The following is a 55,859-nucleotide window of genomic DNA, read 5'->3' on the forward strand; positions in this document are numbered from 1 at the left end:
CCTCGGGGCCGTGACGGCGGACAGCGGACCTCGGGGCCGTGACGGCGGACAGCGGACCTCGGGGCGGCCACGGCGGACAGCGGGCCGGGCGGCCACGGCGGACAGCGGCCGTCAGCGAGGCCGGCTGGTGGCTAGTCGGACGCTACGGACCTGATCGCACAGGTGGATCGCCCGACCGGCCGCCTCGGGGATCGGCGTCGGCCGCCGATGGATGCCTGTCGGTGGCGCTCGCCGCGCTCGCACCGACACTGATCCATCTGTGCGATCAGGTCCGTAGCGTCCGGTCACCCCCATCCGCTCCCCCGGCGCGGCCGCTTGACGCACACGACGGCGCACCGACGCACGGCGGCCGGGCGGAGCCGGGCGTCGATGCCGAGGCACCCCGCCGAGAGGAGGTGAAGTTGCCTCCGGATGGTTAGGCTTAGTGATGACCCTCTATTACCGGGACGACGCGGTGCAGGTGACCTCCGAGTCGATCCGGGCCGGCGGGCACACCGTGCGGATCGCGGACGTGACGTACGTCTGGCACGCACGGGGGGCGACGACGATGGCCGTACGGGGTCGGGTGCTGGGCCGGGGCGTGCTGGTCCTGCTGCTCTCCCTGCCACCCCTGGTGGCGCTGGTCTGCGTGGTGTCGCTGGTCTACTCGGCGCAGGACCGGGGCGACTGGAAGCTGGCGCTGGCCGTGCTGGCCGCCTGCGTCGTGGCGGCGCTGGCGCTGATCCCGTTCCTGGAGCTGCCGCTGGGCTGGCTGGACCGCTCCTACGAACGCGGCAACCGGGTGCACGAGTTGTGGGTGCAGCACCACGGCGCGGAGGTGATGCTGGTGCGCACACCGGACGCGCTACGGTTCGGGCAGATCTACCGGGCCGTGCAGCGCGCCGTCGAACAGCAGGGAGAACCCCGATGACCCACCGTCGCGGCGAGGCCGCCGCCCTGGCCGGGCTGCTCGCCACCGCCGGCGTCACCCACTTCGTCAAGCCCCGCCTCTACGACCCGATCGTGCCGCGCTCGCTGCCCGGGTCGGCCCGCTTCTGGACGTACGCCAGCGGGATCGCGGAGCTGGCGGTGGCGGCGGCGGTCGCCCATCCGACCACCCGGCGGCACGGCGGCCTGGCCGCGGCGGCCCTGTTCGCCGCGGTGTTCCCGGCGAACGTCAAGATGGCCGCGGACTGGCGGGACAAGGGTCCCACCCGGCGGGCCGTCGCGTACGGCCGGCTGCCGTTGCAGGTCCCGCTGGTGTGGTGGGCGTGGCGGGTGGCCCGCAGCGGGGCATAACCCGCGTGTTATTGACGAAGCGAGTTGTTGGCAGCACGCCAATTAGGTGCTCTCCTCGATGGACAGTGGGATCCATCGATATGGGGAGGCTGTCATGTGGAGAAGATCCGCCGTCGCCGTCGCGGCGGCCCTCGCTCTGGTGCTGCCCGGCACCGCCGCCGCCGCGACGCCGCCGGTCACCACGACCGGGGTGACGAGCGCCGCGGACCCGTCCGGCCCCGGGGCGTACGCCGCCGGGTACGTCGACACCACGGTCAGCGCGTCCGGCCGGTCGTTCTCCGCCCGGATCTACTACCCGGCCACCACGGCGGGCAGCGGCCAGCCGGTGGCGGCGGGCCGGTTCCCGGCGATCGCGTTCGGCCACGGCTTCTTCCAGAGCGTGTCGAAGTACTACTCGACCCTGGGCCACCTCGCCTCGTGGGGCTTCATCGTGCTCGCCCCCACGTCGCAGGGTGGCCTGTCCCCCAACCACAGCGCCTTCGCCGACGACCTCAACGCCGCCCTGACCTGGGCGGTCGCCCAGGACGGCACGGCCGGGTCGCGGTTCGCCGGGCACGTCCGCACGGACCGGCTCGGACTCTCCGGGCACTCGATGGGCGGCGGGGCCAGCCTCCTCGCGGCGGCCCGCAACCCGCAGGTCGACGCGGTGGCGAACCTGGCCGCGGCGGAGACCAACCCGTCGGCGAAGGCGGCCGCCGCGACGCTCACCCTGCCGGTCCGGCTGATCGCCGGTGACCGCGACACCATCGCCGGGATCACCGACCACCAGCGGCCGATCTACACGGCGAAGCCGCCGACCAAGCAGCTGCGGATCATCAAGGGCGGCTTCCACTGCGGCTTCATGGACAGCGGCTCGCTCTTCTGCGACAGCGGCGGCATCAGCCGGGCGGCCCAACTGCCGATCAGCAAGCGGCTGCTCACCGAGTGGTTCCTGCTCTATCTCACCGGGGACACCGGCTACGACGACGCGGTCTGGGGCACTCCGGCGCAGACCGACCCGCAGGTCAGTTTCGAGGGCGTGCGCTGAACCCGTGCCGGCCGGCGTCGGTCCCGACGCCGGCCGGCCCGTCCCATCATCCACTTCGAGATGGTCGAGTGGTGGGCGACGGTCGCCGCCGGGGCGGCGACCGTCTGCCCGTCCTCGCCCGGCGCTGCTGGCCGGGGCGACGCACACTGGTGGCATGGCCATTCCGCTGCCCCGTCCGACCGCCGTCGTCGGCCTCACCCGCTCCGCCCTCGACCAGGCGCTCGGTTCGGCCGCCTCGTTCGCCGCCGTGCCGGCCCGCGCGTTCGCCGTCCTGGACGGGGTGGAGGCGCTGCTGAACCGGATCAACGGGGTGGTGGACCGCATCGAAGGCACCCTGGACCGGACCGACCGGGTGCTCACCGACGCCGAGGCGGCGGTACGGGAAGTCGCCGTGATCAGTGCCGCGGCGACGACCGCGATCGAGACGGCCACCGAGGTCGCCGCGGCGGCGGCCGTGGTGGTGGGCGAGGCCGAGCAGGTCTCCGGCGCGGCGGCCGTGGTGGTCGGCGAGGCGGACCGGGTGGCGCGTGCCGCCGGCGTGGTGGTCGCCGAGGCGGAGGCCGTCGCCGGCCGGGCCGACCGCACGGTGGCGGCGGCTCAGGAGTCGGCCGCCACGGCCGCCGAGCTGCTGACCGCGTACGAGCCGGCGCTGCGGCGGGGCGCGCCGATGGCGAACCGCTTCGTGGCCGAGCTGAGCCACGAGGAGGTGGCCGCGGCGATCCGGCTGGTCGACGAGCTGCCCAAACTCAAGCAACACCTGACCTCGGACATCCTGCCGATCCTGGCCACCCTGGACCGGGTCGGGCCGGACCTGCACGACCTGCTCGACGTCACCCGCGACCTCAAGCTCGCCGTCGCCGGCATCCCCGGGCTCGGCATGCTGCGCCGGCGTGGCGAGCGGCTCTCCGACGACGAGCCGGCCGAGTGATCCCGCACCCCACCGTCGGCGTACCGGCAGGCCCTCCCCCGGCGGCCTGAGCCCGGTCCGGGGGAACCCCGCCGGGCAGGGCCGACGGCGGTAAGCGCTCAACCGGCGGGTGGGGTGTACAGCGCGTCGATCTCCGCCCGGTGCGGCAGCGCCACGGAGGCGCCGAGCCGGCGGACGCAGGCCGCCCCGGCCGCCGCCGCCCAGCGCACCGCGTCGAGCACCTCGCGTCCCTCGCCCCAGGCCACGGCCAGCGCGGCCGTGAAGGCGTCGCCGGCCGCCGTGGAGTCGACCACGTCGACCTTGACCGCGGGCACGTGTGTCGCGCCGCCGTCGCGGTCGACGTACCAGGCGCCCTCGCCGCCGAGGGTGAGCACCGCCCGGGGCACCAGCTCCAGCAGCGCCTCCGGCTCGTCGCGGCCCCGACCGGTGAGCGCCTGCGCCTCGGTCTCGTTGACCACCAGCAGGTCCACCGCGGCCAGCAGCTCGTCCGGCAGTGGCCGGGCCGGCGCCGCGTTGAGGATCACCCGGGTGCCGGCCTGCCGGGCGGCGACCGCCGCCGCGGTCACCGTCTCCACCGGGATCTCCACCTGCGCGACCAGCACGTCCGCCTGGCGTACGGCGTCCAGCTCGCCGTCGGTAAGCCCGAGGAAGGAGGCGTTGGCCCCCGGGGTCACCAGGATCGCGTTCTCCCCGTCGGTGTTGACCATGACCAGCGCCACGCCGGAGGCCCCGTAGACCACCCGCAGCTGCCCGGTGTCCACCCCGGCGGCGGTGATCCGCGCCCGCAGGGTCACCCCGAAGGCGTCCGAGCCGAGCGCGCCGAGGAAGACGCCGGAGGCACCCGCCCGGACGGCGGCGATCGCCTGGTTGGCGCCCTTGCCGCCGGGCACCATCACGAAGTCGCTACCGAGGACGGTCTCCCCCGGGCGGGGCAGTGCCGGGCCGGTCCCGACGAGGTCCATGTTCGCGCTGCCCACCACGACGACCCGGGTCTGCCGCACCAGAACCTCCTGCCCCGACCTGCATGTCGCCGCGAGTCTAGGGCCTGCCCGCCGGGGGCGGGGCCGCGCGGCTCAGGCCGCCCGGGCGGTGTACCGGTCGCCGTGCCGCTCGACGAGCAGCGGCAGGCCGAAGGTCTTGGACAGGTTGTCGCCGGTGAGCGTCTCGGCGAGCAGGCCCTGCGCGACGACGCCCCCGTCGCGCAGCAGCAGCGCGTGGGTGAAGCCGGGCGGGATCTCCTCGACGTGGTGGGTGACCAGCACCAGGGCGGGGGCGTCCGGGTCGTACGCCAGCTCGGCCAGCCGGGCGACGAGGTCCTCGCGACCGCCCAGGTCGAGCCCGGCGGCCGGCTCGTCGAGCAGCAGCAGCTCGGGGTCGGTCATCAACGCGCGGGCGATCTGCACCCGCTTGCGCTCGCCCTCGGAGAGGGTGCCGTACGCGCGGTCGGCGAGGTGGGCGATGCCGAGCTGCCCGAGCAGGGTGCGGGCGCGGGCCTCGTCGGTGCGGTCGTAGCTCTCCCGCCAGCGGCCCACCACCGACCAGGCGGCGGTGACCACCACGTCGCCGACCTTCTCCTCGGCGGGCACCCGCTCGGCCAGGGCTGCGGTGGACAAACCGATCCGCATCCGCAGCTCGTTGACGTCGGTGCGGCCGATCCGCTCACCGAGGACGTGGGCGGTGCCGGTGGTCGGGTGCAGCTGACCGGCGGCCAGGTTGAGCAGGGTGGTCTTGCCGGCGCCGTTGGGGCCGAGGACGACCCAGCGTTCGTCGAGCTCGACCCGCCAGTCCACGTCGTGCAGCAGCGCGGTGCCGGAGCGCAGGACGCCGACACCGTCGAGGCTGACCACCAGATCCGCGTCCACGGGCGAGGGGGCGGCGGGGGCGCCGGCGGCGCCGGGGATCAGGTCACCAGTCACCGCTCCATCCAACCACGCAGCCCGCGAGGTGCCCCCCACGGGCGGGGCCGCCGCCTTAGGGTGGGGCGCCGTGTCGTTGGTCACCACATCCCGGAGGACGACCATGTCCGATCACCTGCTCAGGCGCCGCCGATGAGCGCGGTCATCGAGATCGAGGGGCTGCGCAAGACGTTCCACACTCTGCGTCGGGGGCGTCGGGTGGCGGTGGACGGCTTCGACATGGTGGTCGAGGCGGGGCAGGTGCACGGCTTCCTCGGCCCGAACGGCTCCGGCAAGACGACCACCCTGCGTGCCCTGCTCGGCCTGGTCCGCCCGGACGACGGCCGGATGAGCGTGTTCGGTGTCCCGACCCCCGAGGAGCTGGCCCGGGTGGCCGGCCGGGTGGGCGCGATCGTGGAGAGCCCGCAGTTCTTCGGCAACTTCACCGGTCACCGGACGCTGCGGCTGCTCGCCGTGGCCGGCGGGGTGCCGACCAGCCGGGTGGACGAGGTGCTGGAGCAGGTCGGCCTGCGCGAGCGCGGCGACGACCGGGTCAAGGGGTACTCGCTCGGCATGAAGCAGCGGCTGGCCGTCGCCTCGGCCCTGCTCAAGGACCCGGAGCTGCTGATCCTCGACGAGCCGGCGAACGGACTGGACCCGGCCGGCATCCGGGAGATGCGCGACCTGGTCCGGTCGCTGGCCGCGTCCGGGGTGACCGTGCTGATCTCCAGCCACATCCTGGCGGAGATCCAGCTGATCTGCGACCACGTGACGATCATCTCGGGTGGCCGGCGGGTGGCCGCCGGCCGGGTCGACGAGGTGCTGGCCGGCTTCGACCAGCACGAGTGGCAGGTGGACGTGGCCGGGCCGGAGCGGGCCGCCGCGCTGCTGCGGGAGGCCGGCCTGTCGGTCACCGATCACCAGGGACTGCTGGTGGTCGGTGGGGCGCGGGAGCCCGAGCTGATCAGCCGGACCCTCGGCGAACAGGGGCTGTGGGTCCGCGAGCTGACCCCGATCCGGCCCGACCTGGAGAGCGTCTTCCTGGAGCTCACCGGGACCGCACCGCATCCGACGCTGCCGAGGCAGGTGGGTGGTCCCGCCCTGCCCGGGGAGGGGCCCGAGCCGATGATCGACCTGGACGCGACCGCAGGCCGGGGGGTGGACGCGTGAAGCTGGTCCGCGCCGAGGTCGAGCGGCTGCTCGCCCGCCGTTTCGTGCAGCTGATGGTGGTGCTGCTGGGGTTCGCGTTCGTCGTCACGACGGTGACCACCGTGCTCGGGTCGCACCAGCCGTCGGCCGGTGAGGTCGCCGAGGCCCGGGCGCAGGTCGCCGAGGCGATCCGCGGTCTGGAGGTCGAGCACCAGCGCTGCCTGCGGATCAAGGCCGGTGAGATCCCGCTCGACGAGGCCGGGTACGTCCCGGCCGACTGCAGCGAGCTGGATCCGGTGCTGCAGGAGCGCCTGCCGGTCGTCGCCGACTACCTGTCCGGGGTCTTCGTCTTCGGGCAGCAGGCGGAGCCGCTGCTCTACTTCCTGATCGCCTTCCTGCTGCTGTTCGGGTTCCTGGTCGGCGCCTCGTACATCGGGGCCGACATCACCTCCGGCGGGGTGGTGAACCTGCTGCTGTGGCGGCCGCGCCGGCTGACCGTGCTCGGCACCAAGCTGGGCGCGCTGACCGGCGTGGTGGCCGTGTTGTCGGTGGCCGCCACGGTCGTCTACCTGGGCACGTTCTGGTTGATCGGGCAGACCGCCGGGCTGCCGGGCCGGATGGAGGGCCCGTTCTGGCAGAACCTGGGGGCGATCTGGGGGCGCGGGGTGGCGCTGGTGCTGCTCGCCTCCGCGCTCGGCTTCGGCATCGCCACGTTGGGCCGGCACACCTCGGCGGCGCTGGGCGCGGTGGCCGCGTACGCGGTGGTGTGGGAGCTGGGGGCCCGGGTGGTCTTCGAGATCCTCGACGTGGCCCGGGTGGACCAGCTGATGCTCTCCACGTACGTGGGCGCGTGGCTGACCGGCCGGGTCGAGCTCTACGACGACCAGGTCTGCACGGACGGTCCGGGGTTCGGCCTCTGCACCGGTAGTTACACGATCACCTGGGTGCCGGCGTTGCTGGTGCTGCTCGCGCTGGTCGGGGCGGTGACCGTGTCGGCGTTCGCCGTGTTCCGCCGCCGGGACCTGATCTGACTGTGAGGAGCCGTGCCGCGGCGTCGCGCTGTGGCACGGCTCGCGCATCGGGGCCGCGCCGCCCCACGACCGGCGCCGCGCGGCGAGCAGCGACCCGGACGGCGGCAGGATCTTGCCGCGGTCCGGGCCGGTGGTGAAGAATTCCTTCACATGACGGGTGACCGGTGGCGACGGGCGTCAGCCGACGGTGGACCCGAACACCTCGTCGCGGACGGCGTCCAGCGCGGTCCGCAGCGCGCCGTGCAGGATCGGCTCCTCGGTCAGCCCGGTGGCCACCACCCGGGGGCGGACCAGGGTGATCGCGGCCACCTCGTGCTGCACCCGCTCGGCCAGCGCCGCGCCACCGGCCTGCCCGACCTCCCCGGCGAGCACCACCAGCGGCGGGTCCAGCACCACGCAGGTGCTGGCCACCCCGAGGGCCAGCCGGCGGGCCAACTCGTCGAGCACCGGGCCGCCCTCGATGCCGGCCGCGATGGCGGCCCGCACGGCACCGGCCGCGTCGGCGGCGTCGAAGCCGTGCTCGCGCGCCACCGCCCGGACCGCGTCCGCCCCGGCGAGCTGCTGGAACGCCGGCTTGGCCCGGCGCGAGACGTCGCGCGGGATGGGCACGCCGGGCACCGGCAGGTAGCCGATCTCGCCGGCCGCGCCGCTGCTGCCGTGGTGCAGCCGCCCGCCCAGCACGATCGCCAGGCCGACGCCGGCACCCACCCAGACCAGGACGAAGTCCGTCAGCCCCTGGGCCGCGCCGGACTGCGCCTCGGCCACCGCCGCGAGGTTGACGTCGTTCTCGAAGACGACCGGGGTGTGCAGGTCCTCGCGGAGCGCGGCGAGCAGGCCCCGGTGCCAGCGGGGCAGGTTGAACGCGAAGGTGATGTCGCCGGTGGCCGGGTCCACCAGGCCGGGGGTGCCGAGCACCACCCGGCGGACGCTGGACAGCTCCGCCCCGGCGTTGCTGGCCGCCTGCACCACGGCGTTGTGCACCACGCCGACCGGGTCGTCGGTGTCCCGGGTGGACTGCTCGACGCGGCCGACGACCGCGCCGGTGATGTCCGCGCAGGCGGCGACCACCCGCTCCGCGCCGACGTCCACGCCGACCACGTACGCGCTGCCCGGCCGGACCGCGTAGAGCTGGGCGTTCGGGCCCCGCCCACCGGCCTGCTCGCCGACCCGGGCGACCAGTCCACGCTCCTCCAGCCGTTCCACCAGCTGCGAGGCGGTGACCTTGGACAGGCCGGTCAGCTCGCCGAGCCGGGCCCGGGTGAGTGGGCCACGCTCCAGCAACAGCTCCAGGGCCGCTCGGTCGTTGAGCGCCCGCAACAGGCGGGGGGTGCCGGGCAGCCGGGTCGCACTCATGCCACGTCCTCTAGTTTCCGTAAACTTTGCTAACCGAATCGACCTGTAGACGGGTGCCCGTAGCGTATCGGCCACCCCGCACCGCGGAACTCGGACGACCCGGCGACCGCGGTACGACACTCGTGCCGTCCGGCACCGAAGGGGGAATCACGTGGGGCTGGATCCAGGACTGCGCCGGCTCGCGCTGGGCACCCTGCTCGCCGCGTACCCGGGGCCGGTGCCGCCGGACTGGGCCGTCGAGCTGGTCGCCGACGGGCTGGCCGGGCACACCCTCTTCGGCACCAACGTCCACGACCCGGCCCAGGTCGCCGCGAGCACCGCCGCGCTGCGGGCCGGCCGGGCCGACGTGCTGGTCGCCATCGACGAGGAGGGCGGCGACGTCACCCGGCTGGCGCACGCGACCGGCAGCCCGTACCCGGGCAACGCCGCGCTCGGCGCGGTCGACGACACCGCGCTCACCCGGCAGGTCTACGCGGCCATCGGCGCGGAGCTGGCCGCCCTCGGTGTCACCGTGAACCTGGCCCCGACCGTCGACGTGAACACCGCCGACGAGAACCCGGTGATCGGTACCCGTTCCTTCGGCGCGGACCCGGCCCGGGTGGCGGCGCACTCCGCCGCCGCCGTCGCGGGCCTCCAGGCGACCGGTGTCGCCGCCTGCGCCAAGCACTTCCCCGGCCACGGCGCCACCGTCGCCGACTCGCACCACGAACTGCCCACCGTGGACGCTTCACCGGCCGTGCTGCGTGAACGCGACCTGCCGCCCTTCGCCGCGGTGATCGGGGCCGGGGTCAGGGCGATCATGACCGCGCACATCCGGGTGCCGGCGCTCACCGGGGACGGGCCGGCCACCTTCAGCCGGGCCGTCCTGGTCGACCTGCTCCGCCGCGAGTACGGCTTCACCGGCACGGTGATCACCGACGCGCTGGAGATGAAGGGCGCCGCGCTCGCCGCCGGCGGGGTCGGGCCGGCTGCCGTGCTCGCCCTGGCCGCCGGGGCGGACCTGCTCTGCGTCGGCGCGAAGGTGGACGCCGCGCTGGTCGAGCACGTGGCCGTCGAGATCGTGACGGCGATCGAGGACGGCCGGCTGGACCGGGCCCGGGTGGAGGAGGCCGCCGGCCGCGCCGCCGCGCTCGCCGCCTGGACCCGGGCCGCCGGCGCCGCTGCCGCCACCCCCGCCGATCTCGGGTACGCCGCCGCGCGGCGGGCGGTGCGGGTCGAGGGGGACGTGACCGGCCTGGGCCGGCCGCTGGTGGTGCAGGTGCACGCCGCCGCCACCATCGCCGAGGGTCGGGTGCCGTGGGGCCTGGGCCCGCACCTGGCCGGCCTGGAGGAGGTCCGGGTGGTGGCCGCCGAGATCGAGCCGACGGAGCTCGGCCGGCTCGCCGCGGGACGGCCCATCGTGCTGGTCGGCCGGCACCTGCACCGGCTGCCCGGGGGCACCACGCTGGTCGACGCGCTGGCGGCGGCGTACCCGGTGACGGTGGTCGAGATGGGCTGGCCGGGACGGTGGCGGCCGACCGGCGTACGCGCCTTCGTCACCACCTTCGGGGCGAGCCACGCCAACGGCCGGGCGGCGGCCGAGGCGCTCGGCCTGATCTGACCGCCCCCGGCCCGGCCGTGGCCGCCCAGGCTCGCCGACGCCGACGCCGACACCCCGCGCCGGCCAGCGCCGACGTGGCGGGCGTTCCGTAGGCGGCGGAGGCGTCCGGGTCGGGCCCGGGCCGCGCCTCGCGCCCGGGGGCGAGGCCGAGGAGCGTGTCCTCGTTGCCGCCCGACGATACCCGCGCAGAAGTGGCACCGATCCGGGGCACCGCTCCCCCCTCGACACCGATACCCACGCTCCGTAACCGCTCCCCCGGGAGTAGCGCTACGGCTTGCGTCGCAGCTCAAGTCCGCTACCGGACAGTCCTAACCAGTCGATCGTCTCTTGCTCGACAGCCGATCCGTACGTAGCGTGACCATCACGGAACCAGCTGGCGGGGCGCCGGCTCGCGGAGGGACCTGGGGGAAGGCCGCGGACCGTGGATTCGGCCCGGAATCCACGGTCCGCGCCCTGCCGTCGGCGGTCCGGCGCGGCACGCACACCCCGCCCTCCGGTCACGGCGGATAGACGCCGAACGACTCCCAGCCCCGGTCCGGGAATCCGGCCGCGTCGGCGACCCGCGCCGAGGCGAGGTTGGCCGGATCGTGGCGGTACGTCGGCACCGCCCCCTCGTCGAGCACCCGGCGGGCCGCCTGGGCGACCAGCCGCCGGGCCAGCCCCCGGCCGCGCGCCGCCGGCACCGTGCCGACCGCCAGTTCGTGGCCGTGCGCGTCGTGCCGCTTGATCCCCACCCCGGCGAGGTAGCCGCCGTCGTCGTCGCGGACCACCAGGACGTCCCGGTCGAACAGCCGCAGCCAGGAGGGGAAGGCAGGATCGGTGGGCGGGCACCACTGCCCCACCTCCGGCAGCGGGGCCGGGTCGACGCTGAAGCGGAAGGTGTCCTGGTACACGGCCCAGCCCGGCTGGCCGACCGCGGCGGGCAGCGCCGCGAGGAGAGCGGCCCGGGGGCCGCGGGCCAGCGCGCGGATCGCCTCGACCCGCTCCGGGGGCACCGAGAGCACCGTGTCGCCGGAGGGTGCGCACACTCCGATCGCCGGGCGGAGCCGGCCGTCCCAGGCCGGCCGCGCCCGCCGGCGGGAACCCACCACGTGCAGGCCGGGGCCGGCCGGCCACTGGCCCAGCCAGGTGACCAGGTGCAGGTGGAGCCGGCGGTCGAGCACCGCAGACCTCCCTCACCCCGATCGGGTACGACCAACCGTGATCACCGTACGCCGCACCGGCCACCGGGGCCCGCCGTTCCCAGCGGCGTACACCGGTTCGCCAGGCGGTCCACCGGGTAATCGGTACCGAGGGACACCGATCCGCTGGAACCATCGCCATCGATCGAGCGTCATATCGATTTCCATACATGTACAACTTTCTTTGGGACGGTAATGGTCATGCCGATGCAGCCGAATGACCGGTACCAGCAGGACAGCGAGCGGGCGTGGCAGGCGGCGGAGGCCGCCGGACGGTTCCCCACCCAGCCGCCGTACCGAGAGGCCCGGACCGGACGCGGGGCCGACGCCGTGCTCTCCTGGAGCGACCTGAACAGCCTGCCGGCCGGCGCCTCCTCGCGCCGGGGCCTCAACACCCGCTGAGCGGCAAGAAACCGACGACACACCCGTGGCGTCCAGCCGGGGTGTTCGCACACCTGTCGGGTAGCGTCTTCTGGTCCGAAACTCGGCCTACGACAGGAGAAACTCCGCGCATGGGCAAGAAGACGATCCACGTCTCCGACTTCAGCGGCACGGTGCTGCAACCCGACGACGAGGTGGTCAAGGTCGTCGTGCTGGAGCACCCTGACCTGGTGGCCGGGCCCGTGCGACTGGACGCCACCGCGGTCGAGGTGGAGAGCATCGACGACGCGGCGCTGGATGTCGCCGTGGTGGAAATCCACGACCGGCACGGCGGCGGCGAGCCGCGCCGGGTGGTGCTGACCGCGAGCGAGTTCGACGCGATGGCCACCGACGTGCCGATGGCCCAGCTGTTGAGGACCGCCGAGCGGGTCCGGCCGCCGAAGGCCCGCAAGAGCGCGGAGAAGGTGGACTACGGCACCATCGAGCACGCCGGCAAGCCGCACCGGGGCCGGGTCACCGAGGAGGAGGCCCGACTGGTCCGCGAGCGGCTCGACGAGGTGAACAAGCGACTCGCGGACGCCGGCATCCGGCAGATCGACCCGGCCGACCCGGAGCACGCCGCCCGGTACGGCTTCCCCACCGACTCCTGACCCGGGCCCCGTCGGTGGCCGGGACGCGCCCCCGTGCCGCGCCCCGGCCACCGACGGCGGTCACCGAGCGGCCCGGCGACGCCGCCAGTACGCGACCGTGACGGCCGCGAGCAGCGGCGGCCAGGCGAGCAGCGGGGCGTAGCAGGCCGTCATGACCGCGCCGGCGAGCCCCTGCGGGGCGTCCGGATCGCCCATGTTCTCCGGGCCGTTCCACAGCGCCACGGTGGGCACGGCGATCGCGGTGAGCGCGGCGACACCGAACGCCGCCGCGCCCACCACGCACCAGGTCGGCACGGGTCGCCCGCCGAAGCGGGGCACCCGGGCCGGCACCACCTCACCCCACGGCCGTACCAGCCCGAGGGTCAGCAGCGCCGCAGCCTCGGCCGCCACGGTGAGCGCGACGACGTACGGGGTGATCCAGCCGGGAGCGGCGTAGAGCCGGCCCAGTTCGCCGGTGAAACCCACCGGCACGCCCGCGCCGAGCGCGAGGCGCCAGATCCCGGAGGGCAGCACCAGCAGGGGTACGGCGTACGCCGCCCAGCGGGCCCAGCGGGGTGGGTCGGGGGTTGTCGGCATCGGTAGCTCCTGACGTCGGTCCAGGTCCACCTGGGACTCTGCCGGCGTCCGGGCCCGGACGACTCCCCGGTGCGGGGGAGGCGCCTCCCCCGCCGAGGTTCACCGGTACTGCGCCAGGGCGGCGACGACGCGCTCCTCGGTCCCGGCCTTGTCCAGTCCCAGGCCGGAGAGCACCCCGCTGCCGTCCTCCAACTCCAGCAGGGCGAGCAGGATGTGCTCGGTGCCGACGTAGTTGTGCCCGAGCCGCAGCGCCTCCCGGAACGTCAGCTCCAGCGCCTTCTTGCTCTGCGTGTCGAACGGGATCAGGTCGGGCACCCGCTCGGCCGGCGGCGGCAGGGCCGCCGTGGCCGCCTGGCGCACGTCGTCCAGGGACACGCCCTGCTCGACGACGGCCTTCGCGGCGAGCGCCTCCGGCTCGGCGAGCAGCCCGAGCACCAGGTGCTCCGGGCGGATCTCGGCGTGGCCGGTGGCCCGGGCCTCGTTCTGCGAGGCCATCACCACGTTGCGGGCTCGTGGGGTGAAGCGGCTGAAGCCGGCGGACGGGTCGAGGGTCGCGGCGGCCTCGGCCTTGGCGGCGGAACGCTTCTGGGCGGCCTGCTTGCTGACCCCCATGCTGTTGCCGATCTCGGTCCACGAGGCGCCGGAGCGGCGGGCCTGGTCGACGAAGTGGCCGATCAGGTGGTCGGCCAGCTCACCCAGGTGGTCGGCGGCGATGACCGCGTCGGTGAGCTGGTCGAGGGCGTCGGTGTGGGCTTTCTTGATCGCCTGGATCAGGTCGTCGAGGCGTACCGGATTGGCGATCTGGATGGGCTCCGTCATGCGTCAACCATAAGTTGACGGCTGGATGTCGTCAACCACCGGTTGACGGTGTGCGCTCATCCCGTCCACGCGCGGAACCGACCCGCACCCCACGAAGCGCCTGCGAACGACTGGTGCCCGGCCCGCCAGGACCGGGCACCAGCCGAACGACTTGACACGCCGGCGGGTCAGCCGACCGGGTCAGGGGCAGCCGCGCCGTGCGCGGGCGCGTTGATCGCCGCCGGTGGTGGGAAGCGCGTGACGAAGTCGCAGCTCGTGACATGGGTGGGGACGATCCTGACCAACGCCATCTCGCGTGTGGTCTCGCGCTTGACACGCTCCCATTCCGGCATCCTCTCCTCACCGACACTCCGACGGGACGCGTCGATGTGCTCCCGGGGAATCCCCCGCCTGATCTCCACCGAGGCAGTGCCGCGCACCAGCATGATCAGCGGCGTGAAGTCGGTGGTGTCGACCGTGAACGCCACCCGGGGATGAGCCCTGAGCGCCTTGACCTTGTACGCCGTCGTCGGGGTGGCGAAGACGAACGCCTCGCCGTCCCAGAGGTAGGCGACCGGCACCGAGCGTGGATGACCGTCCAACCCCAGGTATCCGAGCCGCATCGGAATCGGCGCCGCCAACAGGGTCTGCACCACCGGATCGGTGTTCAACAGATGAACGATCTCCGGATAGTCCACGAGACGTGCCCTCCTTCTGTCCGGACGGAGCGACGCCGGCTGCGGACACCACGACCACTCCATCGAAGATCCACCCTCCGCAGCGGTCCGCCTGCCGCGCCTCCGGTGGCTCGATCACACTCAGACGACCCTGTCGCAGGCAGGGATGGCCATGCATCTCTATATGTGCTCATCTGGTCACCGTAAGTGAGCAGAGGCGCGCGGTCGGTCCATGGCCACTCCGGACGGGCCGAAAGCCCTCCCGCACCGCCTGACTGCCGTGGTCGAGCCCCACCTCACCACGAACACGAAAAAGACTCCGACCAGATGGAGAAACCACCAGGCCAGAGCCTTGATCACAGGTGCGCCGCCAGGGACTCGAACCCCGAACCCGCGGATTAAGAGTCCGCTGCTCTGCCAGTTGAGCTAGCGGCGCTCACTGACAACGGAGAGCACGATACCGGGTCGCCCCCTACCCCCGACAACCGGGTTTCGTCCCACTTCGCCCCCCGGCCCTCGCCCGGCCATCGCCGGCCGCGTCGATCAGGAACTTCACGTCTCCGAGGAGCAGCCGGAGCCGGGACCTCTCGGTCAACGCAAGGGCAGGGAGGGAGAGAAGGAGTCAAGCCCGGTCCACCGGGACCGGGCTTGAGGGTGTTACTGCTGGTGCGCCGCCAGGGACTCGAACCCCGAACCCGCGGATTAAGAGTCCGCTGCTCTGCCAGTTGAGCTAGCGGCGCTCGTTGGCAACGGAGAGAACAGTACACGGGCCCGGAGCGCTCTTCCAAATCGGGTGCCCGTCTCCCCTCTTCGGTTGAGCTTATCGGGCGAAAGAAGCCAAAGCGGCCGGTTGGCTGCTGCGCGGGACCGAGGTGATGGCGGGGATGCGGCACCATGTCCGCCAGGCACGCGAGAACTGAGGTGGGAATGGGCAGGTTCAAGCGGGCCGGGGCGAAGGTGGGCGCCCTGGCCCTGGCCGCGTCGCTGGCACTGACCGGGTGCGGCGACGGCGAGAAGAAGGCCGAGTTCGTCGGCGGCAGCACCACCCCGAGCGCGGACGTACCGCAGGCTCCGCAGCCGGGCGACCCGTCGGCCCCGGCGGCGGGCCTGGCGGTCAGCCCGGCGGACGGGGCGAAGAGCAGGCCGGTCAGCACCGAGATCAGCGCGAAGATCCCCGGCGGCGGGAAGGTGTCCTCGGTCACCCTGACCTCCGCCGACGGCAAGCAGGTCGAGGGCACGATGCGGCTGGACGGCTCCTCGTGGGTGCCGTCGGCCCCGCTGAAGTACGGCACGCGCTACACCGCGACGGTGACCGGCACCGGCACCGGCGGGGAGACCCGGCAGGGCACCAGCACCTTCACCACCATGGCCAAGCCGAAGTCGATGATCAGCTCCGGGCTGTACCTCTTCGACGACCGGACGTACGGCGTGGCCATGCCGGTGGTCGTGGAGTTCCACCCGGGCATCCCGAAGAAGGACCGGGCTGCGGTGCAGAAGCGGATGTTCGTCAGGACCGATCCGCCGCAGCCGGGCGCGTGGCACTGGGTCTACAACGGCACCCAGGCCTATTACCGGGCGCCGGAGTACTGGAAGCCCGGCACCACGCTGGACGTGCGGATCGCGCTGGCCGGCGTACCGCTGAGCAACGGCCGGTACGGCAACGTGGACCGGTCGGCGACCGCCAAGATCGGGCGCTCCTTCGAGATGAAGGTCGACAACGCCACCAAGAGGATGACCGTCCTGCAGGACGGTCAGGTGGTCCGCACGATCCCGGTCAGCCTGGGCAAGAAGAGCACGCCCTCCTCCAGCGGCACCATGGTGGTGATGGAGAAGAAGGAGAAGACCGTCTTCGACACCATGGACTCCCCCGAGCCGGAGAACAGGTACCGCATCGACATCGACTTCGCCCAGCGCATCACCTGGGGTGGCGAGTACATCCACGCGGCACCCTGGTCCGAGGGCGTGCAGGGACGGCAGAACGTCTCGCACGGGTGCGTCAACGTGTCGATGGCGATGGGCCGGTGGCTCTTCGCGCAGACGAAGATCGGTGACCCGATCACCGTCAGCGGCACCTCACGCAAGCTCACCGCGGGCAACGGCTGGACGGCCTGGAGCCTGAGCTGGTCGGAGTTCGTCAAGGGCAGTGCGCTCCCGGTGCCCGAGGGTGGCTCCGGACCGCTGATCTGAGCGTCGCGGTCGGGCCGGCCGTCACCGCCGGCCCGACCGGGACGGGTTCCGCGCCGTCGACACCTCGGCCCCGCCGGTGGACCGGCGGCCGAACCGCGGAGATGAGCGGCGCTCGTGAAAGTTCGGCATTTTACCGACATCCGCACATCCTGATCGGCGTGTTCCTGTTCACGCCCGGCAACCGGCGGGCGCGGGCGTGCGTCAGTGGGTAAGGATGGGGCCTCGGGGATCACGACTGTGAGGAAATGATGCGAGCTAGCCAGGACCGACCGACCCGGCGCACCGGGCGGCGCCGCGCGCTCGCGGCGGGGCTCCTCGCCGCCGCGCTCACCTTCACCTCCGCCTGCACCGGCTCCGGCGGCGGCAAGTCGTCGAGCTGGCAGGGCGGCGGGGAGAGCGCCCCGAAGGCCGCGGCCACCATCACCGAACCGAAGGCCGACGCCACGGACGTCCCGGCCTCCACCGGCATCACCTTCACCACGAAGGACGCCGAGAAGACCACCGTCGAACTCAAGGACTCGGCCGGTGCGGCCGTCGAGGGCGAGCTGGCCGCCGACGGCAGGAGCTGGCTGCCCGCCCGCGCGTTGGAGTACGGCGGGCAGTACACCGCCACCGTGACGGCGACCGGTGACGACGGCAAGCCGGCCACGGCCACCAGCACCTTCACCGTCATGGCCAAGCCCGACAAGCAGGTGCGCATCACCAGCTTCCTCGGCGACGGCCAGGTGGTCGGCGTGGGCATGCCGCTGATCGTCCGCTTCGGCCGGGCCGTGCCGCAGGACTACCGCGACGACGTCCAGCGCCGGATGAGCGTCACCTCCACCCCGGCCCAGGAGGGGATCTGGCACTGGGCCAGCCCCACCGAGGTCCGCTACCGGCCGAAGGAGTTCTGGCAGCCGGGCAGCACCGTGTCGTACCGGGTGCAGGCCGGCGGGCTGCCGATGGGTGACGGCTGGTACGGCCGCTCCGACCTGACGGTGGACGTCAAGATCGGCCCGTCGCTGGTCATGGTGGTGGACAACCGGACCAAGCGGATGACCGTCACCAGGGACGGCGCCGTGGTCAGGACGATCCCGGTGAGCCTCGGCAAGAAGAGCACCCCGTCCTCCAGCGGCACCATGGTGGTGATCGAGAAGCTGCGCAAGACGGTCTTCGACACCCTGGAGGAGCTGGGCCCCGTCGAGGGCTACCGGACGAAGATCGACTACGCCCAGCGCCTCACCTGGGGCGGCGAGTTCATCCACGCCGCGCCCTGGTCGGAGGGGCAGCAGGGCAGCGTCAACGTCTCGCACGGCTGCGTGAACGTCTCGATGGCCAACGGGAAGTGGCTCTTCGAGAACACCCGGATCGGTGACCCGATCACGGTCAAGGGCACCGAGCGTCGGCTACAGAACGGCAACGGCTGGACCGACTGGAACATGAGCTGGGAGCGGTACGTCGAGGGCAGCGCCCTGCCGTACGAGCCGCCGGCCGCGCCGGACGCCGAGCCCACCACCGGCGACGAGGAGCCGGGCGTCGAGCCCACGCCCTGACGGGGCGGAAACGACGAAGGCCCCCTCCGCGCGGAGGGGGCCTTCGTCGTCTGGGGTGACTGATGGGAATTGAACCCACGACAACCGGGACCACAACCCGGTGCTCTGCCAACTGAGCTACAGCCACCATGCCGTCCGCACCGGTGACCCGGGCGGGTGCGGACTAATAATAGCCACACCCCGGCGGGCTCCGTCCAGCGGGTTCGGCACGCCCGCCGGGACGCCGGCGCGAGCGCGCCCTACAACTGCGCGGCGATCGCCTTCGCGCTGTCCACGTCCGGCCCCGGCAGCGGTACGAAGATGGTGCGCCGGTAGTACTCCAGCTCCCGGATGCTCTCCCGGATGTCCGCCAGCGCCCGGTGGGCCAGCCCCTTCTGCGGCTGCCCGAAGTACACCCGCGGGTACCAGCGCCGGCACAGCTCCTTGATCGAGGAGACGTCGATCATGCGGTAGTGCAGGTGGGCGTCGAGGCGCGGCATGTCCCGGGTGATGAAGCCCCGGTCGGTGGCGATCGAGTTGCCGCACAGCGGGGCGGTCCGCGGGTCCTTGACGTGGCTGGTGACGTACTCCAGCACCATGTCCTCGGCCTCGGCGAGGGTGACCGTCGAGCGCCGCACCTCCTCGGTGAGCCCGGACTTGCCGTGCATCGTGCGCACGATCTCCGGCATCGCCGCCAGGGCCGCGTCGTCGGCGTGGATGACCACGTCGACCCCCTCACCGAGCACGTTGAGGTCGGGGTCGGTGACGAGCGCGGCGACCTCGATCAGCGCGTCCCTGCCGAGATCGAGCCCGGTCATCTCACAGTCGATCCAGACGAGAAGGTCAGCCACGCCCGACAGACTAGTCGCAGCCCAGGTGCCCGCGCCTCGGCACCGTCGGCGCGGTGGACCGCTAGGGTTTCCCCGTGCCAGCCGAACCCGCCGCGCCACCCGCCGTCACCGCGGACGACCGGAGAAGCCGTACGGTCCGCCGGGTCGTCATGGTGCTGGCGCTGGCGGCCGTGCTGCCGGCGCTCTACCTGCCCGGCACGGTGCACGACTTCTTCGACCTGAAGATCTACATGCGGGCGATGGACTGGTGGGCGGCCGGGCACCCGCTCTACGACTACGTGCAGCCGGACCGGGTGCAGGGCGCGCTCTACTTCACCTACCCGCCGTTCAGCGCGCTGCTGCTGCGGCCGTTCGCGCTGCTGCCGCTCGGGCTGACCATCGCGGTCTTCACCGTCCTCACCGGCATCGCGGTGATCTACACCACCCGCTGGCTGCTCGCCCCGGTGATCGCACGGCACGGCCTGCCCCGGGTGTTCACGCTCACCGTGGCGGTGCTGCTGGTCTTCGCGGTCGAGAGCACCCGGGAGACGATCACCTTCGGCCAGATCAACATGCTGCTGGTGGTGCTGGTCCTGGCCGACCTGCTCTTCGCCGTACCGCAGGCGCGGCGCTGGGCCGGGGTGGCCGTCGGGTTGGCCACGGCGCTGAAGCTCTTCCCGGGCATCTTCATCGTCTACCTGCTGGTGACCCGGCGGTGGCGGGCGGCGGCGGTGGCCGCCGTGACCGCGGCGGCGGCCACGCTGCTCGCGGCGGCGGTGGCGCCGCGTGACTCCTGGCGGTTCTGGACCCACGAGCTGTGGGCGACCGACCGGGTCGGCCGGACCGACTACACCGGCAACCAGTCGCTGTTCGGCCTGCTCAGCCGGGTCGACGCGCCGGCCGAGCCGAACCGGCTGCTCTGGCTGGCGCTGGTCGCGGTCGTCGCCGGATACGGCCTGTGGCGGGCGGCCCGGGCGGCACGGGCCGGCGACGAGCTCACCGGGCTCACCCTCACCGGCCTGGTCGGCGGGCTGATCAGCCCGATCACCTGGACCCACCACATCTACTGGTTCATCCCGGCCGTGGTGGTGCTGGTGGACGCGGCGCTCGACGCCGGCCGGGACGACGCCGAGGGGGCCCGCCGACGCCGCCGGCTGCTCGCGCTCGCAGTCGGCACGGGCGTGGTGATCGTGTACGGGGTGGTGTCCTTCTACGACTGGGGCGTGGCGCCGGCGCGTACCGACACGCCGTGGGAGTTCCTGCTGCGCAACGCGTACGTGCTGCTGGCGCTGCTGTTGCTGGTGACCCTGCCGGTACGGCGGGAACCTCGGCCGGCACGCGGATAAAGTCGCACCAAATGGACAGACGTTCCTACGAGCGACTATCGGCGCTAATCTGACGACACCCACCTCTGACATCTGTCAGGTGGCACCGATCCCCCGGTGAGGACGGCCCTGCGCGTCGGCAGCGCGCAGGGCCGTCCGTATGGGGCGGTCAGTCCCCGTCCACCGGGCCGGGTGTCTCATCCGGACGCTGCGGCGGCCACGGCGGCAGGTCCGCCAGGCTGGCCGGGCGGCGCGCCGGCACCGCCCCGATCGCCGGACGGGCGGGCTCGGGCGCGCCCACCGACACCAGTTGCCGCTCCGGTTCGGGGGCGGGCGCGGTGCCCAGGCCGCTCAGTGAACTCACCCCGAGCCGCCCGGCGAGCACCGGCACCTGGTCGGGCTCCACCACGAAGACCACCTCACGCGGCCGGACGGGCCGCACCAGCACCAGCACCGCCAGAGCGACCAACAGCAGGCCGCCGGCCGCCGACCCCCACGCCAGTGGCCGCAACCAGTCGGCGCGCAACTCGGCGCGCAGCGCCACGGCCAGGTCGGCCCGCCCGTCGGGCCGCATCACCACCAGGCTCAACTGCCGGCCCGCCAGCTCGGCAGGACTCCACTCGACCGAGCCGATCCCCTCGCGTACCCAGAAGGCGGCGTCGAGCGGGACGGCCGGGAGCGGCCCCGCCGGGGCGGCGGTGGACGCGGGCGTCGCGTCGGTCAACCGCACCGGCAGCGGACCCCGGGCCAGCGCGACCCGCCCGACCACGGCGTGCGCGACGCCGTCCAGCCAGCGCCGCACCTGCTCGGTCGGGGCCAGGCCGACGAAGGCGGGACCATCGGCGGTACGGGCGGTCAGGCGCAGCCGGGACGGCCCGACCCGGGTGAACGGCGCCTCCGCGCGCAGCAGCGCGTCGACGTCCTCCACCAGCATCGCCCGGCCCGCAGTGTGCAGCGGCTCGACCCGGGCGGTGAACGCCCCGTCCCCGGCGGCGTGCCGGGCGACGGCACCGAGACCGGCGCCGCCCAGCAGGAGCGGAATCCCGACGACCAGCAGCAGCATTCCGGTGAGCGCCCGCACGAACCGCATTCGTTCCGTCTCCTTCGGTGACCGGGTACCCGGCCGACCTTACCGACGGCACCGCCTGGATCTGCGGATATCGGCGGGGACCGGCCGGGCCGCCGCCGGCGGAGCCGCCCGGCCCGCCGGGCCGGGCGGCGCACCCGGGATCAGGCCTTCGGCGCGGCCTGCCGGCGGGTCCGGGCGAAGGCCAGTCCACCCAGGAGCAGACCGGCGAGGCCGGCCACCAGTCCGGCGATGCCCAGTCCGGTCGCCGTGCCGTCGGAGTCGTCATCGGCCTCGACCTGCCCGGCCGGGGCGGCGGACGACGCCGACGCCGACGCCGGGGTGAGGGTGAGCACCGCAGCCGGGTTCTCCGGCTCCTCCGCGCCCGGGGTCGGCTCCTCGATCCAGCGCACCACGTTGCCGTCGGAGTACGTCTGCAACGACTTGAACACCATCCGGTCGACCTGTGGCAGCGGCCCCATCGACACCGGGAACTCCTGGAACTGGCCCGGCTTGACCGCCGCGTCGCCGGTCGCCGTCCAGGTCAGCTTCGACACCGCCTCGGTGAGCTGGCTGCCGTGCACCTCCACCGGCGGGTCGACCTTGCGCTTCTCCACCGCGACCGTCCACCCCGGCACCGGCATCGTCGAGACCGAGCCGACCGGGGCGTTCTCCGGCAGCACCACCTCGACCTTGGTGGTCGAGGCGCTGTCGCTCTCGTTCGGCACCCGGAAGGCGAACCGGCCGTAGCCGCCCTGGGTCGCCTCCTTCGGATTGACCGAGACGTGCGCCGAGGCGGGCCCGGCGACGCCGAGCACGGCCGTGGTGGCGACGGTGAACACGACCGCGGCGGCGGTTGCGGTACGCCGGAGACGGATCATCTGAGAACCTTTCGGCTACTTGATCGACACGGTGGCGGTCACCGTGGCCTGGTCGATGTCGGACGTGCGCACGGTGAGGCGCAGCTGCCACTCACCGGCCGCCGGGAAGCTGACCTCCCCGGTCGCGTGGTTGTCGGTCAGCGGCAGCAGCGGGATCTCGATCGGCTCGATCCCCGCCGACGGCAGCGCGGCGGTGGCCTTCCACTCGGCCACCGGCTGCGGCCGGTTGTCCTTCGTGTACGCGTACAGGTGCAGCGAGTTGTTGCCCCGCTCGGCCGGGTCCAGCTCCACCTGCAGCGAGTAGATCGGGCTGCTCAACGTGGTGGAGAAGTAGCCGCCGGGCGCACCGGCCACGTCGGCGGCGGCGACCCGGGCCGGGGTGGTCTGCACCAGGGTGGCGGAGACCCCGAGCACCACCGCGGTGATCGCCAGCTCGACCCAGACCGCCCGCCGCACCGGCGTCGGCCGACCGGCGGCGGTGCGCCGGCGCACCAGCGCCCGCGAGTACGCCGCCACCCCGACCACCAGCGCGAACAGCACGATCTTGGCGAGCAGCAGCCGACCGTACGTGGTGTCGAGCAGGGCGGCGAGACCGCCCACCTCGATCAGCGCCTGCACGGTGCCGGCGAGCAGCAGCGCCGCCACCGCCAGCGCCGCCCAGCGGGACCAGATCGGCAGGATCGCCCCCAGCTCCCGCTCGTCGGCCCGGCGCAGCAGGAACCCGCCGAGCATCACCAGACCGCCCAGCCAGACCGCCATGCCGCCCAGGTGCACCGCGTCGACCAGCACCGAGACGGCCGGCGCGGGCGAGGCCGCCGCGTGCCCGGACAGCGGCCAGGTCAGCAGCGCCGCCGCGCCGAGCACGGCCAGGATGATCCCGTCCGAGCGGCCCACCGGCCCCCGGGTCAGCGGGCGCAGCAGGAACGCCGCCGCCGCGAGCAGCCCCAGCCGGACCAGGTGCGCGGTGCCGTACGTGCTGCCCAGCACCTCGCCGAAGCCCGCGCCGGTGACGTCGAACGGCCCGCCCCCGGCCGTGTACGGCACCTGCAACCACAGCTCGGCCACCGTGGCGGCGGCGAGCAGGCCGGCACCGGCCCAGAGCACCCGGGCCGGGCCGCGGCGGGCGAGCCGCTGCGGCCAGAGCGCGGCGAGCACCAGGGCGGCGCCGGACACCAGCAGCAGCCCCACGTAGCCGAGGTACTTGGCGACCTTCACCCCGGTGTCCACCACCGGGTTGGCCCGGCTGTCCGAGCCGGAGTCGGTCGGCGGCGGCGAGGGCGCGCCGACGGAGTAGGTGAACGCGCCGGAGACCGGGTGGCTGTCGGCGGAGATCACCCGGTAGCTGACCAGATAGGTGCCGCGTGGCCCGGCCCGGTCCACCGGGACGGTCACCACCGCGCCCTCGAAGGTCGGCTCGCCCCGGTCGGCCCGGGAGCCGTCCGGGGCGATGACCCGGATCTTGCCGGTGACCTTGCGGACGGACTCGCTGAAGGTCAGCACCACCTCGGCCGGGGCCTCCGGCACCACGGCCGAGGCCACCGGGCTGCTGCTCACCAGCACGGCGTGGGCACTCGCCGGAGTTGCCGGGGCGAGCAGCAACGCGACGAGGGTGACCAGGAGGCCGGCGGTGGCGCCCAGCCGTACGGACCAACGACGATCGACGACGTTCATGACGGCCATGCTCGCCGACGCGGGGCCCTTTCGGCGACCCGGCCCCGTGCCCTGCTGGTCACCGCGGTCCCCGTCGGTGCGGACGGGCCCGGGCGGAGCACCGCCGACCGCGTCGCGACGCCCGGACCCGACCGGCGGCAGCTCGGCGACCGGCTCACCCGCGTCCCGCCACGACGGCACCGGACCACGGCCGGCCGGACTCCCCGCTGACCCGGCCCAGCGCCCACAGCAACCCTGCCTGCACCACGGCGGCCAGGTGGCCGATCTCGTGCACCAGCGCGGTGGTCGAGTTGGCGATGTCCATGACGCTGGTGCCGGCCAGGCAGAGCGCCAGCACCAGCGCCACCGGCAGGAACGCCCGGGCGCGCTCCGGCCGCCAGGCGGCCAGCGCGAAGCCCACCGCGAGAGCCACGTCGAAGGAGGCCATCTCCCGGCTGACGTGCGGGTCGGCGGCCACCCCCAGCCCGGCGAGCAGCACGGGCAGGGCGAGGGCGAGCTGCGCCACGGCGGCCACGCCCACGGCGACGCGCAGCACCTGACGACGTGCGGCACGGACCGCCGCCGGTGCGCGCCCGGCCAGCACCGGGTCGGCGGCGACCGCCGCCAGCACCCGGGCGGTCAGATCGGGTACCTGCACGGCACGCACCCGGGTGAGCCGGGTCACCTGCTCGGCCCGGGCCAGCCAGGAACGGCAGCCGGGGCACGCCCCGGTGTGCGCGTCCAGCACCGCCTCCGGGACCTGCGGGTCCTCGCCGTCCAGCCGCGCCGACAGCGCCGCGCGTACGTCGTCGCAGTTCATGGGCAGGTAGTCGGGGGCGGGGGCGGGAAAGTTCCCTACGTGAGCCAGGCCATGGAAAGGGTCGAAGGACCCTGCCCACCTCATTTGCGCCGCGTAACCTCGGGTGACGTGATCCCCGCCCCGCGTGACACCCCCGCCGACCGCCACGAGGCGGCACGCGGCGCTGCGCCGGACGCGGCGACCCGGTGGGCGCTGGCCGCCCGGGACGGCGACCCCACGGCTCAGGCCGCCTTCGTCCGGGCCACCCAGGTCGAGGTGTGGCGCTTCGCCGCCGCGCTGGTCGACCCGGACAGCGCCGACGACCTCACCCAGGAGACCTACCTGCGGGCGTTCCGGGCACTGCCCGGCTTCCAGGGGCGCTCCAGCGCACGCACCTGGCTGCTCGGCATCGCCCGCCGGGCCTGTGCCGACCACCTGCGCACCGTGGTCCGGCGACGGCGGCTCGACGAACGCCTCGTCGCCGACGCGCACACCGGCCACCCGCACCCCGACCCGGCCGGGCACCTCGGCACCGCCGACCTGGTCCGCCGGCTGCCCGCCGAACGGCGCGGCGCGTTCGTCCTCACCCAACTGCTCGGCCTGTCGTACGCCGAGGCCGCCGCCGTGGAGGGGGTGCCGGTGGGCACCATCCGCTCCCGGGTGGCCCGGGCCCGCCACGACCTGGTCGAGGCCGTCAGTGACGCGCTGGCCGGTTGAACCGTGGAACTTCGGGACCGGACGCAACGACCAATGAGTGTGACCGCTGAGCGCACCCGCACCGGCCGCTGGCCCGTCGTCCGCCCCTGGATCGGGGTCGCCGCCCGGCTCGGCCTGGCCGCCGTCTGGCTGATCGCCGGCGGAGCCAAGGTCGGCGACCTCGCCGCCTCCGGGCGTGCCGTCAACGCCTACCAGGTGATGCCGTACGACGTGGCGATGGTGATCGGCGCGGCGCTGCCCTTCGTGGAGCTGGCACTCGGGGTGATCCTGCTGCTCGGCCTCGCCACCCGGCTCGCCGCCGGCGTCTCCGCCGCGCTGCTGGTGGTCTTCGTCGCCGGCATCGCCTCCGCCTGGAGCCGAGGCCTGGCCATCGACTGCGGGTGCTTCGGCAGCGGCGGGCAGCTCGCCGCCGGGCAGGCCCCGAGCTATCTCCCGGAGATTCTCCGGGACCTGGGATTCCTGGCGCTGGCCGGATTCCTGCTGATCTGGCCCCGCACCCCCGTCTCCGTGGACGGCTGGCTGGCGGACGAACCTGGCGTGGAGGAAGACGATGAGTAGTCGCAAGGGGCAGAAGGACGCGGCCCGGGTGGTCCGCGAGCAACTGGCCCGGGAGAAGCGGCGCAAGCGGACGCTCTGGACGTCGGTCGGCGCGGTCGTGTTCCTGGTCATCGCCGGGCTGATCGGCTGGAGCGTCTACTCCAGCCAGCGCGCCGACGACTTCACCGCGCCCAAGGGCGCGAACGACGCCGGCACCGGCGTGGTGATCGGCAGCGGCCCGGTCACCATCGACCTGTACGAGGACTACCTCTGCCCCGCCTGCAAGCAGTTCCAGCAGATCAACGGGGCGACCATCGACCAGCTCGTCAGCGAGGGCAAGGCGAAGGTGGTCTTCCACCCGGTCGCCATCCTGAACCGTTTCTCCACCACCGAGTACTCGACCCGCTCGTCGGCCGCCTCCGGCTGCGCCGCCGAGGGCGGCAAGTTCAAGGAGTTCAGCGACGCGCTCTTCGAGCGGCAGCCGCCGGAGGGCGGCCCCGGACTGAGCAACGACGAGCTGATCGACATCGGCGCGGGTGTCGGGCTCAACCGCGACGACTTCGGCTCATGTGTGAAGGACGGCACCTTCAAGGCGTGGACCGAGCACGTCACCGAGGACGCCAGCGAGTCCCGCGTCACCGGCACCCCGACCATCCGGATCAACGGCAAGGACGTCGAGGACCGCTCCCCGGACGGGATCAAGGCGGCGGTGGAGGCGGCCGGCAAGTGATGCCACCCCTGCTCCGGCGGGCCGGCCTGGTCGTCACCGCCGCGCTCGTCACCGTCCTCACCGTCACCGCCCCGGCCGCCGCACACGGCGCCGACGCCCCCGACGGCACCGACTACCGCACCGAGGTGACCGGCCTCACCCCGCCGCGCGCCGGCCTGACGGTACGGGCCGTCGAGGCGGGCGCCCGGCTGGAACTGGTCAACACCGGCGGGCGCGACGTCGAGGTGATGGGCTACTCCGGGGAGCCGTACCTGAAGGTGGGGCCGGGCGGGGCGTACGAGAACACCCGCTCCCCCGCCACGTACCTGAACCGGACCCTCGCCGGCGACACCACCCTGCCCGCCGAGGCGGACCCGGCCGCGCCGCCGCAGTGGCGCAGGATCGCCGACGAGCCGCGGGCCCGCTGGCACGACCAGCGCGCCCTGTGGCGCGAATCGGGCGTGCCGGCCCCGGTCGCCGCCGACCCGACCCGGGAACACCGGGTCCGCGACTGGGCCGTGCCGGTACGCGACGGCGCCGAGCCGGTGGAGATCCGGGGCACCCTGGACTGGGTGCCACCGCCGGACCCGTATCCGTGGTGGGTGGCCGCCACCCTCGGCGTGCTGGCCCTCGGGGCGGCCGGGCTGCTGCCGGCCGGCTCGGCCGCCGGGACGCAGGCGCTGCGCGCGGTCGGGGCGCTGCTCGCGCTCGGCGGCGTGGCGGCGATCGTCCTCGTGGTCGGCCGGGAGCTCGACGCCGGCGCCGACGGCACCGGCGGGCTGCTGTTCGGGCTGCTCACCGGGCAGGTCTGGTCGCTGCTCACCGGGCTGGGCGCGATCGCGGCGGGCGGCTACGCGCTGGCCCGCCGCCCGGCGGCCGACTTCGCGCTGGCGCTGGCCGGCACCTGCCTGGCGCTCTTCGTCGGCGCGACCAACCTGTCGATGCTCTCCCGCGCGGTGGCGCCGGTCCCCTGGCCCGGCCAGTACGCCCGGCTGCTGCTCGTGCTGGTCCTGGCCGCCGGCGCCGGCGCGCTCGCCGCCGGTGTCCTGCGGCTGCACGCCGCCTCCCGCGCCGCCCTCGCGACGGCGCCCCACCGCACCCCGGTGACCGCCTGACCCGACAGTCAGGGGCGGGGCAGCGAGCGCGGGGTGAAGCCGTAGGGAAGTTCCAGGCGGTGCCGGGCCAGCAGCTCGGCGTCACCCAGGACGTCCAGGGTGGGGGCGTCGGCGACGATCCGGCCGGCGTCCAGGATCACCGATCGGTCACACAGCTCCGCCGCGTACGGCAGATCGTGGGTGACCATCAGCAGGGTCACCGGCAGGCCGCGCAGGATCTCCGCCAACTCCCGGCGGGCCGCCGGATCCAGGTTCGACGACGGCTCGTCGAGCACCAGGATCTCCGGGCGCATCGCCAGCACGGTGGCGACCGCCACCCGGCGACGCTGCCCGAACGACAGGTGGTGCGGGGCCCGGTCCCGGTGCTCGCCCATCCGCACCGCCGCGAGCGCCTCGTCCACCCGCTCGGCCAGTTCCGCGCCGCGCAGCCCCAGGTTGGCCGGGCCGAACGCCACGTCCTCGGCGACCGTGGGCAGGAAGAGCTGGTCGTCCGGGTCCTGGAAGACGATGCCCACCCGGCGGCGGATCTCGGCCAGCGTGTCCCGGTCCTTCGACACGGTCAGCCCGCCGACGCTGACCATGCCCTCGGTGGGGGTCAGGATGCCGTTGAGGTGCAGCACCAGCGTGGTCTTGCCGGCCCCGTTCGGGCCGAGCAGGGCCACCCGCTCGCCGCGCGGGACGGTCAGGTCCACCCCGTGCAGGGCGACGTGACCGTCCGGGTACGCGTACCGGACGCCACGGACGTCCAGGGAGACAGCGGTCTGCACGTACCCGATCATGTCAGCACGACGGCGGTGGCCGCGATGCAGACGGCGACCAGCGGCACGGTGGCCGCCGCCAGCCACTGCCCGGCCGTCGCCGCGCCCGCGCCCTGCCAGACCGCCGGCATCCGGCCGGAGTAGCCCCGGGACAGCATCGCCAGGTAGACCCGCTCGCCCCGCTCGAACGCGCGCAGGAACAGCGCGCCCACCCCGGCCGCGAAGCCGCGCAACTGCCAGAGGAAGCGCGGGTCGTCGCCCCGGGACACCCGGGCCACCCGCATCCGGCGGGCCTCGCCGACCAGCACGTCCAGGTAACGCAGCATGAACGTGGCGATCTGGGTGACGATCTCCGGGCAGCGCAGCCGGTCCAGGCCGAGGATCAGGTCCCGGGTCGTGGTGGTCGCGGCCAGCAGCAGCGACGCGAGCACCCCGAGCGTGCCCTTGGCGACGATGTTCCACCCGCCGTAGAGGCCGTCCACCGACAGGCTCAGCCCGGCGACTGACACCCGCTCCCCCGCGCCGAGGAACGGCAGCGCGAAGGCGAAGAGCACGAACGGCAGCTCGATCATCGAGCGGAGCAGCAGCCAGCGCAGACCGACCCGGGCCAGCACGGCGACCACGGCGACCAGCACCGCGTACCCGGCGAACGCCCAGAGCGCCTCGCGTGGGGTGGCGACCACGGCGACGGTGAAGAGCACCATCGCCGCGATCTTCACCTCGGGCGCGAGCCGGTGCACCGGCGAGGACGCCTCGCGGTAGAGCACGTGCGCGTGTCCCGCGCCCATCGTCGTACGCCCGCTCAGCCGGCGGCGCCGGCGCGCTGCCGGTCTCCGCGCGCCGTGTCACCGGAGTCGTCCGGCCCGGCCGGGCCGCGCCGGCGCAGCAGCCAGAACACGCCACCGCCGACGGCGAACGTGAGCAGCACCCCGAGCGCCCCGGACAGGCCGGTGGAGAGGAAGCCGTTGTCGATCCCGGCGACCCCGTAGTCGGCGAGCGGACCGCCCACCTCGTGCTCCTTCTCCTGCTGCGCCGGGCAGGAGCCGCCGGTGATCTCCCCCTCGGAGTCGACCGTGCAGCCCTTGAGCAGCGAGGAGTCCAGCCCGTCCGGGTGCGACGAGGCGTAGTTGCTGACCACCCCGGCCAGCAGGAGCGCGACCAGCAGGCCGACCGCGACGAAGCCCCAGGACCGCTTTCTCACCGGACACCTCCGACCGCCGGGACGGGCGCCGGTGTGGCCGGCTTCAGCGCCCGCAGCGCGTACACCAGGTCGGGCCGGACCTTGGCGACGGTGACCACGGTGGTCGCGGTGATCAGTCCCTCGCCGATGCCGATCAGCAGGTGCGCGCCGGCCATCGTGGCGGCCAGCCCGGTGATGTTGCCGCCCAGGTCGGTGGTGCCGCCGAGCCAGTACTGCAGCACGAAGCCCTGAGCGGCGACCACCACACTGAGCAGTGCGGAGACGAACGCCGTCACGCCCAGCCCGGCCGGCGTGCGCGGCAGCACCCGCAGCAGCCCGGCGATCAGCAGGTACGCCACCGCGGTGCCCAGCAGCGCCATGTTGGTGACGTTCAGGCCGAGCATCGCGACGCCGCCGTCGCCGAAGACCAGGGCCTGCACCACCAGCACCACCGCCACGCAGAGCGCGCCCACCCAGGGGCCGACCAGCAGCGCGGCGAGCGCGCCGCCGAGCAGGTGGCCGCTCACCCCGGCGGTGAAGATCGGGAAGTTGAGCATCTGCACGGCGAAGATGAAGGCGGCGACCAGGCCGGCCATCGGGGCCAGCCGGTCGTCCAGGTCACGGCGGCCGCGCAGGACGCAGACGGTCAGCGCGGCGAGGGCGAGCGCCGCGAATATCCCCGCCACGGGACCGTTGATGATCCCGTTCGAGATGTGCATCGCCAGGGTGTCCACCGGCCCAGCCTATTTCCACGACATCGCTGTTGCCAAGATATGGCAACAAGCCATGGTGTTGATCACCGTACGCCCGGCGCGCGTCGATCGCGCCGCCCCCGACCGGCGGTAGGGTCGTCGCCATGACCGCGCCCGACCGCCTCAACCCCGGCGACCCCGCTCCCGACTTCACCCTGCCCACCGACACCGGCGGGACGCTCGCCCTGGCGGACCTGCGCGGCCGCCGGGTCATCCTGTACGCCTACCCGGCGGCGATGACCCCCGGCTGCACCAAGCAGGCCTGCGACTTCCGCGACTCGCTCGCCTCACTGCAGGCCGCCGGATACGAGGTCGTCGGCATCTCCCCCGACAAACCGGAGAAGCTGGCCAGGTTCCGCGAGCGCGACGCCATCACCTTCCCGCTCGTCGCCGACACCGACAAGGCGGTGCTCACCGCCTACGCCGCGTACGGCGAGAAACAGATGTACGGCAGGACCGTCACCGGGGTGATCCGGTCGACCTTCGTCATCGACCCGGACGGCAAGATCGAGCGGGCGTTCTACAACGTCAAGGCCACCGGGCACGTCGCCAAGCTGCGCCGCGACCTCGGCCTGGACTGAGGCTGCCGCACCGGGCCACTACGGTGCGTACGTGGTCCGGTACAAGTACACGCCCGAGCGGCTGGGCGAGGTGGCCGCCGCCGCGCACAGCGTCACAGTTCAACTGATTCTCAGGGAGGCTGGACTCCACACCGAGGAGGCCCGACGCTCTAGACTCAGCGGGTCGGCGGGAGTGGCGTAACAGGCAGCCGCGATAGGTTTAGGTCCTATTGTCCGATTGGACGTAGGGGTTCGAGTCCCCTCTCCCGCACCAACGCACCACAGTTGCAAGCGTCACGATCAGGGGTTCGCGACGCCCCTGCCAGGTCAGGATGGCCGGCGTGAGCCTGTGCTTCCTCCTCGACCCCGACCTGACGCCCGAGCTGCGCCGGCAGGTCACCGACCTCTGGGTGGACGTCACCAATGCCGGTGGCGCCGTCGGGTTCGTCGCCCCGGTCACCGCCGACGACGTCCGCCCGGTCGCCGAGGCGACCTTCGACGACATCACGGCCGGCCCGGACCGGCTCCTCGTCGGGTACGAGGACGGGCAGCCCGTCGCGGTGCTGATCTTCGCGGACAACCGATTCCACCTCAAGGCCCACTGGGGCACCCTCAAGCGGGTCATGGTCCACCCGAGGACGCAGGGTCGCGGGTACGGCGTCGCGATCATGCGGGAGGCCGCGCGCCTCGCCCCCGAGCTGGGCTGGCAGGCGCTGCACGTGACCGTCCGGGCTGGGCTGGGCCTGGCGCGGTTCTACGCCCGGCTCGGCTACCGCGAGGTGGGCCGGCTGCCGGCCGCGCTGCGGGTGGCGCCCGGCGACGACCGCGACGAGGTCCTCATGTGGCTCGACCTGGACCAGCCGACGGGCTGACCCGGCGAAGACCGGGCGCGCTGACGCGCAGCTCGATCCGACGCCACCACCACCCGCGTCGTGCCGCCCGCGGGTCAGGAGCAGCCGACGGCCCGGGTCTGCTCCGCCGTCGGCGCGACGGCCGCGTCGAGCACCGCCGCCGCGGCGCTGCCCGTCGGTTGTAGCCCTGCCGGTGGCGGCGGCACCGCGGTCTGGTCGGACACCTTCGAGACGGCCACCGGCGTGGCGGAGCGGAAACGTCCCGGAGTCGCCCTGGCGTACCTCGACGGAACGCAGCGGGTTGCCGTGGTCTCCGACGAGCACGGCGAACCAGTACTGCGAGGAGCCTTCCTTCATCCGGAAGGTGAGCGGCCCGGTCGGCGCAGGTCGACCCCGATCGTGGCCTGGGCCGCCGCTGTCACCAGGCCACGCCGATGCCGTCCCCCGGGTACCAGTGGTCGCGCGGGGTCTCCCGGTAGGCGAGGAACTTGCGGCCGGTGCGTTCGGCGTGCTCGGCGAGGACGTTGGTGTGGGTGACGTTGTCGGTGAGCAGGATCGCGCCGGAGGCGAGCTTGGCCTCGACGGCCTCGAACTCGCGCCGTTCGTGGGCGCGGCTGTGGTCACTGTCGTGCAGGAACAGGTCGACCGGGCGGTCGAGCGCGCCGATCGAGGCGATCGAGTCGCCGATGACCAGGTCCACCACCTCGGACCAGGGCGCGGTGCGGGCCAGGTAGCCGGCCTCGGGGTTGATGTCCAGCGAGGTGAGCCGGCCGGTGTGCCCCTCGGCGGCGTTGCGCAGCAGCGCGGCGGCGAGCACGCAGCTGCCCAGCCCCTTGTCGACACCGGTCTCCACCACATGGGCGGGACGGGTGGCGCGGACGATGGCGTACCAGCCGATGCGGCGGGCGTACCGGACCTGCCTGTCGGCCAGGCCGCGGCGCGCGGACCCGGCGGTGGCCTGCTCGATGTGGCCGCGCAGCGTGTCGTCGGACTCGATCTCGTCGAGGTACGCGCGGACCTGCTTGACCGGCACGTCGCAGACGACGCTGACGAACCAGGCGAGGTGCTGCCGGCTGAGCTTCGTCAGGTCGTAGGTGTAGTTGTGGTGCTCCCGGGAGGTGAAGAGCCACCGGGTGGTGGTACGGATCACCTTGGCGTCGTGCCGGGCGACCCGGGCGAGTCGCTTGGGGAAGGCGGCGACCGGGGCGAGGCGGGTGCGGGCGATGGCCCGGCGAAGCGTCGTTGCGTCCACGGGAGGGTTCTACCAGGCGAAGGTGAAGATCGGCGAGGAAAGTTTCGATTCACCGTCCGGGTGTCCGGGGTCGACCGACCGGACGAGGGGCCCCCTGCCGAAACGTGAGTAAGTAGCATCACGGCCATGTCCGATCGCCAGCAGCTCGCCGACTCCGTCTCGCGCCCGGAGGCGTCCGACGTGGACTCCGACGGTACGGGCGAGGCGTCCGCTCCGGCTCCGCGTCGCCGTCGGGGGCGGCGGATCGCTCTGATCGTGCTGCTGGTGGTGGCGTTGCTGGCCGGCGGCGGTGTGCTCGCCGGCGGTCTGTACTACCGCTCGGTCAACTCCTCCATCGACCGGGTCGACGCGTTCACGGAGGTGCCCGAGGAGTCCCGTCCGCAGGTGGTCACCAAGGGCGCGATGAACATCATGATCCTGGGCAGCGACTCCCGCGACCCGGAGAACACCGGGGGTTCCCGCAGCGACACCATCATCCTCGCCCACCTGCCGAAGGACCGGTCGAGCGCCCAGCTCATCTCGATTCCGCGGGACACCTGGACGAACGTACCGCGTTCGAGGCAAGGCCGGGGCGGCCGCGATGCCAAGATCAACGCCGCGTACGCCTGGGGCGGCGTGCCGTTGATGGTGCAGACGGTGGAGAGGTTCACCGGCGTCCGCATCGACCACGTGGCGATGGTGGACTTTGCTGGCTTCAAGGAGATCGTCGACGCCCTGGGCGGGATCAACGTCGACGTGGAGAAGAGCTTCACCTCGATCCACCCCCCGTTCCGCACCTTCAGCCCGGGCCGACAGCGGATGGACGGCGAGGCGGCGCTGGACTACTCGCGGCAGCGCAAGCAGTTCGCCGACGGGGACTTCGCGCGCATCCGGCACCAGCAGCAGGTGATTCGGGCGATCCTGGACAAGGCGGCCTCCGGCGGCGTGCTGGCCAATCCCGGCAGACTGAACTCGTTCGTGAAGGCCACGTCGAACGCGGTGGCGGTCGACAAGTCACTGTCCCTCCTGGACCTGGCCATGGAGCTGCGGGGCCTGCGGAGCGGCAACCTCACGTTCGTCACCTGCCCGGTGCAGGGGACGGGCCGGGTCGGCGGCGAGAGCGTCGTGTTCGCGGACAGGTCCAGGGCCAGAACCCTTTTCGACGCGGTCAGCCGCGACTCGGTTCCCGACATCGTGGCTGCCGGAAAGTAGGACACCGGACTACCTTGCCGGCTCTGGTGGCGCGGCAGGTCCGCTCGTATCCTTCGATCGGCCCCGGCACTGCACGGCTGGCCAGGGGTTCTCACGGGGGAGGATCGACCATGTCACGCCTATCGGCGTTCAGTCACCCGACTGCGCCCGGAGCGGAGCTCGACGGAGCATCGAAACAGCCGGTGGCGATGCAGGACGACTCGACCGACGGTGCGGGATTCGAGGCGGTGGTCCCTCCCGTGCGGTCGCCGAGCCAGACGCCGGCCGAGGCGGAGACGCGCACCGGTCTCGACACGACCACGGTCCTGCCCTACGCCAGCTCCCGGGCCTCGAAGCGCACGCGCTGGCTCCGGGCCTGGATGATGACGGCGCCCATCGACGTGGTCGCCCTGCTCGCGCCACTGCTGGTGAGCCAGAACTACTGGCGCGGGACCCTGGTCAACGCCGGCCTCACAGTGGCCTTCTTCGCGGTCGGCGGGCTCTACCGGGCCCGCCGGCACATCAGCATCCTGGACGAGCTGCCAAGCCTCGTCGGGCGGCTCCTGGCCGCCGGTGCGGTGGTGGCCATCATCGCGGCTCAACGGCACGACTCGGTGCCGTACGTCAGCGGGTTCATGCAGGGCGTCGCACTCTCCGCCGGCCTGGTGATCGTAGGCCGTGCGGTCAACCGCAAGTTCATCCTCGTCGCGCGCAAGCGTCGGTGGGTGGAGCACAACGCCATCGTCATCGGTAGCGGTCCGATCGGCGCCGAGCTCGCCCGGCTGCTCCGCCGCTACCCGCAGTACGGCCTGCGGTTCGTCGGCATCGTCGACGCCCCGGCGCGGCAGCGCGCCGGGGCGCTTCCGCTGATCGGCACCCTCGACGACCTCGAACACCTCACCAGGCTGACCGAGTGCGAGGTCCTGGTCATCGCCGATCCGGACTGTCCGGAGTCCACACTGATGGACACCCTGCTCCGGCCAGCCAGCTCGCGCTGCGACCTCTGGGCGGTGCCTCGCCTCTGGGGTTCGCGGTCGCAGGGCGGCTATCCCGACCACATCGGGGCCATCCCGATCGTCAAGATCGGGGACACCGCGCTCACCGGTCCGCGGTGGAGGATCAAACGGGCCTCCGACCTGCTCTTCGCCGCGCTCGCGTTGATCGTGCTGAGTCCGGTGCTCCTGCTCTGCGCGATCGCGACGTTCCTCGACGGCGGCCGCGGCATCTTCTTCTACCAGGAGCGAATCGGTCGGTACGGCGAACCGTTCAAGGTCATCAAGTTCCGCTCGATGCGGCCGGTCGACGAGCACGAGTCGCAGACGAACTGGTCCATCGCCAACGACCGGCGGGTCGGGCCGATCGGGCGCTTCATGCGCCGGACGTCACTGGACGAGCTGCCCCAGCTCTGGAACATCCTGAAGGGTGACATGAGCGTGGTGGGGCCACGGCCGGAACGGCCGTACTTCGTCGAGAAGTTCTCGGTCGAGTACCCCCACTACGCGATGCGCCATCGAGTCCCGGTCGGCCTCACCGGGCTCGCACAGGTCAGTGGCCTGCGGGGCGACACGCCGATCTCCGACCGGGCGCGGTTCGACAACTTCTACGTCGAGAACTGGTCGCTCTGGCTCGATATCAAGATCGTGCTTCGCACCGTCGCGGAGGTCTTCCGCGGTGGTGGTCGCTGAGCCGGCCCGCCGTGCGTCGTGGGCGTACCCTTCCATCCGGTCGCCAGGTCGGTGACGGAGGTCCACAGCAGCTACCGCTGGCCGCATCCGCACCCGGATCTCACCGTTGCGCTGCGGGCGATCGCTGAGGTGTTCCTCTGCGGACGTCGACGCTCCCGTCGTCACTCGCCTCCTCGGTGGACAGCAGCCCAGGCCCGGCCACGAGCGGTACAGGCGCGCGGGTGGCGGGCACCACCGGCACGGCGTCGGCCGCGCGCATGCTGTCGAGCGACCGCAGGAGAGCCCGCCGGAGCCGCCTCGCGACCGGGCGTTCGACCAGTCGGTGGACGAGGTACGCGAGTAGCAGCAACCCGACGATCGTCGCCCCCAGCAGCACCCACGCGGGAAGGTACGGTCGGGCCGCGGCGATGACCGTCAGGCCGATCTGCGCGTGCAGCAGGTACAGCGGATAGGTGAGGGCGCCGGCGGTGGTGAGCCATCGCCACCGGATGCGGTCGGACCAACCGTGTGCGATGAGCGCCATGGCGACGAAGAAGACCGTGACGCAGGCGGCCGCAGGCAGGAACTCGCTCGTGGAGTACGTCTTGATCTCGGTCCAGAGACGGGAGACGGCGATGATCCACGAGCACCCGACGATGCCCCAGAGCACAGCGTTCGCCCCGAACCGGTACATCAGGTAGAAGGCGATTCCGGCGACGAAGTACTGGGCGTAGCCGCGGCCGACGAGGATGAAGACGGCCTCGTTCTGCACCCACGGGGCGACCAGCGACGCCAGCGTCCACAGCACGCAGAACGCCACCACGCGTCGGACGGTCATCCCGCGCGCCACCACCACCAGGGCGAACAGCACGTAGAACAGCAGCTCCACGGCAAGCGTCCAGTAGGCCCGCTCGACGTCGGGGACGCCCATGAGCGACTGCAGCATGGTCATGTTGACCAGGACGTGGGTCCAGTCCCGGTGCGCGGCGAAGACCGGGAACAGGACGAGGACCGCGGTGGTCGCCACGACGGCGAACCAGTACGCGGGGTAGAGCCGCACCACGCGCGCGACCGCGAACTCCCCCACGGTACGGCCCCAGCTGCTCATGCAGATGACGAAGCCGCTGATGAGGAAGAACATCTCCACCCCGAGCCAGCCGTACCCCGCGGCGCCGGCCAGGCCGGGGAAGAGCTGATCGGTCGGGGCCCGCCAGGCGTCGTCGCGCACGCCCTCCCCGTGCAGGAGGTGGTACACGACGACCATCAGCGCAGAGAGCAGACGCAGACCGTCGAGCACGACGAGACGATCGTTCCCGCCGCGCCGGACGGCACCGTGAGGCTCCATGGTCTTCCTTAGGTCGAACGGCCCGCCGGTCTGCGACGAGCGACGAGGATGGGGCGCGGCAGGCTACCGCCGAAACTGGTCAGGGCCCGGCCACACGGCTGCGTACGCCTTGGCGAGCTGCTCACGCACCGCGTTCGAGCTGTGGAAGTCCACCGCCCACCGTCGGCCGGCGGCGGCGAGCCGCCGGCCGCCGGCCGGATCGGTGAGCACACGGCTCAGCTCGTTCACCCAGGCCTGCGCGTCCGCTCCCACCACGACCTCGTGATCGTGCCGTACCCCCGCTCGACGGGCAACCTCGGGCGTGGTCACCGTGGGAACGCCCGCTGCCAGGGCTTGAATCAGCTTCATCTGCACACCCGTGCCACGCCAGACCGGAACGATGGCCGCGGAGGCCCGCGGGTAGTAGGGGGCGACGTCGGGGACGTTGGCGTGGATCTCGACGCCGCTGCCACGGAAGGCCTGGACAGAGGCGGGCGGGTTGGTCCCGACGATGTCGAGTACGGCGTTCGGGACCCGCTTCTTCACCTCGGGCCAGCAGTTCTTGAGGAACCACAGCAACCCGTCGACGTTCGCCTCGTACGTCAGCCTCCCGACGAAGAGCACCCGGGGCTCCGTCGCCCGCGGGGTCGCGTCCTCCGGGTGGTCGTACGGGCTCCGGACGACGTACGTGTTCGGCCGCTCCTCGCCCGGCTCGAAGGGCGCCGACACCATCAGCGGCACATGGTTGGCCACCAGGGCGTCCTCCCGTGCCTGCATTCGGGGTGCCTCGATCCTGCCCACCAGCTTCCACTTGGGGCCGGCGGTCCGGGCGAGCTGGCTGTAGTACTCGCTGCGGAACTCGTCGAGGTCCACGATCACCGGCACCGGCGCACACCGCTCCACGAGGTGCACCGTACGGAAGACGTTGAGATGCACGACGTCCGGCCGCCACTGCCGGAGCTCGCTGGCGAGCGCGGTCGACAGCTGGGGCACGTCGGCGTAGGCCTGCTGGAGGGAGGTGCCGGTCGGCAGCGCCGTGGCACAACGAAGCATCGACGTGACCCGGCTACGCGGCACCAGCACGGTGGACTCGACCGGCAGTTCCCGGGCCTGCCGCACCTCCTCGTCCGAACTGGTCAGGCCGAGGAAACGGATCTGGTGCTCCTTGGCCAGAATCTCGAGCAGGGCCAGGCTCCGCGGGCGGATCTTCGAAGGAATCCAGGGAGCAACGAAAAGAATCTTCATACCGGAAGCCTCCGGAGGGCGCGGGCCGAGAATTTGTCCATCGCGGTGCCGTACTTGTCGCAGTACGCGACCAACCCCGAGCGGTACAGTCGGTTCTTGCCGACCGCACTGGTGCTCGTGCTCTCCCGATGCATGGCCCATGCGGTCCCGATCGACACGACACGCCAGCCGGCACCGCGCAGCCGCCGGCAGAGGTCGACGTCCTCGAAGTAGAGGAAGAAGGAAGGATCGAAACCGTTGACGCCGCGGAATGCGGTGGCCCGCACCAGCATGCAGAATCCGGACACCCAGGCGACGTCCGCGACCGCTGCCGATCCGCTCTTGTCGAGGTAGTCCAGCATCGGGAGCCGGCTGCGGAGCAGCTGCGACCTGGCGAGTCCACGCTTCACGCGGCCGGGAACCAGGTGGTCGACGCGCAACGCGGCGAGCCATTCCTTGGCCAGGCTCACCTCCGGACCCGCCGAGATGCCGGGCTCGCCGTCCGCGTACCGCATCTGAGGCGCGACGACTCCGACCTTCCCGTCGTCTTGGAGCGCCCGCGCGAGTTCCGCGTACGAGTCAGGCGTGAGCGCGGCGTCCGGATTCAGCAACAGGTAGGCCTCGGCGTCGGGAAACTGCTCCACCGCCGCGTTGATCGCCTTACCGAACCCCACATTGGAGGAACGGAGGACGTGCGGGGTGTACCGCGCGGCCACCTCGACACTGTCGTCGGAGGACGCGTTGTCCACCACCACGACTTCGGCGAGGGGCAGTTCACGCAGGCTGCCCAGGCTCATGGGCAGGTCCCGGACAGAGTTGTGGGACACGACGATGGCTACTGTCTTCACATTTCGCTCGCGATCCTGGGAGTTCATCGGTCACGCCGCCGACGTCGAGTGCTCGGCCGTGTGCGGCACGACCGGCATCGCCTGGTCGCTCCGCAGCACGGCATCACCGACGACGAGCAGCGACGCGTGCTTGAGGAGATACGTCAGGGAGACCGCCGCGGCTGCGCCGACCGCACCGAACAGCGCCGCGCCGCCGGCCACCGTGACGAGCAGCGCGGCGGCGCTCACCACGCCGATCTTCGCCACGAGTGCTCCCCGGCCCACGCCCTGCAGCACGGCGCCGCAGGGCGAACTCGCACAGAACGAGGGCACGCCTGCGAGCATGACGGCGATGACGGCGCCGGCCTTCGAATAGATCTCGCCGAACAACAGCTCCGCCACCCACGGCGCGGCGGCCATCCCGGCGGCGCTGATCGCACCGACCACGAGTGCCACGGCGAGGTTCATCCGCCAGAAGAGCCGCCGTGCCTCACCGGCCCGCGCGGTCGCCGTATGCGGCACCAGTACGGTGCTGAGTGCGGACGGGATCGACACGAACGGTGAGAAGATGCGAGAAGCGGCGGCGTACAGTCCCGCGCCGGCGCCCGGAGCGACGAGGGAGACGACCGTCGCGTCCAGGACCCGTGCCTGTGCCGAAACGTTGCTGACCAGGTATGCCCGCGACTCCAGCACCGCTCGCCACACGTCAGCGGCGGCGGCCACGCCGGAGATCCGGACCGCGAGACGCACGTGGACCTGCCCCAGCACGGAGGCGACCACCAAGCCGTACGCGAGCGAGGCGAAGGGTTCGCCGCCAAGTGCGACGGCGGTCACGAAGATCGCGACCTGCACGGCCTTCCGGCCCAGGATCGACACGACCGCGTGCCCCATCCGACCGTCGGCGATCGCGAGCGACAACATCGTCTCGACGTTCTTGTCCACCATCCAGCCGGCCGCGAGGAGCACGGCGATCCACGGTGCCATGGTGTCGGCGGTGAGGCCCAGGCCGATCGCCGCCGCGACGACCAGGCCACCGATCGTGGTGAGGACGTTCAGGCGCAGGCCCGCGCTGACGGCGGTGTCGTGCCCGAGTGCCCGCCACCGCAGGAGGGCGGTCGAGACGCCCGCGTCCGCCACCACGGCCAGGAAGGCCACCGCGCCGAAGTACCCGCCGAAGGCCCCGAAGCCTTCCGGGTCCACATACCGTGCCAGCAGAACCATCGCGACGGCCTGCAGCCCGCTGCCGGCGATGCGGGAGGCGGCCAGCGCCGAGGCTCCGCCCACCACCCCGCGCACGTTCGGCCGCCGGGACGAACGCGCCCGGACCGGGTTGCCCGGGTCGGCCGGTCCGGGTCGACTCTCCCGCCCACCCTCGAGCGCCCCGTCTTCCTGACCCGCGCTCCCGTGGCCTTCGCGCGTCGGGGCATCGCCCCCCCGGTCTCCGCGTCGTTGGTCCTGGTGCTGCTGGTCTTCCACCAGCCACACGGTCGCCACTCCCAGGACGAGGAACCACAGTGGCAGCATCGACTCGGCCATGACGCCGTACGTGGTGGCCACGATCCCGAAGTAGGCCACCGTGAAGGTGAGGCAGAACGCCGGGACGAGGGTCGGCCGGAAGACGCCCTTCCACACGCACAGCACGGCCAACGCCGAAGCCGGCGTGAGGAGGATGACCGCGCCCGGTATGCCCAGTTCAACGGCGGCGAGCAGCACACCGTTGTGCACCGGCACGCCGTTCGCCACGATCGGATCCATCCGACCGACGACTTCCACGTAGTTGTTGGGGCCGATGCCCCACCACGGTCTGCTGACCAGGAACTCCAGTGCGCTGGACACGATCTGCGCCCTGGCGCCGCCGGCCGGGTCGGCGATCATCCGAAGGATGAACACGGGGACCGCCGCGACCACGCCGATGCCGAGCAGTACGAACCCGAGGACGGTCTGCCGGCCTCCGCCGCCGGTAGGGACTCCTGCCGCGACCCGCCTGCGCAGCATCAACTCACCCGTCACGATCAGCATCAGGACCGCCAGCAGCCCGGTCCGGCTGCCGGTCAGGGCGGTCGTCGCGAGCGCGGCGGCGGGAATCCCGTATCGCCCGACGATCGCGGGAAGCTGAATTCGGCCGAGGCCGAGGCGGCTGTCCGGTCCTGTGCTGAGGTAGTAGAGGGCGAGGACCAGCACGATCGCCTTCGCGAGGTTGACCGGATGGTTGAGCGTTCCGTTGGTCCGGTCACCGAGGAAGAGGGCGGCTTCTGCGGTCCCCATGGGGTTGAGCGGCACACCGAGCCATTGCAGGGCCGCGCAGCCGAACTGGGCGGCGATGACTCCGGCGGAGGTCAGTCTGAGTACGGGGGCGGCGGACCTGTGCTTGGCGAGCAGAGATCCCACGGCATAGGCGACCGGTGCGGACAGATACTGCACCGCTCCGACCCACTCCCGGGTGGAGGCGCCACCGCGAATCACGATGCCGATGCCGATGCACAGCGCCAGAGCAACGATCCCCGACACCACGACCGGCATCCATCGCAGCCGACCCCGGGTCGTCGCCAACAGCACCACGGAGGCCACGACGAGTGCGATCATCCAGGTCGACGGCGCGAAGACCGGAATGGCGATGCCGACGTGCCACGGCACGTCGCCCTGACCGAACGTCTTGGGCAGCAGCGCGAGGCAGGTCAGCGTGACTGCCGCGCTCAGGGCCACCGGCCATTCGGTACGAGCGATGGCTACGGCCGACGAACCGGTCCCTACCGTTACCGTCGGGCCCACTGGCGTACTTCCGCGCCCTCGTCGGGCTCCGTGCGGCCTCGCCGCGGCTGCCGCACGCCGGCCGCCACGGCCTTCACGACTCCCGCGGCCACGGCCCCGCAGGCGTAGCCCACGGCGGCTGCGCCCGGTCGCCCGACCCGCAGGCCTTCCGAGAAGACCCCCAGCATCCCGCTCATCGTGCCCTGGCGCCGGGCGTACGTCATGACCGATCCCAGGTAGTAGTCACCGCGGTCCCTGGGGGTCGACGAGCTGAGGTACTCGCGGGCCCAGTCGAGCTCGCGGGCCAGCGAGATCGAGCGTGACACGCCGTCACCGATCGCGTCGTACCGCGTCAGGGCATCGTCCAACTGCCGGACCACCAGCCCCGGGACGTTTCGGGAAAGTTGAAGGAGCCAGCTCAGGTCCTGGTGCAGACTGAGCCCCTCGTCCAGTGGCACGGTCGCCGGAAGCGACCGCGGGAAGAGCAGGGTGGAGGACGGGAGGAACGCTTGCCCGCGCTGCACCCGGTGCCGGCGCAGCAGGTTGTTCTCCAGGCTGCGGCTGGGGTCGTAGGCCGCACGGGGCCAGGTCTCGGAGCCGTGTGCGAAGTCCACCACCACCTTGGTGGACGAGATCCAGGTCGACGACCCGGCGAGGCCGGCCTCGGCGACGTCGCGCACCTGGCGCTCGATCTTCGTCGGATGCCAGAGGTCGTCGTCGTCCAGGAATGCGACCAGGTCTCCGGTGCACCTCCGGACACCGGCCATCCGGGCGGCATTCCCGTTTCGGCGCTCGAGGTAGCGCAGCAACCGGACCCGCGGGTCGCTCGGAAGGTCCACATCGGTCTCGGAGTTGAGCACCACGTGGACCTCGGTGACCGGATGCGTCTGCCCGAGCACGGATTCGACGGCCCGGCGAAGTCCCGACTTGCCGACCGAAGGGATGACGACGCTGACTGTGGGACGCCACGTCGCGGATCGCGTCGGCACTGTGGGATCCACCCGACCCTTCCAAACCAGTTTCGCGACAACGGAACCGCAACGCGCTCAGCACGCTGCTGACCGTACGCGGGCACCACATGTTACAGAGCGCTGGCCTCGGGCGATGCCCCTCCGGCCGCGCCACCTCCGCCGGCGCGCATCACAGGGACAACGTCGTCCGGATGCCGTTGGCCACCTTGCGCACCTCACCGACCTGCGCCGCCGGCGCGGTCATCCTGATGACGACCTGACGGTCGACCACGCCGTCGGGGCTGCTCCGCCACCACCCGATCACGACCAGTCCGTACCGGTCCTTCCCGTCGATGTCGGGGGATTCGGCGAAGGTCGTGTTCCCGGCCTGGACCCATTGCAGGCCCCACGCCTCCTCGGCCCGCCGGTACGCGGCCTGCACCTCCTCGCCGCAGGGCTTCGGGCAGTTCCGGACGATGATCTCGCCGCCCACCTCGGGGACCCCGGGACGTGAGATGCCGCAGAGATACCTGGCGAAGCCGGGACCGCGCTGCCGCGCGTCACAGGCCCAGGAATCGGGCACCTTGAAGGTGAATCCGAGGCCGGCGGGGCTCTCGTCCTTGACCCCGTCGGCGTCGCCGAACTGCGGCTCGGTGGGCCAGGATCCGGGCTTGGGCGGCTCGACGCCCGGGCTGCGTGGTGCGCCGGTGGGAAAGGCGACCGGCTCGGGACTGCTGGACGCGGCCGCGGACGATTCCGGTCCGGCAGAGCCCGGTGCGTCACCGGCGGACCGCCAGACGAAGATGCCGGCACCCGCGCCGAGCGCCACGACGACCGCGATCGCGATGCCGACCCAGAGGCCGGTGCGTCGCGGCCGCTCCCGCACGGTCGACCTCAGTGCCGGATAGCTGGTCGGGTGCGGCTCTACCCACGGAGACGACCCGTCCGGGGCGGACGGTGGTACTGACACGGGGGAGGCCGGCGGCACCGACGTGGGAGAAGGCGGCGTCGACACCGGCACCCCGGGGCCGGAGGTGGGCCGGTCCTGCGCAGGCCCCCCCTGGACGACTTCGGCCGGGTACTGCCCCGCGTCGGGGGACGTTGCACTGGTGGCGATCGGCATGGCCTGGGTGGGTTCGGTGAAGGCCAGCTGCGCCCAGGGTGGCTCGGTCGTGCCCGGATCGGTCGGTTGCGCCTGCGCCGGTGTCGAGGTCGGACGGTAGTCCAGGCCGAGGACGACGAAGACCTGCTCGGCCTCGGCTCCGCCGCCGGCCGCGTAGGCGACCCAGGGTGCCGGGGCGGTGAAGTCGGCGTGGAGGTAGCTCGGTCTGCCGTCGTGGTCCCTCAGGGCGGTCGCGATGGAGGCGAAGGACTGCCTCCACTGCTGGTCGGTGGCGACGGCTTCGTCGAGGATGGCAACGGTCAGCGCTCGGCCCTGGGCATCGACGGCTGACCACACCTTGCCCACCTGGCACGACCCCAGGGTCTCGAGCAACTGGAACGGACTGCCTGGCTGCATTCCACCCTCCCCGGAGCGACGGTGTGGATAGTAGCGAGCGGGCACCCGTCGACCGGAGGCGGACCGAGGCTGCCCGCTCGGCCGATCTCGGAATGTCAAGATTGCTCATGTGAGGATGAGGCGCTGGCTGGCTGCGGCAATCATGCTTCCGGTCCTGGCCGGTTGCGTGTCGTCCGGCGGCGGTGGCTCACTGGACCCGGCAGCCGCGTGGCATCCCCCGGTGGCACCGGGCACCACCGGAGCCGTCGACCTGGACGGCCGGCCCTTCCAGCTTCATGTGCCGGTCGGTTACGACCCGGCCAGGAAGGCCCCCCTCGTCGTGCTGCTGCACGGCTACGGGTCCAGCGGCGTCCAGCAGGAGCGGTACTTCAACCTCACCCCCGAGTCCGACCGCCGTGGGTTTCTCTACGCCACGCCGAACGGCACCACCGACCGGGACGGCATGAGGTTCTGGAACGCGACCGAAGCCTGCTGCGACGCCTACCGCAGCGGGGTGGACGACGTGACGTACCTCGAACGGCTCCTCGACGCCGTGGTAGCGGCGTACTCGGTCGACACCGCACGGGTCTATCTGGTCGGCCACTCCAACGGCGGTTTCATGGCCTACCGGATGGCCTGCGAACGTTCGATGCGGATCACCGCGATCGTCTCACTCGCGGGTGCCGTCGGCGACGCCCGGTCACTGTGCACGCCCCAGCGCCCGGTCAGCGTGCTGCAGATCCACGGCACCGCCGACACAACCATCAAGTTCGGCGGCGGCACGAGAGACGGCCACCGGTACCCGTCGGTCGACACCACGCTCGCCACCTGGCGGCGGATCAACAGCTGCTCGGCTGAGGCCGACACCTCAGCTCCGCGACTGGACCTCGAACCCCGGCTGCCCGGCGCGGAGACGGGGGTGACGACCTACTCCGTCGGCTGCGACGACGCCACCCGGGTCGAGCTGTGGGACATCAGAGGCGGCGGCCACATACCGAGGCTCAACGCGGTCTTCGCCCCGGCCGTCACCGACTTCCTCTACGCCAGCACGCCCCGATCCTGACCCTGGCCGGGGCGGCTCTCACGGGTGGCGCGCTGGGCGGCCTGCCCGCGGTACCTCTCGCGCCGAGCGCGCGACGGACGACCACCTTGCGCCCTGAATGGTTTCATGCATAGGCTCGCCTGGTGAATGAAGCGGTGCTCAACCTGGTCCAGGGGGCCCGGCTCACCCCCACCCAGCGGCGCATCGCGCACTGCCTGGTGCAGCACGCCGCCGCCGCGTCGTACCTGTCGGCCGCCGAGGTCGCCGAACTGGCCGGGGTGAGCCAACCCTCGGTGACCCGGTTCGCCATGGCGCTCGGCCACGACGGCTACCCCGCGCTGCGCCGCCGGCTGCGCGAGCTGACCGCCACCGCCGGCGCCGAAAGCGCCGACGACGGCAACGAGCTGCAGCGGGCGGTCCGGGCCGAGATGGCCAACCTCGACCGGCTGGCCGGGGAGCTGGCCGACCGGGAGCGGATCGCCGCCGCCGGGCGGCTGCTGGCGGCGAGCCGGCCGCTGCCGGTGCTCGGGCTGCGCGCCGCCGCACCCCTGGCCTCCTACTTCGCCTACTTCGCCGCCAAGGTGCACCCGGACGTCCGGGTGCTCGACGACGGCGGCAGCCTGCTCACCGACCGGCTGGAGCAGGCGGCCGCCGCCGGGGCGAGCGCCCTGCTCGCCTTCGTGCTGCCCCGCTACCCGCGAGAGACCTTCGAGGCGCTGCGGGAGGCCCGCGACGCCGGCCTCACCGTCGTCGCCATCACCGACTCCCCGGTCAGCCCCGCCACCGAGTACGCCGAGCTGGTGCTGCCCGCCGCCGTCGGCACCGGTCTCGTCTTCGACCTGCACACCGCCCCGATGGCCCTGGCCATGGTGGTCCTCCAGGCGATCTGCGACGCCTCACCGGCCGACACGCAGGCCCGCCTGGAGGCGTTCGAGTCGTCCGCCGCCCGTCGCCAGTTGTTCCTCGGCTGAGAGGAGTACGAGATGCACCAGCCCGTCCGCGCCGCCCGCGGCACCGCACGCACCGCCCAGGGGTGGCCGCAGGAGGCCGCCCTGCGCATGTTGATGAACAACCTCGACCCGGAGGTGGCCGAGCGCCCGGACGACCTGGTCGTCTACGGCGGCACCGGCCGGGCCGCGCGGGACTGGCCGTCGTACCACGCGCTGGTGCGGACGCTGACCGGACTGCGTGACGACGAGACGATGCTGGTGCAGTCCGGCCGCCCGGTCGGGGTGGTCCGGACCCACGAGTGGGCGCCCCGGGTGCTGCTGGCCAACTCGAACCTGGTCGGCGACTGGGCCACCTGGCCGGAGTTCCGCCGCCTGGAGCAGCTCGGTCTGACCATGTACGGGCAGATGACCGCCGGCTCGTGGATCTACATCGGCACCCAGGGCATTCTCCAGGGCACCTACGAGACGTTCGCCGCCGTCGCCGCGAAGAGGTTCGGCGGCAGCCTGGCCGGGACGCTGACCTTGACCGCCGGCTGCGGCGGGATGGGCGGGGCCCAGCCCCTGGCGGTCACCATGAACGGCGGCGTCTGCCTGATCGTGGACGTGGACCGGACCCGACTGGACCGCCGGGTGCACGACCGCTACCTGGACGAGGTGGCCGACTCGCTGGACGACGCCGTCGACCGGGCCCTCGCGGCGAAGCGGGACCGGCGGGCGCTGAGCGTCGGCGTCGTCGGCAACGCCGCCACGGTCTTCCCGGAGCTGCTGCGCCGGGGTGTCGCCATCGACGTGGTGACCGACCAGACCAGCGCGCACGACCCGCTGTCGTACCTGCCGGAGGGGGTGGAGGTCGACGACGCACGGGAGTACGCGGCGGCGAAGCCGGCCGAGTTCACCGACCGGGCCCGGGCGTCGATGGCGAAGCACGTCGAGGCGATGGTCGGCTTCCTCGACGCGGGCGCGGAGGTCTTCGACTACGGCAACTCGATCCGGGGCGAGGCGAAGCTCGGCGGGTACGAGCGCGCCTTCGACTTCCCCGGCTTCGTGCCGGCGTACATCCGGCCGCTGTTCTGCGAGGGCAAGGGCCCGTTCCGGTGGGCGGCGCTCTCCGGCGACCCGGCCGACATCGCCGCCACCGACCGGGCGATCCTCGACCTGTTCCCGGAGAACGAGTCCCTCGCGCGGTGGATCCGGATGGCCGGCGAGCGGGTCGCCTTCCAGGGCCTGCCGGCGCGGATCTGCTGGCTCGGCTACGGCGAGCGGGACTCCGCCGGGGTGCGGTTCAACGAGATGGTCGCCTCCGGTGAGCTGTCCGCGCCGGTGGTGATCGGCCGGGACCACCTGGACTGCGGCAGCGTGGCGAGCCCGTACCGGGAGACCGAGGCGATGGCCGACGGCTCCGACGCGATCGCCGACTGGCCGCTGCTCAACGCGCTGGTCAACACGGCCAGCGGCGCGTCCTGGGTCTCCATCCACCACGGTGGCGGCGTCGGCATCGGCCGTTCCCTGCACGCCGGGCAGGTCTGTGTCGCCGACGGCACCGCCCTGGCCGGGCAGAAGATCGAGCGGGTGCTCACCAACGACCCGGCGATGGGCGTGATCCGGCACGTCGACGCCGGCTACGACGCCGCCCGCGAGGTCGCCGACCGCACCGGCGTGCGGGTGCCCATGGCGGAGGGGACGGCGTGAGCGCGAGGAGTGCAGCGCGGCGGAGCCCCGCAGCCGCGAACACAAGGAGCACCGCATGACCGACCTGGCCGCCCGGTTCCGGCAGCTCTGGGACAAGATCGCCCCGGTGGGGCGGGACGCCGGCAGCGGCGGCTACCTGCGCTACGCCCTCACCGACGCGGAGCTGCGGCTGCGGCAGTGGTTCCGGGAGCAGGCCGACCGGCGCGGCATGCCGGTGACCGCCGACGGCAACGGCAACCTCTTCGCCTGGTGGGGCGACCCGGGGGCCGGGGACGCGGTGCTCACCGGCAGCCACTTCGACTCGGTGCCGCACGGCGGGGCGTACGACGGGCCGCTCGGCATCGTCAGCGCGTTCCTCGCGGTGGACGAACTGCGGGCGGCCGGGGTCGCCCCGGTCCGGTCGGTGGCGGTGGCCGCGTTCGTGGAGGAGGAGGGGGCCCGCTTCGGCGTACCCTGCCTGGGGTCGCGGCTGCTCACCGGCGAGATCGCGGTCGACCGCGCGGCCGGGCTGCGCGACGCGGCCGGGGTGAGCTTCGCCGATGCGCTGGGCGACCGGCCGGCGGGCGCCGACCCGGGCCTGACCGGCCGCTTCACGGCCTTCGTGGAGCTGCACGTCGAGCAGGGCCGGGCGCTGGTCGAGACGGACGCGCCGGTCGCGGTGGCGAGCGCGATCTGGCCGCACGGCCGCTGGCGGTTCGACTTCCACGGCGAGGGCAACCACGCGGGTACGACCCGGATGGCCGACCGCCGCGATCCGATGCTGACGTACGCCTTCACGGTGCTGGCGGCGAACAAGGAGGCCCGGTTGCGCGGCGCGCACGCCACGGTCGGCCGGGTCGCCGTCGAGCCGAACGCCACCAACGCGATTCCGTCGAAGGTCACCGGCTGGCTCGACGCCCGGGCGGCGGAGCCGGACACGCTGCGCGGCCTGGTCGAGGCGGTGCACGCCAAGGCCGCCGAGCGGGCGCGGCGCGACGGCACCGGGCTGACCCTGACCGAGGAGTCGGCGACCCCGCTGGTGGCGTTCGACGGTGGGCTCGGTGGCCGGCTGGCCGCGCTGCTCGACGCCCCGGTGCTGCCCACCGGGGCGGGGCACGACGCGGGGGTGCTCGCCGCCCACCTGCCCACCGCGATGCTCTTCGTCCGCAACCCCACCGGGGTGTCCCACTCGCCCGCCGAGTCCGCCACCGACGCCGACTGCGCCGCCGGGGTGAGCGCCCTGGCCCGGGTGCTGGAGGAGTTGGCATGCCGATGAGCTGGCTGGCCGAGTACGCCTGGCTGCCCGAGCACGCCGCGCCGACGCCCGACGTGCTGATCGAGACCGACGGCGGGCGGATCACCGCCGTCACCCCGCTGACCGCCGGCCGGCCCACCGCCGGGGTGGAGGTGCTGGGCGACGCGGTACGACTGCCCGGGCTCACCCTGCCCGGGCTGGCCAACGCCCACTCGCACGCCTTCCACCGGGCGCTGCGCGGGCGTACCCAGGGCCGTCGGGGTGACTTCTGGACGTGGCGGGACGTCATGTACGACGTGGCGCAGCGGCTCGACCCGGACTCCTACCTGGCCCTGGCCCGAGCCGCGTACGCGGAGATGGCCCTGGCCGGGGTGACCTGCGTGGGCGAGTTCCACTACCTGCACCACGGCCCGGACGGCACCCGGTACGACGACCCGAATGCGATGTCGGCCGCACTGGTGGAGGCCGCCGCGCACGCCGGCATCCGGCTCACCCTGCTCGACACCTGCTACCTGACCGCCACCGTGGCCGGTGACCCGCTGGCCGGACCGCAGCGGCGTTTCGGCGACGGGGACGCGCTGCGCTGGGCCGACCGGGTGGGCGGGTTCACGCCGGACAACGACCACGCCCGGGTCGGCGCGGCGATCCACTCCGTCCGCGCGGTGCCGGCCGAGCAGCTCGCCACCGTGGCCGGCTGGGCGCACCGGCGAGGCGCGCCGCTGCACGTGCACCTGTCTGAGCAGCCCGCCGAGAACGACGCCTGTCGGGCGGTGCACGGGGTCACCCCCACCCGGCTGCTGGCCGACCGGGGGGTGCTCGGCCGGCACACCACCGCCGTGCACGCCACCCACCCGACCGGCGTGGACGTGGCGCTGCTCGGGGAGAGCCGGACCGGGGTCTGCCTCTGTCCCACCACGGAACGGGACCTGGCCGACGGGATCGGGCCGGCCCGGCGGATGGCCGAGGCGGGCAGCCCGCTCAGCCTGGGCAGCGACAGCCACGCCGTGGTGGACCTCTTCGAGGAGGCGCGCGCGGTGGAACTGGACGAGCGGCTGCGGACCCGTCGGCGCGGGCACTTCCGCGCCGACGAGCTGCTCACAGCGGCGACCCGCACCGGGCACGCCGCGCTGGGCTGGGGTGACGCCGGTGAACTCGCGGTGGGGATGCGCGCCGACCTGGTCACCGTCCGGCTCGACACCGCCCGTACCGCCGGGGTGCCGCCGGCCGGGGTGTTCTTCGCGGCCGGCGCCGCCGACGTCGACCAGGTCGTGGTGGACGGCCGGGTGGTGGTGCGCGACGGCCGGCACCTGACCGTGGACGTCCCGGTCGAGTTGCGCGACGCGATCGAGGCGGTGACCTCGTGAGCCCGGGCAGCCTGCTGGTGGACAACATCGGGGAGCTGGTCACCAACTCCACCGGTGGGGCCGGTCTGCTGGGCCTGCGCCGGGACGCCGCGCTGCTGGTGGAGGACGGTCGGGTGGCCTGGATCGGGCCGGCCCGCGACGCCCCGGCCGCGGACCGGCGCGTCGACGCCGAGGGCGCGGCGGTGCTGCCCGGCTTCGTGGACAGCCACGCCCACCTGGTCTTCGCCGGGGACCGGGCCGCCGAGTTCGCCGCCCGGATGGCGGGGGAGCCGTACACCGGGGGCGGGATCCGCACCACGGTCGGCGCCACCCGCGCGGCCTCCGACGACGAACTGCGGGCCACCGTGCGCCGGCTGCGCGGCGAGGCGATGCGGCAGGGCACCACCACCATCGAGATCAAGAGCGGGTACGGTCTCACCGTCGCCGACGAGGCCCGCTCGTTGCGGATCGCCGCCGAGTTCAGCGGGGACACCACCTTCCTCGGCGCGCACGTCGTGCCCGCCGAGTACGCCGACCGCCCCGACGACTACGTGGGCGTGGTGTGCGGGCCGATGCTGGCCGCCGCCGCCCCGTACGCCCGCTGGATCGACGTGTTCTGCGAGCGGGGCGCGTTCGACGCCGACCACGCCCGGGCGATCCTGGCCTGCGGGCAGGCCGTCGGGCTGGGCGTGCGGGTGCACGCCAATCAGCTCGGCCCGGGCCCGGGCGTGCAGCTCGGGGTGGAGCTGGGCGCGGCCAGCGTCGACCACTGCACCCACCTGAGCGACGCCGACATCGACGCCCTCGCGTCGACCACGGTGGACCGCACCTCCGGTTCGGGGACGACGACCGTCGCCACACTGCTGCCCGGGGCGGAGTTCTCCACCCGGTCGCCGTACCCGGACGCGCGTCGGCTGCTCGACGCCGGGGTGACCGTCGCACTGGCCACGGACTGCAACCCCGGGTCGTCGTACACCTCGTCGATGCCGTTCTGCGTCGCGCTCGCCGTACGCGAGATGCGGATGACCCCGGCGGAGGCGGTCTGGGCCGCCACCGCCGGCGGGGCGGCGGCGCTGCGCCGCCGCGACGTCGGCCGGCTGGAGCCCGGCGCCCGGGCCGACCTGATGATCCTCGACGCGCCGTCCCACCTGCACCTGGCCTACCGGCCGGGTGTCCCACTGATCCGCCAGGTTCTGCACAACGGAGTGCCGCAATGTCGACCGTCATGATCCAGCCCACCGGGATCTCCCCCGCCGACGTACTCGCCGTGGCCCGCGGCACCGCCAAGGTCGTCCTCGACCCGGCGGCCGTCGAGACCATGGTGGCCAGCAGGTCCATCGTGGATGGCATCGAGGCCGCCGGCCGGCCCGTGTACGGCGTCTCCACCGGCTTCGGGGCGCTGGCCAACACGTTCGTCGCGCCCGAGCGCCGGGCCGAGCTCCAGCACGCGCTGATCCGTTCGCACGCCGCCGGGGTGGGCACGCCGATGCCCCGTGAGGTGGTCCGGGCGATGATGCTGCTGCGGGTACGCTCGCTGGCCCTCGGCCGCTCCGGGGTCCGCCCGCTGGTCGCCGAGGCCCTCGTCGACCTGCTCAACCACCAGGTCACCCCGTGGGTGCCGGAGCACGGTTCGCTCGGCGCCTCCGGCGACCTGGCGCCGCTGGCGCACTGTGCCCTGGTCCTGCTCGGCGAGGGCTGGGTGCTCGGCCCGGCCGGTGAGCGCATCCCCGCCGCCGAGGCTCTGCGCCGGGTCGGGCTCACCCCGGTCGGGCTGGCCGCGAAGGAAGGGCTGGCGCTGATCAACGGCACCGACGGCATGCTCGGCATGCTGCTGCTGGCGATCCACGACGCCCGGCACCTGTTCACCATGGCCGACGTGACCGCCGCCCTCGCGATCGAGGCGATGCTCGGCTCGGAACGGCCGTTCCTGCCGGAGCTGCACGCCATCCGGCCGCACCCCGGTCAGGCCGCCTCGGCGGCGAACATCCACCGGCTGTTGCAGGACTCCCGGGTGATGGACTCGCACCGCGACGACCTGGCCCACGCCGTGCAGGACGCGTACTCGATGCGCTGCGCGCCGCAGGTGGCCGGCGCGGCCCGGGACACCCTCGACTTCGCGGAGACCGTCGCCGGGCGGGAACTGCTGTCGGTGGTCGACAACCCGGTGGTGCTGCCGGACGGGCGGGTCGAGTCGACCGGCAACTTCCACGGCGCGCCGCTCGGCTTCGCCGCCGACTACCTGGCCATCGCCGCCGCCGAGGTGGGTGCGATCGCCGAGCGTAGGGTCGACCGGCTGCTCGACGTCGCCCGTAACCGGGACCTGCCGGCGTTCCTCTCCCCTGACGCCGGGGTCAACTCCGGCCTGATGATCGCCCAGTACACGGCCGCCGGGATCGTCGCGGAGAACCGTCGGCTCGCCGCGCCCGCCTCGGTCGACTCGCTGCCCACCAGCGGCATGCAGGAGGACCACGTCTCGATGGGCTGGGCGGCGACCAAGAAGCTGCGCGCCGTGCTGGACAACCTGACCAGCGTGCTCGCGGTGGAGCTGCTGGCCGCCGTACGCGGGTTGCAGCTGCGCGCGCCGCTGGTCCCGTCGCCGGCCGGGCGGGCCGCCGTCGAGGCGCTGGGCGCCATCGCCGGGGAGCCCGGGCCGGACGTCTTCCTCGCCCCGGTGATGGAGGCCGCCCGGACGGTGCTGGCCGGTCCGGAGCTGCGGGCCGCGATCGAGCGGGAGGTGGGACCGCTGGCGTGAGCGGGAGGTGGGACCGCCCGCACCTGGCCGTCACGTAGAGCCACTGCCACCTAAGGTCACTTATCGTGACGGCAAGCGGAGAGCCGGCATCGCCCTGGCTGACGCTTTGCTCTGCAGCCATGGACGCACCACCGCCTTGTACAGGACTTTCTTCGGCTCCGACCTGACGCCCCAGCGGCCCGACCGGTTACGTTCCGCATCTGGCGCGTTGGTGGGTGCAGAGCAAAGGCAGCATCGACAGGCCCCGACACCAACGCGCCGGTCACCCAAGGTGACCGGCGCGCGGACGGGACGGGCAACATCGACGGCCAGAGCGACACCGATCGGACGCCGGTGCCGCTGAGGGCGGAAGCAGCCGGTGGATCGGGGAGCAGCGCGGCTCAGGCCGGCGGGAGCACCTTGGCGACCAGCTTCGCCAGCTCGCGCAGCGCCTTGCCGCGATGGCTGATCGCGTCCTTCTCCTCCGGCGTCAGCTCCGCGTTGGTCCGGTCCTGGCCGTCGCCGAGGAAGATCGGATCGTAGCCGAAGCCGCCCTCGCCGCGCGGCGCGCGCAGCAGCCGGCCGCTCTGCCGGCCGTCCACCAGGTGCTCCTTGCCACCGGGCAGCACCAGCGCGACGGTGCAGACGAAGGACGCCCTGCGGTGCTCGTCGGGCAGGTCGGCGATCTGGTCCAGGACGAGCTGGAGGTTGGCCTTGTCGTCGCCGTGACCACCGGCCCAGCGGGCGCTGAACACGCCCGGCATGCCGTTCAGGGCGTCGACGGCGATGCCGGAGTCGTCGGCGATGGTCGGCAGGCCGGTGCGGCGGCAGCCCTCCCGCGCCTTGATCAACGCGTTCTCACCGAAGGTCAGGCCGGTCTCCGGCAGCTCCGGGTACTCCTCGACGTCGTCCAGCCCGACCAGGGCGATCCGGTGTGCGCCGAGCGCGCCGTCGAGGATCCGCTGCAACTCGATCAGCTTCTTGCCGTTACGGGTCGCGAGCAGGACCTTGTTCATGATGCCAGTGCCTTCCGCTGTGCCTCGGCCAGTTCCACACAGCCCGCCAGGCCCAGGTCGAGCAGCGCGTCCAGCTGCCCGCGGGAGAAGACGCCGTCCTCCCCCGTCCCCTGCACCTCGACGAACTCGCCGGCACCGGTGCAGACCACGTTCATGTCCACCTCGGCGGCGACGTCCTCCTCGTAGTTCAGGTCCAGTCGCGCCTCGCCGGCGATGACGCCGACGCTGACCGCGGCCACCGACCGGTGCATGACCTTCTCCGGCTTACCGGCGAGCGCCTTGCGGGCGGCCAGCCAGGTCACCGCGTCGTGCAGGGCGACGTACGCGCCGGTGATCGCCGCCGTACGGGTGCCGCCGTCGGCCTGGAGCACGTCGCAGTCGAGCACGATCGAGTTCTCGCCGAGCGCCCTCAGGTCGATGCTGGCCCGCAGGCTGCGCCCGATCAACCGGGAGATCTCGTGGGTACGCCCGCCGACCTTGCCCCGCACGCTCTCCCGGTCGGAGCGGGTGTTGGTCGCCCGGGGCAGCATCGCGTACTCGGCGGTCACCCAACCGAGCCCGGATCCCTTGCGCCAGCGGGGCACCCCCTCGGTGACGCTGGCCGTGCAGAGCACCCGGGTGCCGCCGAACTCGACGAGCACCGAGCCCTCCGGGTGGGTGCTCCAGCCGCGGGTGAGGGTGACCGGTCGGAGTTGGTCGGGCAGCCGCCCGTCAGGTCGCGCCATCCCTGCACCTTATGCGGTCGGGTGATCGAGGTGTCCCGGGGTGCCCACCCCTCGGCGGGGGGCGGCCGACAGGGCGCGCCGGACCAGGTCCGGGGCCGACTGCACAGTCCCGCTCACACGTCGTACGTGGCGCCGGCGCGGACCACTTCCAACGGCCCGGTGTACGCCCCGGACGCCGCCTCGACGGTCTGCGACTCGCTGCCCCAGGCCACCACGAGGTGGGTGAGCAGGAGCCGGCCCACCCCCGCCTTGGTGGCCGCCTCGCCGGCCTCCCGGCCGGTCAGGTGCAGGTCCGGCGGATTGTCCAGGCCGTCGAGGTAGCTCGCCTCGCAGAGGAAGACGTCGGCGTCCTGGGCCAGCCGCAGCAGGGCGTCGCACGGGGCGGTGTCCGAGGAGTAGCAGAGCACCCGGCCACCGTGCTCCAGCCGCACCCCGTACGTCTCGACGGGGTGGTTCATCCGGTCGACGGTGACGGTGAACGGGCCGATCGGGAAGGTGCCGGGCTGCAGGCCGTAGAACT

Annotated in this window: 54 protein-coding genes and 4 tRNA genes (1 of these 58 running past the window's edge); 28 read left to right on the forward strand and 30 right to left on the reverse strand. The window is 73.0% G+C overall.

Annotated elements, in window-relative coordinates:
- Positions 1 to 427: 427 nt before the first annotated feature.
- From GA0070560_RS23835 to GA0070560_RS23850, 4 genes are all read left to right on the forward strand, one after another.
- Positions 428 to 910, forward strand: coding sequence for a DUF6232 family protein (locus GA0070560_RS23835; RefSeq protein WP_091301671.1), 483 nt, complete (start codon positions 428 to 430; stop codon positions 908 to 910).
- Positions 907 to 1,278 (forward strand): DoxX family protein, encoded by a 372-nt coding sequence (locus tag GA0070560_RS23840; protein WP_091301674.1) that lies wholly within the window; start codon positions 907 to 909, stop codon positions 1,276 to 1,278. The genes GA0070560_RS23835 and GA0070560_RS23840 overlap by 4 nt, the downstream gene beginning before the upstream one ends.
- A 94-nt stretch (positions 1,279 to 1,372) precedes the next feature.
- On the forward strand, positions 1,373 to 2,305 hold the full coding sequence (locus GA0070560_RS23845; protein WP_091301677.1) for an alpha/beta hydrolase family protein: 933 nt from the start codon (positions 1,373 to 1,375) through the stop codon (positions 2,303 to 2,305).
- 154 nt (positions 2,306 to 2,459) lie between these two features.
- A complete protein-coding gene (locus GA0070560_RS23850) occupies positions 2,460 to 3,233 on the forward strand; it encodes a hypothetical protein (RefSeq protein WP_091301679.1) in 774 nt (257 codons plus the stop codon).
- Between the two features lie 98 nt (positions 3,234 to 3,331).
- On the opposite strand, the gene GA0070560_RS23855 is transcribed toward GA0070560_RS23850, so the two are convergent.
- Positions 3,332 to 4,234, reverse strand: a complete 903-nt coding sequence (locus GA0070560_RS23855; RefSeq protein WP_091301681.1) for a ribokinase — start codon at positions 4,232 to 4,234, stop codon at positions 3,332 to 3,334.
- Between the two features lie 72 nt (positions 4,235 to 4,306).
- Complete coding sequence (locus tag GA0070560_RS23860; protein ID WP_091301683.1) at positions 4,307 to 5,149, reverse strand: ABC transporter ATP-binding protein; 843 nt, start codon at positions 5,147 to 5,149, stop codon at positions 4,307 to 4,309.
- A gap of 132 nt (positions 5,150 to 5,281) precedes the next feature.
- On the opposite strand from GA0070560_RS23860, the gene GA0070560_RS23865 reads away from it, so the two are divergent.
- Positions 5,282 to 6,298 carry an ABC transporter ATP-binding protein gene (locus GA0070560_RS23865; protein ID WP_091301686.1) on the forward strand — a complete coding sequence of 339 codons (1,017 nt, stop codon included), beginning with the start codon at positions 5,282 to 5,284 and terminating at the stop codon, positions 6,296 to 6,298.
- Positions 6,295 to 7,308, forward strand: coding sequence for an ABC transporter permease (locus tag GA0070560_RS23870; protein ID WP_091301688.1), 1,014 nt, complete (start codon positions 6,295 to 6,297; stop codon positions 7,306 to 7,308). Before GA0070560_RS23865 ends, GA0070560_RS23870 begins: the two co-directional genes overlap by 4 nt.
- A gap of 177 nt (positions 7,309 to 7,485) precedes the next feature.
- On the opposite strand, the gene GA0070560_RS23875 is transcribed toward GA0070560_RS23870, so the two are convergent.
- Positions 7,486 to 8,661, reverse strand: coding sequence for an ROK family transcriptional regulator (locus GA0070560_RS23875; protein WP_091301690.1), 1,176 nt, complete (start codon positions 8,659 to 8,661; stop codon positions 7,486 to 7,488).
- Between the two features lie 151 nt (positions 8,662 to 8,812).
- Between GA0070560_RS23875 and GA0070560_RS23880 the strand changes: the two genes are divergently transcribed.
- Complete coding sequence (locus GA0070560_RS23880; protein ID WP_091301692.1) at positions 8,813 to 10,261, forward strand: glycoside hydrolase family 3 N-terminal domain-containing protein; 1,449 nt, start codon at positions 8,813 to 8,815, stop codon at positions 10,259 to 10,261.
- A gap of 497 nt (positions 10,262 to 10,758) precedes the next feature.
- On the opposite strand, the gene GA0070560_RS23885 is transcribed toward GA0070560_RS23880, so the two are convergent.
- The gene (locus tag GA0070560_RS23885) at positions 10,759 to 11,424 is read right to left on the reverse strand and encodes a GNAT family N-acetyltransferase (RefSeq protein ID WP_091301694.1); all 666 of its coding nucleotides are present in this window, start codon (positions 11,422 to 11,424) and stop codon (positions 10,759 to 10,761) included.
- Positions 11,425 to 11,649: 225 nt separating this feature from the next.
- Between GA0070560_RS23885 and GA0070560_RS23890 the strand changes: the two genes are divergently transcribed.
- Positions 11,650 to 11,844, forward strand: coding sequence for a DNA repair protein (locus tag GA0070560_RS23890; RefSeq protein WP_245675681.1), 195 nt, complete (start codon positions 11,650 to 11,652; stop codon positions 11,842 to 11,844).
- A gap of 110 nt (positions 11,845 to 11,954) precedes the next feature.
- On the forward strand, positions 11,955 to 12,473 hold the full coding sequence (locus GA0070560_RS23895; RefSeq protein ID WP_091301696.1) for a hypothetical protein: 519 nt from the start codon (positions 11,955 to 11,957) through the stop codon (positions 12,471 to 12,473).
- A 60-nt stretch (positions 12,474 to 12,533) separates the two neighbouring features.
- On the opposite strand, the gene GA0070560_RS23900 is transcribed toward GA0070560_RS23895, so the two are convergent.
- The 5 genes from GA0070560_RS23900 to GA0070560_RS23920 form a co-directional block, all read right to left on the reverse strand.
- Positions 12,534 to 13,049 (reverse strand): hypothetical protein, encoded by a 516-nt coding sequence (locus GA0070560_RS23900; RefSeq protein ID WP_091301698.1) that lies wholly within the window; start codon positions 13,047 to 13,049, stop codon positions 12,534 to 12,536.
- Positions 13,050 to 13,148: 99 nt separating this feature from the next.
- The gene (locus tag GA0070560_RS23905; protein ID WP_091301700.1) at positions 13,149 to 13,868 is read right to left on the reverse strand and encodes a Clp protease N-terminal domain-containing protein; all 720 of its coding nucleotides are present in this window, start codon (positions 13,866 to 13,868) and stop codon (positions 13,149 to 13,151) included.
- Positions 13,869 to 14,035: 167 nt separating this feature from the next.
- Positions 14,036 to 14,545, reverse strand: a complete 510-nt coding sequence (locus tag GA0070560_RS23910) for a pyridoxamine 5'-phosphate oxidase family protein (protein ID WP_091301702.1) — start codon at positions 14,543 to 14,545, stop codon at positions 14,036 to 14,038.
- Positions 14,546 to 14,887: 342 nt separating this feature from the next.
- Positions 14,888 to 14,960: transfer RNA gene (locus GA0070560_RS23915), tRNA-Lys, on the reverse strand.
- Between the two features lie 228 nt (positions 14,961 to 15,188).
- Positions 15,189 to 15,264 (reverse strand) — tRNA-Lys (locus tag GA0070560_RS23920).
- Positions 15,265 to 15,451: 187 nt separating this feature from the next.
- Between GA0070560_RS23920 and GA0070560_RS23925 the strand changes: the two genes are divergently transcribed.
- Positions 15,452 to 16,711 (forward strand): L,D-transpeptidase, encoded by a 1,260-nt coding sequence (locus tag GA0070560_RS23925; RefSeq protein ID WP_091301704.1) that lies wholly within the window; start codon positions 15,452 to 15,454, stop codon positions 16,709 to 16,711.
- Positions 16,712 to 16,959: 248 nt separating this feature from the next.
- Positions 16,960 to 18,243 (forward strand): L,D-transpeptidase, encoded by a 1,284-nt coding sequence (locus tag GA0070560_RS23930; protein WP_091301797.1) that lies wholly within the window; start codon positions 16,960 to 16,962, stop codon positions 18,241 to 18,243.
- 51 nt (positions 18,244 to 18,294) lie between these two features.
- Here GA0070560_RS23930 and GA0070560_RS23935 read toward each other — a convergent pair.
- Positions 18,295 to 18,370: transfer RNA gene (locus GA0070560_RS23935), tRNA-His, on the reverse strand.
- A 112-nt stretch (positions 18,371 to 18,482) separates the two neighbouring features.
- A complete protein-coding gene (gene orn, locus GA0070560_RS23940) occupies positions 18,483 to 19,073 on the reverse strand; it encodes an oligoribonuclease (RefSeq protein WP_091301706.1) in 591 nt (196 codons plus the stop codon).
- 74 nt (positions 19,074 to 19,147) lie between these two features.
- On the opposite strand from orn, the gene GA0070560_RS23945 reads away from it, so the two are divergent.
- Positions 19,148 to 20,398, forward strand: a complete 1,251-nt coding sequence (locus GA0070560_RS23945) for a glycosyltransferase 87 family protein (RefSeq protein ID WP_091301708.1) — start codon at positions 19,148 to 19,150, stop codon at positions 20,396 to 20,398.
- 148 nt (positions 20,399 to 20,546) lie between these two features.
- Here GA0070560_RS23945 and GA0070560_RS30135 read toward each other — a convergent pair whose 3' ends face one another.
- The 4 genes from GA0070560_RS30135 to GA0070560_RS23965 form a co-directional block, all read right to left on the reverse strand.
- Positions 20,547 to 21,467, reverse strand: a complete 921-nt coding sequence (locus tag GA0070560_RS30135; protein ID WP_091301710.1) for a hypothetical protein — start codon at positions 21,465 to 21,467, stop codon at positions 20,547 to 20,549.
- 140 nt (positions 21,468 to 21,607) lie between these two features.
- Positions 21,608 to 22,324: a YcnI family copper-binding membrane protein gene (locus GA0070560_RS23955; protein ID WP_091301712.1), complete on the reverse strand. Its 717-nt coding sequence runs from the start codon at positions 22,322 to 22,324 to the stop codon at positions 21,608 to 21,610.
- Positions 22,325 to 22,339: 15 nt separating this feature from the next.
- Positions 22,340 to 24,004 (reverse strand): copper resistance CopC/CopD family protein, encoded by a 1,665-nt coding sequence (locus GA0070560_RS23960; protein ID WP_091301799.1) that lies wholly within the window; start codon positions 24,002 to 24,004, stop codon positions 22,340 to 22,342.
- A 145-nt stretch (positions 24,005 to 24,149) separates the two neighbouring features.
- On the reverse strand, positions 24,150 to 24,794 hold the full coding sequence (locus tag GA0070560_RS23965) for a zf-HC2 domain-containing protein (RefSeq protein WP_170839557.1): 645 nt from the start codon (positions 24,792 to 24,794) through the stop codon (positions 24,150 to 24,152).
- A 108-nt stretch (positions 24,795 to 24,902) separates the two neighbouring features.
- On the opposite strand from GA0070560_RS23965, the gene GA0070560_RS23970 reads away from it, so the two are divergent.
- From GA0070560_RS23970 to GA0070560_RS23985, 4 genes are read left to right on the forward strand one after another with little or no spacing between them, the layout of a single operon-like run.
- Positions 24,903 to 25,490 (forward strand): sigma factor, encoded by a 588-nt coding sequence (locus tag GA0070560_RS23970; RefSeq protein ID WP_091301716.1) that lies wholly within the window; start codon positions 24,903 to 24,905, stop codon positions 25,488 to 25,490.
- A gap of 33 nt (positions 25,491 to 25,523) precedes the next feature.
- Positions 25,524 to 26,048, forward strand: a complete 525-nt coding sequence (locus GA0070560_RS23975) for a MauE/DoxX family redox-associated membrane protein (protein WP_091301718.1) — start codon at positions 25,524 to 25,526, stop codon at positions 26,046 to 26,048.
- On the forward strand, positions 26,041 to 26,757 hold the full coding sequence (locus tag GA0070560_RS23980; RefSeq protein WP_091301720.1) for a DsbA family protein: 717 nt from the start codon (positions 26,041 to 26,043) through the stop codon (positions 26,755 to 26,757). Before GA0070560_RS23975 ends, GA0070560_RS23980 begins: the two co-directional genes overlap by 8 nt.
- Positions 26,757 to 27,851, forward strand: coding sequence for a hypothetical protein (locus GA0070560_RS23985; RefSeq protein ID WP_091301800.1), 1,095 nt, complete (start codon positions 26,757 to 26,759; stop codon positions 27,849 to 27,851). The genes GA0070560_RS23980 and GA0070560_RS23985 overlap by 1 nt, the downstream gene beginning before the upstream one ends.
- Before the next feature lie 8 nt (positions 27,852 to 27,859).
- On the opposite strand, the gene GA0070560_RS23990 is transcribed toward GA0070560_RS23985, so the two are convergent.
- The 4 genes from GA0070560_RS23990 to GA0070560_RS24005 are packed head-to-tail and all read right to left on the reverse strand — an operon-like array spanning position 27,860 to position 30,523.
- A complete protein-coding gene (locus GA0070560_RS23990) occupies positions 27,860 to 28,630 on the reverse strand; it encodes an energy-coupling factor ABC transporter ATP-binding protein (protein ID WP_091301722.1) in 771 nt (256 codons plus the stop codon).
- The gene (gene cbiQ / locus GA0070560_RS23995; protein WP_091301724.1) at positions 28,627 to 29,397 is read right to left on the reverse strand and encodes a cobalt ECF transporter T component CbiQ; all 771 of its coding nucleotides are present in this window, start codon (positions 29,395 to 29,397) and stop codon (positions 28,627 to 28,629) included. The genes GA0070560_RS23990 and cbiQ overlap by 4 nt, the downstream gene beginning before the upstream one ends.
- Positions 29,398 to 29,411: 14 nt before the next feature.
- On the reverse strand, positions 29,412 to 29,810 hold the full coding sequence (locus tag GA0070560_RS24000; RefSeq protein ID WP_091301726.1) for a PDGLE domain-containing protein: 399 nt from the start codon (positions 29,808 to 29,810) through the stop codon (positions 29,412 to 29,414).
- The gene (locus GA0070560_RS24005; RefSeq protein WP_091301728.1) at positions 29,807 to 30,523 is read right to left on the reverse strand and encodes an energy-coupling factor ABC transporter permease; all 717 of its coding nucleotides are present in this window, start codon (positions 30,521 to 30,523) and stop codon (positions 29,807 to 29,809) included. Before GA0070560_RS24005 ends, GA0070560_RS24000 begins: the two co-directional genes overlap by 4 nt.
- Positions 30,524 to 30,645: 122 nt before the next feature.
- Between GA0070560_RS24005 and bcp the strand changes: the two genes are divergently transcribed.
- From bcp to GA0070560_RS24020, 3 genes are all read left to right on the forward strand, one after another.
- Entirely contained in the window at positions 30,646 to 31,122 is a 477-nt protein-coding gene (gene bcp / locus GA0070560_RS24010) for a thioredoxin-dependent thiol peroxidase (protein WP_091301730.1), read from the forward strand.
- Between the two features lie 166 nt (positions 31,123 to 31,288).
- Positions 31,289 to 31,375: transfer RNA gene (locus tag GA0070560_RS24015), tRNA-Leu, on the forward strand.
- A gap of 58 nt (positions 31,376 to 31,433) precedes the next feature.
- Positions 31,434 to 31,973, forward strand: a complete 540-nt coding sequence (locus GA0070560_RS24020) for a GNAT family N-acetyltransferase (RefSeq protein ID WP_425412702.1) — start codon at positions 31,434 to 31,436, stop codon at positions 31,971 to 31,973.
- Positions 31,974 to 32,047: 74 nt separating this feature from the next.
- Here GA0070560_RS24020 and GA0070560_RS29845 read toward each other — a convergent pair whose 3' ends face one another.
- Together GA0070560_RS29845 and GA0070560_RS24025 are read right to left on the reverse strand one after the other, a co-directional pair.
- Positions 32,048 to 32,176: a hypothetical protein gene (locus GA0070560_RS29845; protein ID WP_281185064.1), complete on the reverse strand. Its 129-nt coding sequence runs from the start codon at positions 32,174 to 32,176 to the stop codon at positions 32,048 to 32,050.
- A gap of 194 nt (positions 32,177 to 32,370) precedes the next feature.
- Complete coding sequence (locus GA0070560_RS24025) at positions 32,371 to 33,204, reverse strand: class I SAM-dependent methyltransferase (RefSeq protein WP_091301732.1); 834 nt, start codon at positions 33,202 to 33,204, stop codon at positions 32,371 to 32,373.
- Between the two features lie 126 nt (positions 33,205 to 33,330).
- Here GA0070560_RS24025 and GA0070560_RS24030 point away from each other — a divergent pair, with 126 nt between their 5' ends.
- Together GA0070560_RS24030 and GA0070560_RS24035 are read left to right on the forward strand one after the other, a co-directional pair.
- Positions 33,331 to 34,395: an LCP family protein gene (locus GA0070560_RS24030; RefSeq protein WP_091301734.1), complete on the forward strand. Its 1,065-nt coding sequence runs from the start codon at positions 33,331 to 33,333 to the stop codon at positions 34,393 to 34,395.
- 188 nt (positions 34,396 to 34,583) lie between these two features.
- Complete coding sequence (locus tag GA0070560_RS24035; protein WP_091301804.1) at positions 34,584 to 36,059, forward strand: sugar transferase; 1,476 nt, start codon at positions 34,584 to 34,586, stop codon at positions 36,057 to 36,059.
- A gap of 100 nt (positions 36,060 to 36,159) precedes the next feature.
- Here the strand turns inward: GA0070560_RS24035 and GA0070560_RS24040 are convergent, their stop codons facing one another.
- From GA0070560_RS24040 to GA0070560_RS24065, 6 genes are all read right to left on the reverse strand, one after another.
- Positions 36,160 to 37,335, reverse strand: a complete 1,176-nt coding sequence (locus tag GA0070560_RS24040; protein WP_170839558.1) for an acyltransferase family protein — start codon at positions 37,333 to 37,335, stop codon at positions 36,160 to 36,162.
- 111 nt (positions 37,336 to 37,446) lie between these two features.
- Positions 37,447 to 38,607: a glycosyltransferase gene (locus GA0070560_RS24045; RefSeq protein ID WP_170839559.1), complete on the reverse strand. Its 1,161-nt coding sequence runs from the start codon at positions 38,605 to 38,607 to the stop codon at positions 37,447 to 37,449.
- Complete coding sequence (locus tag GA0070560_RS24050) at positions 38,604 to 39,461, reverse strand: glycosyltransferase family 2 protein (RefSeq protein ID WP_091301740.1); 858 nt, start codon at positions 39,459 to 39,461, stop codon at positions 38,604 to 38,606. Before GA0070560_RS24050 ends, GA0070560_RS24045 begins: the two co-directional genes overlap by 4 nt.
- 3 nt (positions 39,462 to 39,464) lie before the next feature.
- Positions 39,465 to 42,116, reverse strand: coding sequence for an O-antigen ligase family protein (locus tag GA0070560_RS24055; RefSeq protein ID WP_091301742.1), 2,652 nt, complete (start codon positions 42,114 to 42,116; stop codon positions 39,465 to 39,467).
- 50 nt (positions 42,117 to 42,166) lie between these two features.
- The gene (locus GA0070560_RS24060; protein WP_342670436.1) at positions 42,167 to 43,162 is read right to left on the reverse strand and encodes a glycosyltransferase family 2 protein; all 996 of its coding nucleotides are present in this window, start codon (positions 43,160 to 43,162) and stop codon (positions 42,167 to 42,169) included.
- Positions 43,163 to 43,301: 139 nt separating this feature from the next.
- Positions 43,302 to 44,630 carry a hypothetical protein gene (locus tag GA0070560_RS24065; RefSeq protein ID WP_091301746.1) on the reverse strand — a complete coding sequence of 443 codons (1,329 nt, stop codon included), beginning with the start codon at positions 44,628 to 44,630 and terminating at the stop codon, positions 43,302 to 43,304.
- A gap of 220 nt (positions 44,631 to 44,850) precedes the next feature.
- On the opposite strand from GA0070560_RS24065, the gene GA0070560_RS24070 reads away from it, so the two are divergent.
- From GA0070560_RS24070 to hutH, 7 genes are all read left to right on the forward strand, one after another.
- Positions 44,851 to 45,672, forward strand: a complete 822-nt coding sequence (locus GA0070560_RS24070) for a CE1 family esterase (RefSeq protein WP_170839562.1) — start codon at positions 44,851 to 44,853, stop codon at positions 45,670 to 45,672.
- Positions 45,673 to 45,794: 122 nt separating this feature from the next.
- Entirely contained in the window at positions 45,795 to 46,622 is an 828-nt protein-coding gene (locus tag GA0070560_RS24075; protein WP_170839563.1) for a MurR/RpiR family transcriptional regulator, read from the forward strand.
- A gap of 12 nt (positions 46,623 to 46,634) precedes the next feature.
- Positions 46,635 to 48,290, forward strand: a complete 1,656-nt coding sequence (hutU, locus tag GA0070560_RS24080; protein WP_091301752.1) for a urocanate hydratase — start codon at positions 46,635 to 46,637, stop codon at positions 48,288 to 48,290.
- Between the two features lie 55 nt (positions 48,291 to 48,345).
- The gene (locus GA0070560_RS24085) at positions 48,346 to 49,545 is read left to right on the forward strand and encodes an allantoate amidohydrolase (RefSeq protein ID WP_091301754.1); all 1,200 of its coding nucleotides are present in this window, start codon (positions 48,346 to 48,348) and stop codon (positions 49,543 to 49,545) included.
- On the forward strand, positions 49,536 to 50,888 hold the full coding sequence (locus GA0070560_RS24090) for a formimidoylglutamate deiminase (protein ID WP_091301756.1): 1,353 nt from the start codon (positions 49,536 to 49,538) through the stop codon (positions 50,886 to 50,888). Before GA0070560_RS24085 ends, GA0070560_RS24090 begins: the two co-directional genes overlap by 10 nt.
- A complete protein-coding gene (gene hutI / locus GA0070560_RS24095; RefSeq protein WP_091301758.1) occupies positions 50,885 to 52,096 on the forward strand; it encodes an imidazolonepropionase in 1,212 nt (403 codons plus the stop codon). The genes GA0070560_RS24090 and hutI overlap by 4 nt, the downstream gene beginning before the upstream one ends.
- The gene (gene hutH / locus GA0070560_RS24100) at positions 52,081 to 53,619 is read left to right on the forward strand and encodes a histidine ammonia-lyase (RefSeq protein ID WP_091301760.1); all 1,539 of its coding nucleotides are present in this window, start codon (positions 52,081 to 52,083) and stop codon (positions 53,617 to 53,619) included. The genes hutI and hutH overlap by 16 nt, the downstream gene beginning before the upstream one ends.
- A gap of 380 nt (positions 53,620 to 53,999) precedes the next feature.
- Here hutH and rdgB read toward each other — a convergent pair whose 3' ends face one another.
- The 3 genes from rdgB to GA0070560_RS24115 form a co-directional block, all read right to left on the reverse strand.
- Positions 54,000 to 54,614 carry an RdgB/HAM1 family non-canonical purine NTP pyrophosphatase gene (gene rdgB / locus GA0070560_RS24105; protein ID WP_091301762.1) on the reverse strand — a complete coding sequence of 205 codons (615 nt, stop codon included), beginning with the start codon at positions 54,612 to 54,614 and terminating at the stop codon, positions 54,000 to 54,002.
- A complete protein-coding gene (rph, locus tag GA0070560_RS24110; RefSeq protein WP_091301765.1) occupies positions 54,611 to 55,339 on the reverse strand; it encodes a ribonuclease PH in 729 nt (242 codons plus the stop codon). Before rph ends, rdgB begins: the two co-directional genes overlap by 4 nt.
- Positions 55,340 to 55,452: 113 nt before the next feature.
- A protein-coding gene (locus tag GA0070560_RS24115) for an MBL fold metallo-hydrolase (protein WP_091301766.1) crosses the window boundary here: on the reverse strand, positions 55,453 to 55,859 show its 3' portion. 340 nt of this gene lie beyond the right edge of the window; only the last 407 of its 747 coding nucleotides appear in the window; its start codon lies off the right edge, out of view; its stop codon occupies positions 55,453 to 55,455.

Origin of the sequence: Micromonospora halophytica, assembly GCF_900090245.1 — a bacterium.
Taxonomy (GTDB): Bacteria; Actinomycetota; Actinomycetes; order Mycobacteriales; family Micromonosporaceae; genus Micromonospora; species Micromonospora halophytica.

Coding starts and splice junctions, on each gene's coding strand:
- GA0070560_RS23835 (WP_091301671.1), top strand. CDS start 428: ATGACCCTCTATTACCGGGACGACGCGGTGCAGGTGACCTCCGAGTCG.
- GA0070560_RS23840 (WP_091301674.1), top strand. CDS start 907: ATGACCCACCGTCGCGGCGAGGCCGCCGCCCTGGCCGGGCTGCTCGCC.
- GA0070560_RS23845 (WP_091301677.1), top strand. CDS start 1,373: ATGTGGAGAAGATCCGCCGTCGCCGTCGCGGCGGCCCTCGCTCTGGTG.
- GA0070560_RS23850 (WP_091301679.1), top strand. CDS start 2,460: ATGGCCATTCCGCTGCCCCGTCCGACCGCCGTCGTCGGCCTCACCCGC.
- GA0070560_RS23865 (WP_091301686.1), top strand. CDS start 5,282: ATGAGCGCGGTCATCGAGATCGAGGGGCTGCGCAAGACGTTCCACACT.
- GA0070560_RS23875 (WP_091301690.1), bottom strand. CDS start 8,661: ATGAGTGCGACCCGGCTGCCCGGCACCCCCCGCCTGTTGCGGGCGCTC.
- GA0070560_RS23890 (WP_245675681.1), top strand. CDS start 11,650: ATGCAGCCGAATGACCGGTACCAGCAGGACAGCGAGCGGGCGTGGCAG.
- GA0070560_RS23895 (WP_091301696.1), top strand. CDS start 11,955: ATGGGCAAGAAGACGATCCACGTCTCCGACTTCAGCGGCACGGTGCTG.
- GA0070560_RS23900 (WP_091301698.1), bottom strand. CDS start 13,049: ATGCCGACAACCCCCGACCCACCCCGCTGGGCCCGCTGGGCGGCGTAC.
- GA0070560_RS23905 (WP_091301700.1), bottom strand. CDS start 13,868: ATGACGGAGCCCATCCAGATCGCCAATCCGGTACGCCTCGACGACCTG.
- GA0070560_RS23925 (WP_091301704.1), top strand. CDS start 15,452: ATGGGCAGGTTCAAGCGGGCCGGGGCGAAGGTGGGCGCCCTGGCCCTG.
- GA0070560_RS23930 (WP_091301797.1), top strand. CDS start 16,960: ATGCGAGCTAGCCAGGACCGACCGACCCGGCGCACCGGGCGGCGCCGC.
- GA0070560_RS30135 (WP_091301710.1), bottom strand. CDS start 21,467: ATGCGGTTCGTGCGGGCGCTCACCGGAATGCTGCTGCTGGTCGTCGGG.
- GA0070560_RS23955 (WP_091301712.1), bottom strand. CDS start 22,324: ATGATCCGTCTCCGGCGTACCGCAACCGCCGCCGCGGTCGTGTTCACC.
- GA0070560_RS23960 (WP_091301799.1), bottom strand. CDS start 24,004: ATGGCCGTCATGAACGTCGTCGATCGTCGTTGGTCCGTACGGCTGGGC.
- GA0070560_RS23965 (WP_170839557.1), bottom strand. CDS start 24,794: ATGAACTGCGACGACGTACGCGCGGCGCTGTCGGCGCGGCTGGACGGC.
- GA0070560_RS23975 (WP_091301718.1), top strand. CDS start 25,524: ATGAGTGTGACCGCTGAGCGCACCCGCACCGGCCGCTGGCCCGTCGTC.
- GA0070560_RS23980 (WP_091301720.1), top strand. CDS start 26,041: ATGAGTAGTCGCAAGGGGCAGAAGGACGCGGCCCGGGTGGTCCGCGAG.
- GA0070560_RS23985 (WP_091301800.1), top strand. CDS start 26,757: ATGCCACCCCTGCTCCGGCGGGCCGGCCTGGTCGTCACCGCCGCGCTC.
- GA0070560_RS23990 (WP_091301722.1), bottom strand. CDS start 28,630: ATGATCGGGTACGTGCAGACCGCTGTCTCCCTGGACGTCCGTGGCGTC.
- cbiQ (WP_091301724.1), bottom strand. CDS start 29,397: ATGGGCGCGGGACACGCGCACGTGCTCTACCGCGAGGCGTCCTCGCCG.
- bcp (WP_091301730.1), top strand. CDS start 30,646: ATGACCGCGCCCGACCGCCTCAACCCCGGCGACCCCGCTCCCGACTTC.
- GA0070560_RS24020 (WP_425412702.1), top strand. CDS start 31,434: ATGGCCGGCGTGAGCCTGTGCTTCCTCCTCGACCCCGACCTGACGCCC.
- GA0070560_RS24030 (WP_091301734.1), top strand. CDS start 33,331: ATGTCCGATCGCCAGCAGCTCGCCGACTCCGTCTCGCGCCCGGAGGCG.
- GA0070560_RS24035 (WP_091301804.1), top strand. CDS start 34,584: ATGCAGGACGACTCGACCGACGGTGCGGGATTCGAGGCGGTGGTCCCT.
- GA0070560_RS24045 (WP_170839559.1), bottom strand. CDS start 38,607: ATGAAGATTCTTTTCGTTGCTCCCTGGATTCCTTCGAAGATCCGCCCG.
- GA0070560_RS24050 (WP_091301740.1), bottom strand. CDS start 39,461: ATGAACTCCCAGGATCGCGAGCGAAATGTGAAGACAGTAGCCATCGTC.
- GA0070560_RS24065 (WP_091301746.1), bottom strand. CDS start 44,630: ATGCAGCCAGGCAGTCCGTTCCAGTTGCTCGAGACCCTGGGGTCGTGC.
- hutU (WP_091301752.1), top strand. CDS start 46,635: ATGCACCAGCCCGTCCGCGCCGCCCGCGGCACCGCACGCACCGCCCAG.
- GA0070560_RS24085 (WP_091301754.1), top strand. CDS start 48,346: ATGACCGACCTGGCCGCCCGGTTCCGGCAGCTCTGGGACAAGATCGCC.
- GA0070560_RS24090 (WP_091301756.1), top strand. CDS start 49,536: ATGCCGATGAGCTGGCTGGCCGAGTACGCCTGGCTGCCCGAGCACGCC.
- hutH (WP_091301760.1), top strand. CDS start 52,081: ATGTCGACCGTCATGATCCAGCCCACCGGGATCTCCCCCGCCGACGTA.
- rdgB (WP_091301762.1), bottom strand. CDS start 54,614: ATGAACAAGGTCCTGCTCGCGACCCGTAACGGCAAGAAGCTGATCGAG.
- rph (WP_091301765.1), bottom strand. CDS start 55,339: ATGGCGCGACCTGACGGGCGGCTGCCCGACCAACTCCGACCGGTCACC.